This window comes from Mesorhizobium sp. FG116, from assembly GCF_057809835.1.
The window spans coordinates 55,326-111,532 of record NZ_JBMDKS010000017.1 but is presented as its reverse complement, the minus strand read 5'-3'; the positions used below and the strand labels follow the sequence as shown (position 1 = coordinate 111,532).

Here is a 56,207-nt window from a genome sequence, read left to right as displayed (position 1 = left end):
ACGCGGCGCACGCCAAGGAAAGCCGCCTCGGCATCACCGGCGTCATGGTCGAGGCCTTCAACATCATCCAGGACCGGATATCGCGCGCGCGGCTTGCCGGCGACCCGCCCGACCTGTCGATCCAGCCGAAACTCGGCCATATCGGCATGACGGAGTTCCATCGCGCCGACGAAGCGATCAAGTTCGGCTATGAGGCAGCCAAGGCCCATGTGGCGGAACTTGCGCGGCTACAGTCGGTTCTGGGCTGAAATTTCGCCAAATCAGGCGGAAGCCGCATCGATGATGCGAAACTGCGCGCGTCGATTGCCATTCCAGTAATTGCTCGACAGCGAGCCGGCGACATGGACCGCCGACCCCCTGCTCTTGAACAGGAAGTCGCCGAGTGCGGTATCGACCGCGCGAAAGGCGATGGCCTGGATGCGTCCGCCGCTGCCGGACTGAAGGTCGGCGCGGATGTGGTTGGTGCCGACCTGCCGTGCATCGACCAGCCGATGGCGCGGCAGGGCGAAGACAGGCGCAACGTGGCCGGTGCCGAAAGGGCCTGCCTTGTCGAGCGAATCCAGCAATTGCAGGGTGACGCCCTCGGCGCTGAGCGCGCCGTCGATCAACAGGCTCTCCTGATCCTGCAGGCGGAAAACATCCGCCGCTGCCTTCTCCTCGAAAAAGGCGCGCAAGGCGCCAAGCTTGTCGCGCTCGACGGTGATGCCCGCCGCCATCGCATGACCGCCGCCCTTGACGATCAGGCCCGCTGAAACCGCATCCCGCACCAGCCGTCCGAGATCGAAGCCGGGTACGGAGCGCCCTGACCCGGTGCCGACGCCGTTCGGATTGAACGAAATGGCGAAGGCCGGCCGGCGGGCATGGTCCTTCAGCCGCGAGGCAAGGAGGCCGACAATGCCGGGATGCCATTTCGTGCTGGCCGTGACGATGATGGCCGGTCCGTTGCCGCCGGCAAGCTCGGCGTCTGCCTCGGCGCGGGCTTCGGCCAGCATCTCGGCTTCCATCGCCTGACGCTCCTGGTTCAGGCGGTCGAGCGTTTCGGCAATGGTGCCCGCCTCGACCGGATCATCGGTGGCCAGCAACCTGCTGCCGAGCGCGGCATCGCCGATACGCCCGCCGGCATTGATGCGGGGGCCGAGCAGGAACGATAGGTGGAAGACGCCGACAGGTTCGCCGATGCGGGAGGCGCGCGCCAGCGCCGCCAGCCCGACATTGGTCTGCTGGCGCATGATCTGCAGCCCCTTGACCACGAAGGCGCGGTTGACGCCGGTGAGTGGCACCACATCGCAAACGGTGGCAAGCGCCACCAGATCGAGCAGGCTGAGAAGGTCAGGCTGAGGTGAGCCCGGCAGGCGGCTGCGCAGGACCTTCGCTGTCTGGACCAGCGTCAGGAAGACAACACCTGCGGCGCACAGATGGCCCTGCCCCGACAGATCGTCGTCGCGGTTCGGGTTGACGACGGCGACCGCGTCCGGCAGCGCGCCGCCGACCTGATGGTGGTCAAGCACCACGACATAGGCGCCGGCTTCACGCGCGGCATCGATGGCGGCTGCGCTGTTGGTGCCGCAATCGACGGTCACGATCAGCTTTGCGCCGCGCCCGACAAGCTCGCGCATCGCGTCCGGGTTAGGGCCATAACCTTCGAAGATGCGGTCGGGAATATAGATTTCGGACTCGATGCCGAAATGGCCGAGGAAGCGCTTCAAGAGTGCCGATGAGGCCGCGCCATCGACATCATAGTCGCCGAAGATCGCCACTCTTTCGCGCGCAGTCGCGGCGGCGGCGATGCGATCCGCCGCCTTTTCCATATCGGTCAGCGATGCCGGATCGGGCAGCAGCTCGCGAATGGTCGGATCGAGGAAACGCGCCGCACCGGCGGCCTGCACGCCGCGCCCGGCCAGAACGCGCGCGACGATATCGGAAACGCCCAGCCCTTGCGCGATGGCAAGGGCTGCCATGTCCTCGCGCTCGGTCAGCCGGTGTTCCCAAAGAATACCGGTGGCCGAACGCCTTACATCGAGAAAGAGCCGCTTATCGGCCATTGTCAGTCACGCCTGCACATTGCGGCGCGACTGTAGGCCACCGCCACCAGCGGTGGAATCAGAATTTGTCCAGATCCTGATGCCGCGCCTTGATCTCGCGCACGGTGCGCGAGGAGGAACGCAGTACGATGGTGTGCGTGGTGATGTAGTTGCGGCCGAACTTGACGCCCTGCAGCATGTTGCCATCGGTGACGCCGGTGGCGGCAAACAGCACGTCGCCACGCGCCATCTCGTCCGTGCGATAGACCTTCTTCGGATCGGAGATGCCCATCTTGGCCGCGCGGGCGACCTTTTCCGGCGTATCGAGGATCAGACGCCCCTGCATCTGGCCGCCAGTGCAGCGCAGCGCCGCCGCAGCCAGAACGCCTTCCGGTGCGCCGCCGGTGCCGAGATAAAGGTCGATGCCGGTTTCTTCCGGATCGGTAGTGTGGATCACGCCAGCAACATCGCCGTCGCCGATGAGGCGGATGGCAGCGCCGGTCGCACGCACCGCCTCGATCAGCTTGGCATGGCGCGGGCGATCCAGAATGCAGGTGGTGATTTCGCCGATGCTGACGCCCTTGGCCTTGGCAAGGCTGGCGATGTTTTCGGCCGGCGAGGCGTCGATATCGATCGTGCCATCCGGATAGCCGGGGCCGATGGCGATCTTGTCCATGTAGACGTCGGGCGCGTTGAGCAGGCTGCCCTTCTCGGCAAGCGCGACGACGGCCAGCGCGTTGGGCAGGTTCTTGGCGCAGATGGTGGTGCCTTCCAGCGGATCGAGCGCGATGTCGACGGACGGGCCCTTGCCGGTGCCGACTTCCTCGCCGATGTAGAGCATCGGCGCTTCGTCGCGCTCGCCCTCGCCGATCACGACCGTGCCCTTGATGGCCAGGTGGTTCAGTTCCTTGCGCATGGCATCCACGGCAACCTGATCGGCGGCCTTTTCATCGCCACGGCCGCGCAATCTCGCAGCGGCAACGGCCGCGCGCTCGGTCACGCGCACGAGCTCCATGGTTAGAACCCGGTCGAGGCTTGCGCTGATCTTCTGTGCCGCAGTCATGATGTCTTGTGAAACCCTCTTCGCCACGCCCCACCCTCTGGAGCGAGGCCCCTTTTGTCAAAGGCTCATGACAACGGCAAGTCCCCCAAAAGGAGTTCTGCGGCAATCAACGATATCAATCGATTGAAAGTTCAACGGCTCCGCCTAAGCAGCGGAGCCGTGGGATTTCCTCTTGTATCAGCAGCTAGGGCCGACTTGGAAAATGGAAAGTTTTGGCTAGCGCCAGCGACTGTACCAGTCGCGCTCGCGTGAGCCTGATTGGCCGATCATCATGCCGACAAGCAGGCCGATTGCGCCACCGAGAACGAGGGCGCTCGACACGGTGCCCGGATTGTTCTGGACGGTCTCCGATACGCTGCGCGCGCCGGTCCTTAATTGCTGCGCGGTGCGCGATGCCCTGTCCGATGCGGCCTCGTACCAACCCGAGGCTTGCTCGGCCGCCTCCTCCGCCCGCTCCGCCAAAGCCTTGTTGATCTTGTTCATCTCGCGACGAAGCTCGGCAATCTGCTTCTTCATCGCGTCCTGAACGTCTTCGGCCTTCACTGTGTCAGCCATGTCGGTTTCCTTTCGGGCAAGTTCATGGGCATCCGGGCGGGCAGAATGGCGCGGCTAGAACACCGCGAGATATTTCAGCATCGAGATGATGCCGATGATGATCACGACGACCTGCGCGATCTGGCGCGTGCGCCCGTCGAGCGGCAGACGCTGGACGAGATAGAGAATGAGAACGATCACCAGGAAGGTGATCAGAATACTGATTAAAACGCTTCCAGCCATAGAGTGTCCCTCATTGAAAAGTGCAAAACGCACGAGGGGACAACGGCTTGGGCCTCGCTAAGGTTCCATCCGTTGCGAGGCGGGCAGAGAAATGAAGGAGCGGCTACTCGGCCCGCTCGATACGGATGACCTGCGGCTTCGAGGTTAGGTGGCCGTCCTTGGTGACGCCCTCCACGGCCTTGCGCACCGCTGCTTCCGTCGTTTCGTGCGTGACGAGGATGACGGTCTTTTGCGCGAGCGCTTCCTTGCCGTCGGCATGCTGGACAATCGATTCCAGCGAGATGTCGTTGTCGGCCATGCGCCTGGCAATCGCCGCGAAGACGCCGATGCGGTCGTGTACGGTGAGGCGGATGAAATAGCCGCCGGCGTGGGAGCGCATCTGCGCCTTCTTGTAAGGCCGCAATTCCTTGGCCGGACGCCCGAACACCGGGCCGTGCTGGAAACCGGGGCGGCTCTTGGCGATGTCGGCGATGTCGCCGACCACCGCGGAAGCCGTAGCGTTGCCGCCTGCACCCGGACCTGAAAGCAGCAATTCGCCCAGAATATCCGTCTCGATCGCCACCGCGTTGGTGACGCCATTGACCTGCGCGATGACCGATGCAGTCGGCACCATAGTCGGGTGAACACGCTGCTCGATTCCGCTTTCGGTACGCTGGGCGACGCCCAAAAGCTTGATGCGATAGCCAAGCTCGCCGGCGGCGCGAATGTCGGCCTGGGTAATGTTGGAGATGCCCTCCAGATAGATGCTGTCGGCGGCAATCTTCGTGCCGAAGGCAAGGCTGGTGAGGATGGAAAGCTTGTGGGCGGTGTCGTTGCCCTCGATGTCGAAGGTCGGATCGGCTTCGGCATAACCGAGGCGCTGCGCGTCCTTGAGGCAATCCTCGAAGGAGAGGCCTTCGGCTTCCATGCGGGTGAGGATGTAGTTGCAGGTGCCGTTCAGGATGCCGAACACGCGCGAAACCGTGTTGCCTGCCATCGCCTCGCGCATGGTCTTGATGACGGGAATGCCGCCGGCGACCGCTGCCTCGTAGTTCAGCAGAACACCGCGCTTTTCCGCCGCCTCGGCAAGTGCCACGCCATGCTTGGCCAAAAGCGCCTTGTTCGCCGTAACCACATGCCGGCCGGCTTCCAGTGCCGCCTTCACGCAGGCCCGCGCAGGGCCTTCGTCGCCGCCGATCAATTCGACGAAAACGTCGATATCGGCCTTCACGGCCAGTTCCACCGGATCGTCGAACCATTTGGCGGCGCTCAGATCTACGCCGCGGTCGCGCTTGGGATCGCGGGCAGAGACTGCGGTGACCACCACGTCGCGGCCGCACTGGCGGGTCAGTTCGGCTGCCTTGTCCGCCAGAACGCGGACTACGGATGCTCCAACCGTGCCGAGGCCGGCTATGCCAATGCGCAGTGCTTCAGCCATGACTGGCGACGTCCCTCTTAAATCTCGTGGAATGCGGCAAAGCTCTCAGCGGTGCGCGGAGAGCGGAACCACATTGTTGGGTTGCTTCGCGCTCGTGGACAGGAAGCGCTTGATGTTGCGCGCAGCCTGACGGATGCGATGCTCGTTCTCGACCAGCGCGATGCGCACATATTCATCGCCATGCTCGCCAAAGCCGACGCCGGGCGCCACGGCAACGTCCGCATGCTCGATCAGGAGCTTGGAGAATTCCAGCGAGCCGAGCTGGCGGAACTGCTCCGGGATCGGTGCCCACGCAAACATCGAAGCAGCCGGAGCCGGGATCGGCCAGCCGGCGCGACCGAAGGCATCGACCATGACATCGCGACGCTTGTGGTAGACATCGCGCACTTCGGCGATGTCCGAACCATCGCCGTTGAGCGCTGCGGTTGCGGCAACCTGGATCGGCGTGAAAGCGCCGTAGTCGAGATAGGACTTCACGCGGGTGAGCGCCGAAATCAGGCGTTCGTTGCCAACGGCAAAGCCCATGCGCCAGCCGGGCATGGAGAAGGTCTTCGACATCGAGGTGAACTCGACCGCGATGTCCATCGCACCCGGAACCTGCAGCACCGAAGGCGGCGGATTGCCGTCGAAATAAATCTCCGAATAGGCAAGGTCGGACAGGATGATGATGTCGTTCTTCTTCGCGTAGGCGACGACGTCCTTGTAGAAGTCGAGCGAAGCGACCAGCGCCGTCGGATTGGACGGGTAGTTGAGGATCAGCGCCAGCGGCTTCGGGATGGAGTGGCGCACGCCACGTTCCAGCGCCGGGATGAAGCCGTCATCCGGCTCGACCTGCATGGAACGGATGACGCCGCCCGACATGATGAAGCCGAAGGCATGGATCGGATAGGTCGGGTTGGGGCACAACACCACGTCGCCCGGCGCGGTGATGGCCTGCGCCATATTGGCGAAGCCTTCCTTGGAGCCGAGTGTCGCCACGACCTGCGTATCCGGGTTCAGCTTCACGCCGAAGCGGCGGGCATAGTAATTGGCCTGGGCGCGACGCAGGCCGGGAATGCCGCGCGAGGAGGAATAGCGGTGCGTGCGCGGATCGCGCACGACTTCGCACAGCTTGTCGACGATGGCCTTGGGCGTCGGCAGGTCCGGATTGCCCATGCCGAGGTCGATGATGTCGGCGCCGCGCGCGCGGGCGCTGGCCTTCAGCCGGTTGACCTGCTCGAAAACGTAGGGCGGAAGGCGGCGAACCTTGTGAAACTCTTCCATGTCAGTTCCAGCATCGAGTGGCGCGAATTCGGGCGCGATATACCCCTATTTGCAAGTCGGGTCGAGGGCGGGATCGCATTTGCCTTCGATCTCTTTCAGCGTGTCCTTGCCGTGGCTCTTGGCCAAAGCGTTGAGCGAAGAGCTGTCATCCTTCGCGCCTGAGGCGCGGGCAGGATTGCGGGCCGACGCGTTGTCGGCATTCAGGGCGGCGAGCTTTGCCTTCGCCTCCTCGTCGGTGAACTGGGGAGCGGCCTGTTGGGCCGGAATGTTGAGGTTGGGGAACGTGCCGGTGTCGTTGGGGCCAACCATGTTGGGACCGGTGGATGCCGAATTCGCCGCAGGTGCCGCATCCTCGATGTTGGAGGTGGAGCACGCGGCCAGCATGAGCAAGCCGGCCAACGCGGTGCCGCGGCCAAGAAAGCCCATGCCAAAAAAAACAACCTTTGCGATACTATGTGTCATGTTGCATCCGTGAAAGGCGCGGTAGACCTTGTTGGACCCTATCAGCCGTCTCATGGTACCATGTCAACAAAGGCTTCGGGAGGAACCGCGCGAACCATGTCCGAAAAACCCGGCCAAGGCAAAGCCGAAAGCGAAGCCCCTCCTTCTGCCGACCAGTATCTTGTGAAGGATCCTGAACGCTTCGCGCTCAACCTTGCCCGCATGGTCGAGCAGGCCGGAAAGGCAGCATCGGCCTGGGTGGAGCCGCGCGAAAAGGGCGAAGTGCGCGACCACGTCGCCGAGCCGGTGGCCGACATGGTCAAGACGTTTTCCAAGCTCACTGAATACTGGCTTTCCGATCCGCAGCGCGCGCTGGAGGCGCAGACGCAGCTTTTCGCCGGGTATATGAATGTGTGGGCGAACGCGATTTCGAAAGCGGCCACGCCTGCTGGGACCGAGCCAACGGCCGAATCGATCAAACCGGAACGCGGCGACAAGCGCTTCCAGGACCCGGAGTGGAGCCGGAACGCCTTTTTCGATTTCCTGAAGCAGGCCTATCTCATCACGTCGCGCTGGGCCTCCGACCTTGTCGAGCGCGCCGACGGGCTGGACGAGCACACCCGCCATAAGGCGAGCTTCTATATGAAGCAGGTGTCGAACGCGATTTCGCCGTCCAACTTCATCCTGACCAATCCGGAGCTGTTTCGCGAAACGGTCGCTTCCAACGGCGAGAACCTCGTCAAGGGCATGAAGATGCTGGCCGAGGACATTGCCGCCGGCAAGGGCGACCTGAAGCTTCGGCAGGCGGACTATACCAAGTTCGAGATCGGCAAGAACGTCGCCGTGACACCCGGCAAAGTCGTCGGCCGCAGCGATGTCGCGGAGATCATCCAGTATGCGCCCACCACGGACAAGGTGCTGAAGCGCCCGCTTCTGATCTGCCCGCCATGGATCAACAAGTTCTACATTCTCGATCTCAACCCGGAAAAATCGTTCATCCGGTGGGCAATCGAGCAAGGCCATACGGTGTTCGTCATCTCGTGGGTCAATCCGGACGAGCGCCACGGCACCAAGAGCTGGGAAGCCTATATCCGCGAGGGCCTGCAATACGGCCTCGACACGATCGAGAAGGAAACCGGCGAGCGCGAGGTCAACGCCATCGGCTATTGCGTCGGCGGCACGCTTCTGGCGGCGGCGCTGGCGCTTCTGGCGCAAGAGGGTGACGAGCGCATCCGCTCCGCCACCTTCTTCACCACTCAGGTCGATTTCACCTATGCAGGCGACCTCAAGGTGTTCGTCGACGAAGACCAGGTTTCCGCCGTCGAGCGCTCGATGAACGAGAAGGGCTATCTCGACGGCACCAAGATGGCGACGGCCTTCAACATGCTGCGCTCGGGCGACCTGATCTGGCCCTATGTCGTCAACAACTACATGCGCGGCAAGGACCCCCTGCCCTTCGACCTGCTCTACTGGAATGCCGATTCGACGCGCATGGCGGCGGCCAACCATTCCTTCTACCTGCGCAACTGCTACCTTGAGAACAATCTCTCGCAGGGTCGCATGGAGCTGGCCGGCCGCACCGTCTCGCTGGCCGACGTCACCATCCCGGTCTACAACCTTGCCGCGAAGGAAGACCACATCGCGCCGGCGCGATCGGTGTTTCTCGGCTGCCAATATTTCGGCGGCAAGGTGGACTATGTGATGGCCGGCTCCGGGCACATAGCGGGCGTGATCAACCCACCGCAGATGAACAAGTACCAGCACTGGACCGGCGGCAAGCCGGTGGGCGATTTCGACGAGTGGTTCGCCAAGGCCAAGGAAACGCCGGGCTCATGGTGGCCGAACTGGCAAGAGTGGATCGAGGCCCGCGAAGGCACCCGCGTGGCGGCGCGTATTCCCGGCAAGCATTTGAAAGCGCTGGGGGAAGCGCCCGGCACCTATGTTAAGGTGCGCGTGTAACAATCTGTAATCTGTGGTGAGTTGACGGATGACGCAAAGCAGGTGAAATGGCGGCGTCAACTGTGCAGTAAGCTTATTCTGTCGATATCCGCTCGATTTTCAGTAGCGTTGCTGATTCGACACAGGTCTCGTTTCCAGGCCGGAAACACGATCATCAGGGCGTTGATGTGAACGACAACGCCAAGGAATTGCCGGTCGGAAACCGAGGGGGAATTTGAGTTTGCAGTTTAAGGGATCGCGCCTCAGGAAGGGTGAACGCCGCGCCATTGCGGCGGCTTTGCTATCTGTCCTCCTTGCATCCTGCACCTCCACGACAGACCCTACGCTTTCGGTTGCGATGCCCGGCTACAATGCCGCCGCGACCGATATTGCCGCGGCTTCGACGCCAGCCGATGCAACCACAGGTGATTCTGTCGCCGCCGCGCCACAGGCCCTGGCCACCGGTGAAGGCGACGTCGCCCTGCCCGATCAGGTTGCCTTCATGCCGACGATGAAGCCGGGCAGCGAACAGCAAGCCCCGATGCCGGTTACCACCGCCGAGGCCGCTACCACCGCGCCGCAACAGCAGGAAGCCGCAACTGCGCCTGCCACGGCCCCTGTGCCGCAGGAAGCTGGCCAGCAGGTTGCCGAAGCCGCGCCTGCAAAGCCGGCCGCTACGCCTGAACAGGCCGCGCAGAGCGCCGAGTTCTACGTGACCGCAACAGAACCACCGGTTCAGGAAGCAGCACCCAAGAAGAAGGGCTTCCTCGCCTCGCTGTTTGGCGCTACGCCCGCTTCCGCCGCCCCTGCACCGAAGCCGAAGGCCGTTGCGCCGGCCGAACAGGCCGAGCCGGCCAAGCCGATCATCACGCTGGCCTCGACGGAGCCGGCAAAACCGATCATCGCATCGGCCTCGGCCGCGCCTGATACGCACAACTACACCACCGATGCGCTTCCGGGCGTGCGCCAGACGGCGCTGTTCGAAATCAAGCGCAAGTCGGGTCTCGACGACGAGAGCGACATCGACCTCAACGAGGAAGAGGATTTCGGCGCCTATCAGGTCGCCTCGGCGGCAGGGCTAGCGCGGTTGGCTCCCAACGGCCTGCTCAAGCAGACCGAGCGCGTCGACGTTGCCTGCCTGAAGCCGTCGCTGGTGCGCGTGCTCAAGACCATCGAAGGCCACTACGGCAAGAAGCTGATGGTGACTTCCGGCTATCGCGACCCGGCCCGCAACCGCCGTGCGCGCGGCGCGAAGAATTCGCTGCACATGTATTGCGCCGCCGCCGATATCCAGGTGCCGGGCGTCAGCAAGTGGGAACTGGCCAACTACCTACGTTCGATGCCGGGCCGTGGCGGTGTCGGCACCTATTGCCACACCGATTCGGTGCATGTGGACGTGGGCCCCGAGCGCGACTGGAACTGGCGCTGCCGCCGCCGCAAGTAAGCCCTCGCCTCGTATCCACTTTCTCACCGTCAAGCGCCATCACGCGATGGCTTCTGGGTCGTGTGCTGCTCCTTCGCCAACGAAAATCGCGTTTTTCACATCAAAGCCACATCCTGAAAAAAGTTGCGAAATGGCTGGCCGGATGGGGTTGCCCGCTTCGCACAACACAACTATAAACCGCCCTCATCTGAGCGCGCCCATCGTCTAGCGGTCAGGACACCGCCCTTTCACGGCGGTAACAGGGGTTCGATTCCCCTTGGGCGTACCAGTTGCTTACAAATCCGGGCACTCCGGCCGGAGCTGCCCCGCCACCCATCACCAGACGCTCCAGAACAGCCCGCCTTCCGTGAATACGGATTTCCGTGCGTCGACCTCGATCATGTCGGTCATGGCGCGCAGCCAGGTGCGGCGGAAAGGTGTATCACTGGTCAGCACATTGGCGCGCACGACTTCGACGAAGGTTGCGATCCTATCTTCAGTGATCCGGGCTTTGGGGCGCATTTCTGCAACGGCGCGATCGAAGCTGGTTTCGGCAATGTCGCGTCCGGTCTTCGCAGGTCGACAATGGTCGTCTTCCGCCCGAAACTTTTACTTTGCGACGAAATCTGATTCACGCTCAGCATGAGCCGATATGACTTGACCGATTTCGAATGGCGCGTGATCGAGCCCTTGTTGCCCAATAAGCTGCGAGGGGTGCCGCGATCCGGTGCGCCGTGGCGCTGCTGATCCAGTTGAACGCTGCAGGGATTGTCCGTCATCTGGCTTTGACTGGCGAGTGACTGGATGACGGACAGAACAACTCCTCCCCGGACCGCAAAACCTGCAGCTACTTGGCCACCGGCATTATTGGGTGAGTTTGTTGACGATCGAGCCCTGTCGCCTGGCAGGCAGGCGAATGCGTTGCTGGCTAGATGCTTCCCAGGGCCATCGACTGAATCCGCTCTCGAAACAGTGGGAAGCAACGTTTAACAGCGCTACAGTTAACCAAACACATTTACTGCTTCTCTGCACCACCAACCTTCCCGGTACAACAATCCTTTGAACAGTTAATCTTCATCGCCGCACCTCATCAATATAAAATTCCTTGCTGCGGTAAAGAAGTCGCCACTGTTTCAGCAACCGCATATTCGAACACTCAATGGCTGCGACGTTTTATACTCCGTCACTGGCTCTACATTCCTCCGATCTGGCACAACTAGATCGCATTGCCGCACCTCGGAGCGACAATCTGTTTCGGGAGTAGACCTACTTCGCGAAGGCCGACTTTACCTTGACCGGATCGGCTTTTGACGGATCGAAGCCATCTCCTTCGAGCAGCGTCGCCATCGCGCCCGCCTCGGTCATGAATGTGCCGCCCGGAAGGAACACCACGTAGCCGTCGGACCAGATCCTCGCCGAGGCAACCTGTTTCAGCCCCTTCGTCCGCCAGAGCGAGATCCGTCCGTCATTGTCGGCGATCGCGAACCGGTTGCCATCAGGCGAGAAGGCCATCGCTTTGATCTCGGCGAACTCCTCAGTGACACCGACAGCGCCAAGTTGTTTTCCAGATCGGGCGTCAAAGAGGCCAGCCTGCCCGTTCTCGAGCTTGGTCAAGAAGTGTTTTCCATCAGGGGATATCGCCACGATCCGAGCGGAAAGCTCGCCCTTGATTTTGTGGACCCGCAGGCGCTTGCCATTCCTGCCGTCATAGAGATGAACCTCGCCAAAGGCCGCAGCGGCTACCACTCCGGTCTTCGCCACTTCAATGTCATGGAATCCTGCCCAGCCCATACCTGGAACCTCGAAATCAAAATCGGCGAGATAGCCCTCCAGCGTCTCGGCCCTGAATTGGGGAGTCTCCGCCTCGAAAATCAGCTCGCCAGACGCGGAAAAGGCCACATCATCCACGATCCCGCTGTGCTTGAAATCCCACACGATGCCGCCATCCTGCGTCCTGAACAGCACAAGCCTGGTCGAAAGGTCGCTGGCCAGCCCGAGCTTGCCATCAGGCGACAGGGCCAGACAAAGCAGCTGGTCAGAGAAAAATTTGATACTCCAAATATCCTCTCCGGTGGTCAGGTCTAGATAGCGGATATTTCCAGACGCATAGGCGGTCAGCGCATGCCTGCCGTCCGATGTCACCCGCACCAAGTTGCGCGAGGTCGTCGCTCCATATGGAAGCGCGGTCTTGACGCGGACAGAAACCCCGCCGCTCGAGAGATCCCAAAGACGGATATTGCCGTCATCATCTCCCATGTAGATGCCTTCACCGTCGGGCGCGAAGACAAGGGAGAACACCTCATCGGTCGGGACAGGGAGGGTTTCGAAATCAAAGGCCCATGCTGGCTGTATGGCGAGGAAAAGGACCAAGGCGATCGCGAATGGCCGGCGAATGCTCATGACGCACTCCGCTACCGGCATTTGACGCTGTCGGCACCGGGCAGCACGACCGGCGTGAACGGGATCACGAAGGTTGTTCCCTTGGCCGTCGCGGTCTTGCCCTTGGCGCATTTCGAGGCGCGGTTCGTCTGCACATAAGCGGTGCAGCCGCGTTTCCTGTCGTCGATGGCGACGACCTTGCCGTAACCCATCTCGGCGACGACGTCGCTGGCGGCATCGACATAGAGGACGGTGCCCTCCACGGAAAACGCCTTGCCGGGGTTGAATTCGCAATCGGCGGCGAGCGCCGGGCAGCTGAGGAGCAGGGCAGCGCCGGCCGCCGCCCAAAGCAACATTCTGGTATCTCGCAAGATCAAATCATCCTTGTTGGAGGGTTCCCAATCGCCCGGTGGCTAGTCCGCGGAAATCTCTATCGCCGGCAGCTTGAGGACCTGGCGCTCCTTCCTGGTAAGCGCCGGGCCGTCGGTTCCGTCCTGCACCTTGATAACTTCGAGAAACCACGGACCGCCTTCGAAGAAATGGCCATCGGGCTGGATTGCAATGAAGGAAGGCGGCTCGGTCTGTTCGCCGAGCGCATGCATCGAGACGAGCTCGCGGCCTTCGTCCGCCGACCAGATTTTCATGCTACCGTCCATGCTGGAGGAGACGATCAGCGAGCCGTCGCCGAGAAACCTGCCGTCCGAAACGGAGTGCCGATGGCCCGCCAGACGGTGGATCATCTCCCCCGTTTCCATGTCCCACAGGATGAGCGTGCGGTCACCGCTCCAGGTGAGGAAGCGCTTGCCGTCAGGGGAAAACTGCGCGCCGGAGAGGAAGAGATCGTGACCGCCGAACCGCCTGAGCTTTTCTCCTGTCGCGACATCGAACAGCTCGTAGGCGTTGGTCGAAGGATCGAATTCCGCGGCATTGCCGAGGCCGCCATTTTCCTGCTGTAGCACCGCAACGATCTTGCTGTCGGGCGAGAAAACGGTGTCGTAGGGTTGGAAACCGGTGTCGATGACGCTGAGAAGCTTGCCCTCGGTGTCGCGGATGACCAGCTGCTCGTAATGCTTCCGGTATCCCCCACCGGCGATGAATTGTCCGTCCGGCGACACGGCGAGGGACGCCATCTCATCGTCGAACTTGATGGTGCGGCCGGCGTATTTGCCCTTCTGGTCCATGAAGGCGATGCCCCCTCCATGCGCCATGCCGATCGTGCCGTCCGGCATGAAGTAACCGGTGCCCGCGCCATCAACCTTGTCCTCATCGGCGACGGCTCCGGTCGCCATCTCCCAGACGTACATGTGCTGCTCGCCGAGGTCGGGCGAATACAGGACCGTGAGGCGCTTGTCGTCATCCATGAAGAACAGGTTTTCGACGACCTCCTCGTCGATCTTGCGCGAGGACACCATCGTTGCGTGGCGCCAGTCCCACACCTGCACGGTTCCATAGAGTGTGCCGACCGCCACCAGGCTGCCGTCCTCCGAAACGGCCAATTGGGTGAGTTGGTGAATCTCGGCGGCGTCGGTGGAATGGACGCGATAGTGGGAGGCTGGTTCGCTCGCCCAAGCGACCGTCGCGGGTGCAAGGATATACCAGGCTATGAACAGAGCGGCGACCAAGCGCAACAGAGGCGGAGCGGTCGGGCACCTTGACCTACGGAGACATAATGTTCCTGGCATCGCAAAGGCGGGTTCCACTGTCGTCTCCAGCTATGAAATCTTTCGCCTACCCGGGCGACTGTAGCCGGCTCAGCTTGACTCTGTGGGAGGGCCATCGGCGCCAGTGGCGCGGCTCACCAGCAGTCCATGAATATGTAGCAGTCCAGTTCTTCCTCGGTCATTTTCATGCACTTCCCGAACTCGGCATCGAAGTACCCTGCATTGCCAAGTTTTTTCATGCACTGGCGATCCCGTGCCGGAGTGTCGCAAGCCCAAGGATGGGTATCGCTCATCGCCCCCGTATTTCGCGTAACGCGTCCATCGTAGCGGGTGCACTGCGCCTTCGTCTTCACCAGGCTCTCCGCACTGGCCATGTCGAATTGTGCCGGAGCGATGGTGGCGGCCAGAAAGGCGACCGCAAGGATCATATTGTGTCTTGGCATTGCTTCCTCTGTTCGCTTGTCTCCTCGGGAACATGTTCTAACAACCCCGAGCCCGCCATCCGTCCGCGCATAGTAAAGTTCAGACCCGTGCGCCCGACACTCCCGTTTGGGAGTTGACGGGTAACGCTTTGCAAAAATGCCGCTTTTCTCCAATGCCCTATCGGTTATCTGTATAGCCGTGGCAAGCTTGGGGCACTTGGCGATGGGGCGAAAATCACTTGATGTCTATGATGAGCGCCGCGTGGCGGCTATCGGCGCGAATGTCACCGCGGCAATCGACGCCGCGACGTTCGGAGAGGGCGCGTGGGACCAGGTGCCGGCAATCCTGAGCGAGGCCTTCCCCGGCTCGTTTGCCGGACTCTACAACATGAATTTCCCCGAAAGCCGACTCAATTTCCTGTCATGGCAGAATATGGACCCGGCTTTCGAAAAGGCCTACGCCGAGCACTTCGCCTACATCAATCCATGGAGCGCCTACTGGACGCCAATAAAGGGCACGACGATTGCCGCGTCGGAAGACGTTTACCCGGCGCGGAGTTTCTCCAGATCGGAGTTCTACAATGACTGGCTGATGCCCCAGGATCGTGCCGAGGCTGCCGTCGGTATGAAGATCGTCGGCGAGCGGAATGAGGCGGTGCATGTACTCCTGCATTTTTCTCGTTCCATATCCGATGTCTACGAGCGGGCCGCGCTTGAAGCTATGGCGAGGATCCGTGGCAGCCTGGAGCGGTCCGTCAACATCTCCCGACTGCTGCGCACGGACATGGAGACGGCGCTAATTAAGGCAAGTCTGATAGAACGCAGCAGTTGCGCAGCATTTGTCGTGGAAGGAAGTCGGCGACTGCGCGATGCGAACCCAATGGCGGAGCGGCTCTTCTTCAGAGGAGAGGGCGTGTCCGTCCGCAATGGCCGTTGTCACCTTGCTGACAAGAGCGCGGATGCGCACTTCGGACTAGCCATAGAAAAGCTGTCGAGGGGGCTACCCACATCGGCAACGCGGATCGCCTTCCGTACCACAACCGGCGCCTGGCAGGTATCGGTTGCAAGCGTTCCGTTTCCGCAGTCGTCGATGGTGGGACTTACCCTGCTTCCGCCGCACCGTCTGATCCTCGTACTGGTCGTTGATCTCAATTCGAAAGACGTGGATTCCGGCGATTTTGCGCCGCTGGGCGCTATCTTCCACCTGACGCCTGCGGAGATCGCCTTCTGCAAGCGACTGTTTCTCAGCGAAACCATTGCAGAGGCTGCCGATAGGCTGGGCATTACAGAGGGAACCGCTCGCACCAGGTTGAAGGCCATCTTCCAGAAGACCGGTACGACCCGGCAATCGGAACTGATGTTGCTACTGGCGAAGGTCGCATAGCAATCCAAAATAGCTGTACGTTTGCAATCGTCATGTGGAGCCAGAAGCTGCCAGGCAGCTGACCGCCCCGTTACTGCCCCTACCCTACGTATGGATGTTCGACACATGAAGTCCAGCGCCAGCGACGAGCGCATAAATTACAAGTCACATACAATGATGTAGCGGTGCCCAGTTTCACCACCGTCGGCGCACCAGATTACCCCAATCCAGAAGTGAGCCGGGCAGTTCGGAGGCGGTCGCTTTGCGCCCTCACCTCCGACAATGGCCGGGCTTGAAGCCTATCCTGTAAGCTGACCCTCGATTGGCGGGGTGAGATTTCGAGGTTTTGTTGCCGTGGATTGATCGGGCGAGCGAGCAAAGGGCGATCGGGCCGCGATCGTTTGAACTCCATCGGCGATGCTCTTCGTCCATGCCCATGCGCTTGTCCGATGCCATCGCAATGACGGCGAAACATCAAGGCCCACCCCAAGTAGCATCTGGGCTATAGCGGGCCGGCGATCTGTTTTTCAGCCACCGCAGATGCCATCGAGTAGATGCTCTCCATGGTGGAGAGGCTCGTAATGTCACGTAGCTGGCCCAGTTGCCGGGCAGTCATGTCGACGCCAAGTTCGTCCTTCAGCCATTGATGCTCCAGAAGAAGATCATAACGCCGGAACGTGAACAGCGGTTCGGGCGCGATGCATACTCCACACAGGTTCCCGATTTCGGAGTTGATCAACCACGGCGTCTGGCAGCGTCCGAGCGTCTGCATCATCATCAGAACCAGAGTGTCGTTGTCCGACATCATCGAGCGCAGGGCATCGATGGCGAACGGTGCGGCAAAGCGCGACGAGAAGGATTTTCGCTCGACGCGATAGCGGAACGATCCGGTCCCGATCGATGTTATCTCCAGTTGGTCCTGCCCTGTCGCCCAACCGTAGCCGTAGGCTGGAACGGTTGCGATATGGAGCAGCCCAAGGGCCGGATTGTTGTGAGGCGACACGCCGCCGTCCACGAACAGGCCCACGGTCTTGCCCTTCACGATTTCGATAAGGTGAGGGTCGAAAAAGTGCGGGGCGGCCGTGGACGCCCGGATGATATTGGCAAGCGAGTAGTGGCGGTTGCCAATGTAGCTGCCGTCTTCGGGGTCGTTCCAGTAAGGCGCCAGACTGTTGTTGGTAAGAAACCAGACGGCGCCGGTATCGACACGTTTCGTAATGATGGCAAGGCCTGTCTTGAGATCGGGCGTGGCAAGCGTGCGGTCGCCAACTATCCCGAGGAATTCACGTTGCAGGGCCTCCGCGCTGAAGATGGCATGGACGAGCGGGATGCGGTTCCAGGCGCGCCTGAAAACATTGGGCGCAAGCCGGAAATAATGGTCCTTGATCTCGGAAAGTGGTTGTCCGAGCGCAAGGCCAGTCGCAATGATCGATCCGGTGGAGGTGCCGCCGATCAGGTCGAAATGCTCATGCAGTGCGATTGGCCGCCCGTAGTCGAGCCGAAGCTTCTCTTCCAAGCGTTCGAGGAACGCAATCGACGCCACACCGCGCAATCCGCCGCCATCGAGCGCCAATATGCGTTTCGGCCTGTTCGTCATGTCCTTCGCCGATCTGGTGACGCCTGATCGTCGGGATCGTCATGGCGCCAGTTCCCCTGCTGGTCCCGATCTATGATGATGACTTTTTTCCCAATCGCCTTGGCGCGACCGATCGTATCGCCAGCGCTGCCGCTCCCGGAATTGCCCGCGCCATCATAGACAGCCACAAGCACGTCGCAGTTGTCGAGGACATCGGACGCCTGGCTGCGATGCGCATCGAGACCCGGCCGCAGGTGCGAAGTCCTGGCGTCCCCTACGCGGGCAACATCTGCGTGCGGCACCCACTCGGGCGCACCTTCGAGCGCGCCTTCTTCGGTAAGATGGATGAGGTTGTCCGTGCCGGAACTGTCTTTCTCCACGCTGGAGAATGGAAAAAACAGCAATGGTCTGGCTGCACCGAGGCCCGTCCAGGCGTCGACCGCAATACGGTCAGCGCCGGGTGCATATCCGCTGACCAGCCCTCCGATAGCGCCATGCGCAAGCCGGCTGGCAAAAAACACCTCCAGGAATTGTGCCAGGCCATCAGGCCCGTTCGTCCGATCAAGATCTCGATGACCGACGAACCCGAAGACGGGCGCTGGAGTTTCCTGCCAATCCCACAGGGATGAAACCTCGACAGGCGCCTGCGCTGCCGTTCTCATGCGCTTCTCAGACGGAGCCGGCAACGAACTGGCTGTAGCGCCTATGGCATTGGCCAATGCCAGCGTCTCCTCACCCGGATGCGCGAAAAAGTCGAAACGTATACGACATAGCCTTGCTGCGTTGCCGGGTTTAGCCATCAGCGTGGAGAAGGCCTGGCGGGCACTTTCGATGGTCGCGTCGAGATTTCCGCGATCAGGTTCACCGGCGATGACGATGCGTATTTCCGTGGGTGAATTCGTGTCGCCGGAAAACGCAGGGTCCTGCACGAAGCGGCAACGCGGTTCAAAGATCGGGACGTTCGATCCTGTGGTCGGCTTTGCCGTCCTTGTTGCCAGCACGAGGGTACAGATGCGCCTGGTCCATGCGCTGACAGCCATGTCGCGGCCGCTGTCGCCTTCGACAAGCGTGCGCAAAAGGACAGCGTCCCAGCGTCTCGTCACCGCGTCGAGGTCGGACCAGCCATGCATGTTGTCATGCAGGCGGCGCTCGTCGTTGCGCAGCGACGGATCGGGTTTCGCCGTCATTTTCCAGCCGTCCAGCGCCCGATCCGCCGTCCAGCGATTGTGTTCGGTAACCGCGACGGCAAGTATCCTCGATGCCCGTTGCGTGCCCTCGACGTCCTGAGCCGCAGTGCCGGGTTTCCACCAGTGCCTTGGCAGCTTGCCGTCCTGCATGACATCGTAGTTCATGATGTTTTCAGTCGCGACATAGGGATCGCGCAGTTCGGCATCGACGGCGGGTATCATCCTGCCGCGGTGCCGCCATTGCCCGCCCAAATCCTCAAACTTCATGACGGCATGGCGGTGAAGCCGCCGATTGGCGTTGCGTTTCGTTTCCGAGAGATCGTCCCAGGATTCGTCGGAAAACACGAAACTCGGATCTTCCAACCGCATCCTGGTGCCTTGGGCTCGATAGGCGTCGTGCAGTTCCCTTGCGATCTGATCCGGATCGTCGTCGCAAGCCGGCGTGGCGGCCATGGTCGATTCCAGAGCCCCGAACGCCCGGGCAATACCAATCGGATGGGTCGACAACACGGGCGTGTCGCCCTGATGCCCGCTCCAAATTCGCACGTGGATCGGCGCCGGCGGAAGCGTCCTTTTCAAGATGGCCATGTGGAGTGCGGCGGCGGCGCGCAAGTTCAACGAATCGTCGCCCGCGGCAAACACCCATGCCGTTGCCGGCCCGTGTTCGGAAAGAACCCGCTTGAGGCCCTCGTCCGCCCCGAAGTCGATGGCGTCGGCATCGGCAGCTTCGATGTTGATGATGGCCCGTGCCGCGATGGGCAAGGCCGGCTCGTTGTCGTTTGGAAAAAGTGCAGGCGCCCGACGCTTGAGCCGGCTGCGGACAAGGGCGGCGTTTCGGTCGAATATCGATACGACCGGGGCATCCAGCCCTGTTCGCCAGCCCGTCAGCAAGGTTTCCACGGCAACCGACTCGCCCTGCGCACCACACCCGACGATGACAAGGTGAACGCGCTTCTGCCGCTTTTCGAGCGCCACGCGATCGAAGCGGGCCTGCGCAATCAGCAGCCGTGCTGCTTCGGCAGGCAACGAAAACCCTTGGATGTTGGCCGCGCCGAGAAAGCCGCGCGGGGCGGTTTCAGGCAATGTTGCCGCGAGGTCCGGGTCGGACAGCACCGCACGCACGGCATGGCGCGCGCCGTGCAGGCTGTTGCGGGCGGAGACTGCTGCGTCCAGCGTTTGCATGTCGCTGCCTGAGGCGACAAACACGCATGACGAGCGCTCGATCCGCACACGCCGGTGCAGGGCCGGGTCGGAGGGATCGCCTTCGACAAGCACCACGTTGTCGCGTCGCGCCGTTTCGGCAAGGGCCGGCGTAATCTCGCTGTGGATGGCGGTGACGAACCTGCCCTGCCGCCACCATTGGTCCAGTTGCGCGACCACCGGCAAGCCGAGCAGCCATTGTCCAAGGCGATGCCTCACACTGTTCGCCTGGGGCTTTACAGCCGGCCGGTGCCGGACGCGGGTAGCCAGTTCATGGGCGATGGCTTGGGCAACCGGGCCATAGCCTAGAACGATGGCGCGCCGTCGATATCCCAGGATCTGGATGCGTAACAGAAACCGGCGAGCGACCCGTGGCGCAAAAAAGGCGATAACGGTCGCCGCCGAAAAGATCAGAGCGGCATATCGCGCGATCTCAAGCGCCAAACCCGTGTCGGCCGCGCTCAGGGGTTGGTCGCAGTCGCGGTTGAACTCGAGGACAAAGAGCTGCGCAGCCCTGTAGAGCGCATCAGTCAGCCAGCGCAGCCCCTGCCACGTCCAAAGCGTCTCGCGGCCATTCGGAACGACGCAAGGATCATAGAGAAACGCCGAGGCGCCGAATATCAGTACAGCGGCAAATGCCAGATACTTTCCGTATCGCAGCAAGCCGTCGACAAGGCGAACCATCCTCACGCCCCCGTTGCGCGCCTTGCCGATTTAGACACATCATTACCTGCATCGTCCATACATGCTCATGTTTCCCCATTCGGGCGACGTTGATGCGGCTTGTCCTCCAGAAGCACTATGGGCCTCATCCATCGAAGCTGATTTTGAGCGCCTTTTCGCCATTGCGCGGATTCTGCCCTGCATGGCACTCTCTTTTGAACAGAGGGTCCAAGGGGGATGGATCAATGAACGAGGTCGTGCAGCGATGGCATTGCGTTCTCGCAGGCAAGGAGCATGGCCCGTTTGATACCGGCCAGCTTCAGGCCCTGATCGCCGAAGGGCGCGCGGGCGACCAGACGCTGGTCTGGTCGGAAGGCATGGCCGGGTGGGTTCCGCTGGCAGACACCGAATTGAAGGCCCTGCTGAAAAGCAAGCCACCAGCACCGCCTCCACTGCAGGCCCCGCCGGCGCTTGCCGCGATCAAGCCTGGCGCACTTCAGCAGCAACCCGCCAGCCCAGCCCCGGCCAAGAACGAGACAATTGCTCTCGGTTCGGTTGAAAGCATCACGCTGCCCAAGGCAGCACCCGGCAGCACATTTCCCATCGAGCAGTTGCGCGATCCGAATGAGAATTTCTGGCTGAAATTCATCTGGGCAGCCAACATCATCATCCTCGGCATCCCCGCGTTCTTGCTGCTGACCAATCCACGCCTGGTGGGCGCGCTCTTGCTGTTTTCCCTCTATGGCGGGTTTTTTTGGTTGATTACGTGGATAAGCTGGAAGCTTCTCCTTACACGCATCCACGGCAACAGCATTGAAGTTACCAAGGATCAATATCCGCAGATCTACAACGTTATCGCCCGGGCCAGCGATTTCCTTCAGATAGAACGACCTACGGTTTTTGTCCTTCAGGGCGACGGGTTGTTCGAAATGCTGCTGGCCAAACGTTTTACGCGGCGGGGCGTGATTATCATCACATCCGCGATGGTTGACGAATTCGCAGCCAAGCCAACCTCGCGCGAATTCATGATGTTCGTCGGCCGGCAGTTGGGGCATATCAAGGCTGGGCATTTCCATTACTGGTTCCTGAAGGATGTCATCGGCCGGGCGGCCATTTTCTTCCATGGCGCGTGGAAGAGAAGCTGCCACTACACCGCCGACCGGATCGGCCTGCTTGCCGCCGGCGATCTCTATTCCGCGGAACAGGCGCTGCTGATGATAACGGCTGGCACCAAGATTGCGCCCGGAACGGACTTCAATGAGATTGTCGAACAGCGCAGGCGGCTTTACGACTCGGTGTGGGCGTACATCGCGCTCCTGTTCTCCTCCTATCCGTATATGCTCGACCGGATAATCCGGCTGCGCGAATTCGCTCTCAATATCGGCATGAAAGCGCCGGCGGCAGGCGCATTCCCTATCGAGCACTCTCCCTTGAGGGCGGTGCCGATCCTCATCATTCACGGGCACGACCAGGTCGCGCTGCTGGAACTCAAGGATCTGCTCCACAGCAAGTTCCCCAACGTCGCCCTGAAGGTGATGCTGACGGACAATCTCGGCACCATGAGCATGCCGGAGAAGTTCGAGAAGGTCGCCGGGGATATCCGTGGCGCGATCGCGCTGGTTACGCCTGACGACGTCGGCTCTGCAGTAAACCGGCAGGATGCCGCCACCGCACGGGCCAGGCAGAACGTCATCATGGAAATCGGCTTCGTCTGGGGCCGGCTCGGCCGCGACAAGTGCATGTTGATGACCAGAGGCGACCTGGAACTGCCGTCGGATCTGTCAGGTATCGATTTCCAGAAATTCGACAAGAGCCCGCGCGAATGCGTTTTCGAAGTTCACACCTTCCTCAACCACGTGACCGGCGATTGAACCGGTCACTTCTGTTCACAATAGACCTTTTCCGCAGCTAGGCGCGGCGTCAGCGGCATATGGCAGGCGCCAATGCGAATGCTGGTGTTGGCAATGATCTTGCGCAGCAGGATGCTGTCTTCGCCAGCCCCATAAAGCAGGTCGATATACGATCTTGGATTGACGGTACGCACTGAGCATTGTTCGCGATCCTTGCCGTCGAAAATGCTCATGAACTCGCCTGCGACGATGCGCTTGCAGACGATCGCGTTAAGTTTGAGGTCGCAGATATTGTAGTAGTCGATGACGTTTTCATCATATGACGACTTGCGCTTTTCGACGCAGCTCATCGCTTCGGTCGTGGGCATTGCCCGCAAGGCGTCCGCATAGGCGACAACCTCGTCGTCGAGCAGTTTCCTGGCATCCGGGAAGCCCTGTTCGGCCGCCTGCTTCAGCAGTGACTCGGCCTTCAGCGCGTCTTTATCGGTGCCTTGCGCATTGAAGTACATGAAGCCGGCCATGTAGCGGGAATAGGCATTGCCAGCGCCTGCACCCTTATTCGCCCACTCCAGCGCCTTGGTGTAATCCTGTGCCGTTCCCTTAGCGAAATAGTAGGCCTTGGCAACTTCGGGATAGGCTTCGTCCAATCCCGCATTCGCCGCCTTGACCAAATATTCCAGCGCTCGCGCCGGCGCGTAAATCGCCGTATTTTCCATTAGATAGGTGGTGCCGAGGCGAAACGCGCCCCTCGCGTGGCCCGCAGCATCGGCCTTCTGGAACGCGACCGCGGCCTTGTAGACGTTTTCCGGAGCACTACGATCCCCGAGATAGTAGTCGCCAATTACGATCAGCGCTTCGGGGTACTTTTCTCCAGCCTCTTCAAGAAGCGCTATGCCTTTTGTGCGTGCTGCGGCATCCGGTCCATTTTGGAGCAACAGGGAGCCGGCACTGAACTTCCCGGAACTGGACCCGGCTTCGGCTGCCGCGAGCTGATAGCGCAGCGCCTGGGCATCGTCTCGCGGCACCCCGAGGCCTTGCTGATAAATGTAGCCCAAAGCAATGCCGGCCATCTTGTATCCGCCATCGAAGGACTCTTTGGCATTGGCGACAGCCTTTTGAATTTCATCTGCCGTCGGAGTTCCCGCCATCAACGCGCGGGAGTAGCGGAATTTCAGCTTGGCATCGGCGCCGCCTGCCAATGCGCGCTCGCAGGCATCCACCGCCATTGCCTTGTTGATATCGGCAAACACCACGCCCGCTCCCTCTCCCTCGTCGGGGTGGGCAGCAAAACGAGTACACTCAGCCACCCACTCCTCATGCGTGGTGCAGGCCGTTACCGACAAGGCCACCATGCACAGAGCCGACGCCGCGAGCAGCCGACGGGCCAATTCGGGTCGAATTGTCGTCGGACGCAGCCTTGAGGCACGGCGATCCCGGCTTTGGCATGGTGCAGTGTTCTTTGACGGATAGGGCCCGCCTGGTTTCCGGTCCTGCATCGATGCCCCCACCCCCCCTTGTCCCCGTTTTCCAGTCGATTTCTCTGGTCAGGCTGGACGAAGCGCTTTTTCTTCGGCCTGGGAAATCGAAACAACCAGCGTGGCTGCGACATAGCTTCCGATCGCTTCCAGCAGGTAGCCCGCAACGTCCCACCACACGTAGACCTGTGCCTGCGAGAGGGTTTGTGGAACTTCAGGCAAGACAGCCCCGCTTATGATTCCGGCCAGATTTGTGACCCAGAAAATCAGCCACCAAAATGGTAGCACCAGCGATGTGGAAGCCTGGGCGCCATATCCTCGGTAGAGGTTTCGCATTGCTTCGTAGGGTTTCCACAGGAAGGCAACGGGAACGAAGTACCAATATACCGCACCCGCCGGCGTTATCGTCTGAGGGCCACGGAGGCGGAACAGGTTCTCTGTTGAACGATATTTCCAGAACAGGAAGACCGCTGCCACGACCAAAAGACCGATCGCGGCGGCAACCAGGAAGCCATTGCTCTCAAGCGCCTTTGACGCCTGATATTTGCCGGCGATGCCACCCGGTGCGCGTAGTATCTTGATGCCGGTGAAGATCGATATGGCGGCGTAGAACCACAACAGCCAGCAGAGAACCTTGCTCAGCACCCTGTTGTCGCGCAGCGGATAGACATTGGCGGATGCGTTTGTGGCAACCGGTGCGGACTGAACGTCCTCGCGCGGTTCCACGGCAGGCTTTGCTTCCTGAACCGGCAGGCTGGGCGGTACGATAGGCCCATCTCCCAAAAGCGGTCGAAGCGCTGTCAAATAGAGCGACGTCCATTCGGCAAGATCGGCGGCCCATACCTTGGTGTGGGCATCGATGCTGCCAGCGGCCAGAAGCCCCTTGACTTGCTCCTGCGTGAACGGACCCTTCTGCTCGCCCCCAATCGCGCAGAACCACGCTTCGCCTTCGCTCATGTTTCGCCCCAGTCATCCCCAGCGAAACATTTTATTTCCTTTCGCCTGCAGTGTCGTTCAATCAATTCGGATGACTGCATTCCCTGAAAGGATAATCGGGCGAGCCGAGGTTGGGCTCCAATACGCAGCGCATGAGGTTCTTCGCCGAGTTCGGCGAGGGTTTGCGCCGCGTCGATCCCAGCAATTGTGCGGCGCCCGATCAATAGGTGTCGCCATCCTGGATTTCGGACGGCACGCCCATCTTACCGGGGCGCACTGCGCCATCGCCTTCGCCAAGCTTTCCGCACTGGCCAGATCGAGTTTTTGCTGGAGCGTTGGAGGCGGCAAAGTGCCGTTGCAATGACAAATGATTGCCTTCGGCCTGCAATCGGCCTTGGCGACCTTGATTGCAGACCGGAACGCGAACCTACAACCACCTGCACTATCGGATGACTTCTCGCGCACCGTGCTGGTCAAAATCCAGCCATCATGCCTACGCTCGCCGGGCAAGTGCCGGATCAGGCATTTCCGAAGGGTCCGGTTCTTTCACCTTCCAGCGGATGGGCGAGAACAACCGGCTGGTTCCCGCAACCACCCAATCACCGGTAACAGGCGGGACGAACGGCGTTCCGTCTATTGTGACGGCAATACGCCGACTGGCCTGCATCCATTGGATCGCCACTTCCGGGCTGTGCGTGTTGCGCTGACCAATGATGACAGTCCCATCGCGGGGGGCATTTTTCATTGCTTGCCAATCGGTCATCACGCATTCCTGAATAGTTGCTTGTTACAGTCAACTTTAAATCGATAGTCGATGGCCCGCGCATCGATAGTTTGGCTTAGGCCGTCGCATGTTTTCAGGGAAACGTGACAAACTGTATGTGAATTGCCTCACACAGCCGGGGTAAAACCCGGACGACGAGCTTCCCCCATATGGAAATGTGAACGGGAAACGCAAACGCGTTTCTGTTTGATGCCGAGCAAGGCCCGCAGCGGCGGATGAGGCTAGGTGTTGCCTCACGCTGAAGAAGGAAGTTGGCATGTACAAGCACATCCTCATTGCGACCGACGGCTCGGAGCTTGCCCGCAGGGGCCTGGAGCAAGGCTTGAAGCTCGCCAAGCCACTCAATGCGAAAGTGACAGTTCTCACTGTTTCCGAGCCGCTGCGCCGGGAGATGGCAAGCGCAGCGCGCATGGGTGGCATCGACGATCCCGTCGCCCGCTACGACCAACAGATCGATGCGCTGATGAAGGAACGGTTCGAATTCATAAAGGGCCGTTCCGCAGAACATGAAATGGATGTCGATCTCGTGCACGAAATTGACAGTTCTCCGGCCGAAGCCATCCTTCGTCTGGCCAGGATCAAGGGTTGCGACCTTATCGTCATGGCATCTCACGGCAGGCGAGGCCTTGGCAGGCTGCTTCTTGGCAGCCAGACGGCGGAAGTCACCCACAGTTCTACCGTCCCGGTGCTGGTCGTCCGCTAACTCTTGCCGCATTGGCACGCGTGGCCTTCCAGCGGACTATGCATCGCACACAAGCTGAGGAGTACCGATGTACGCCCATATTCTCATTCCCACGGACGGCTCCGAGGTAGCGCAGATTGGCGTCAATCAAGGCCTCGCATTGGCGAAAAAGCACGGCAGCAAGGTGACCGCGGTGTCCGTTACCGAACCGCTTGGCGGCCAGTTTGCTTTCGCCTCCGACCTTTGGGCCCCGAGCGAAAGCGAAATCGCCGCCTATGACAATGCCCAGCGCAACATTGCCGAGCACATATTGGCGCAGGTGAGAACCAAGGCGGAAAGCATGGGTGTTCCCATTGAAACGATCCACGTGCCGTGGCGGCTGGCGGCGAGAGCGCTGGTGGAGACGGCCGAGGCAAGAGGCTGCACCCTCATCGTCATGTCATCGCACGGACGCACGGGCTTTGATCGGGTGATGCTGGGCAGCCAGACGGCGGAAGTGCTGGCAACGACAAAATTGCCGGTTCTCGTCGCAAGGTAGCGACGGCGGCCAACGGTGCTGCAATCGCAGTCGCCTGCGCGCTAGCGAGTGCCTGCCACGAATACCGGGATTAAAAAGGGCCGGCGAAGCCACTGTGCAATAGCCGGGGGAACCCCACACGCCGACCCTCTGCGGCAACAGGAATTGCCGCAGCGTCACCCTAGTTGTGGAAAACCGCGATTACAACCCGGATTGCTCAGAACGAGGAATTCACTGCAATCCCCCCACGGACCGGTGCGACTTGATCCGCTCGCCAACTGCCCCATGTCATAGGGATGAGCGATGACGACCTGAGATACAGGTGCATCCAAGAAGACGATGGCACCGTTACCGTGTGGGACAACACGCTGAATGCCCCTGCCCATCTTGCGGGCCAGGAATTGAGCCACCGTCCGCCGCAACGCGCGGAAACGGCCTGCGCCATTCTCAACAGGATCGAGCATTCGGATTTTGAGCGCAGGATCGGGTGAAGATGCGGGACAACGGAGCGGTGTCGGATTTGGCGCCGTCACCATCGGCCACGCTGGATCATCGGAGCTACAGGCGGCAACGCTCCAGGAAACCACGCCCAGATTGAGCCTGCGCAAGCAACGGCCTTTCACTGCGTGCTAATTTAATCCGTCTTCAGAGCAAAAATGGAGAAAAATGAAAATGTATCGAAATATTTTAATAGCCGATGATGGCTCGACTATTTCGAAAAAAGGTGTCGAGCACGGACTTTCTCTTGCAAAAGCATTGAACGCCAAGGTCTCGGTGGTTCTGGTTACGCGGCCGTTCCCGATGGAAGGCATGGTCGATGTTACCGGCTGGGTGGCGGGTGAAAACGACAAGATCCGCTATGAAGCTAGCCAGAAGGAGTTTTCCGAGACGGTGTTCGCCGAGGCACGCAAGCTGGCGGAGAAAATCGGCGTGAAGGCAGACTATGTGGTCGCATCCGACCATGCGCCTGCGGAAGGCATTCTGGAAACCGCCAAGAAGCTCGGCAGCGACTTGATCGTGATGGCATCGCATGGCCGCAGGGGCGTCGGCCGGCTGCTCTTGGGCAGCCAGACCGCCGAAGTCGTTCACAGCACGACGCTGCCTGTATTGGTCGTGCGCTAACCCGCTTGCCGGTACCGGTCAAAGCTGTCTCCCACCGCTTTGACCGGTTGTCCCGCTTTCTACTTTTCAGTCAGCAAATCATGCAGGGCGAGCGCGACGACCTTGGTTGCAAGGGCGAGGTCGTCGAGCTTGAGCTTTTCGTCGGCGCGGTGGGCATTCGCCTCCAGCATGGTGCGGGGGCCTGCGCCATAAAGCACGGTCGGAATGCCGGCGTTGCAGTAATGACGCGCGTCCGTATAGAGCGGCACGCCGTGGGCCGGGATATCTTCACCGGTCAGGGCTGAGGCATGACGTTGTAGCGCGCTTGCCAGCGCCTCGCCGCCTGCGATCGGCTTCAGGGGGTTGGCCAGCATGAGCTGGCGCACGTTGCAGTCGATGCCGGGCATCTCGCGCGCTGATTTCTCGATGAAGGCGATCAGGTCGCGCGCCACTTCAGGCCCGTTTTCTTCCGGGATCATGCGGCGGTCGACACGCATGGTGATCTTGTCCGGCACGACGTTGGTGTTGATGCCACCCGAAATGAGGCCCACCACCATGGAAGGAATGGTAATGCCATTGACCGAGGATTTCTGGCTGGCGAATCCGGCACGCAGCGAATAGAGCCGGTTCAGGATGTGGGTTGCGGCTTCCAGCGCGTCCACGCCGGTCTCAGGGCGGGCCGCGTGTGCGGACCTGCCGCGCACCTCGACATCGAGATGCAGGCAGCCGTTGTGGGCCGTCACCACGCCGTAGGACAAGCCGGCGCAGATGACATAGTCCGGCTTGGTCAGGCCCTGCTGCAACAGAAGCAGCGGGCCGATATCGCCGCCGACTTCCTCGTCATAGGTCAGGTGGATTTCGATGGTTCCGTTGAGCTGCTCGCCAAGCGACATCAGGGCAAGCAGGGCATAGGCATAGCTGACGAAATCGGACTTCGAGGTGGCCACGCCGCGACCGTACATCCAGCCATCCTTGATGACCGCGCCATATGGATCGACGGTCCAGCCCTCGCCGGGCGCAACCACGTCGCCATGCGCGTTCAGCGCAATCGTCGGGCCGGGACCGAAGCGGTGGCGCACGATCAGATTGCTGGCGCTGATCATGCCGACCTTCTCGACGAGGTCCTGCGGCACCTTGTGGCGCTCGACCTCGAAACCAAGCGCTTCGTAGAGCTCGGCGGCCCGGTCGGCGTGCGGCTGGCAGTCGCCCGGCGGGTTGTCGGACGCGACTTTTACCAGTTCGGCCAGCATGCGAACCTGGTCGTCGCGATGCGCTGCGATGAAGTCGAGGAGACGGCTTTCAGCTCCGTTGACCGAAGGCGAAGCAACTGGGCTGGAAGTCATTATCGGTTCCCTTGAAAGTTTTCGATGAAATGGAGGAGTGTCGAGGCGCCGGCGGCAACGTCGCCTGCGGTCACGGATTCTTCCGGCGAATGACTGATGCCGTCCTTGCAGCGCACGAAAATCATGCCGATGCCGGTGAGCTGGCTCATCGCCATGCCGTCGTGGCCCGCACCGCTTGGCAGGAGAATTGGTTCGCTGCCCGTGCTTGTCACAGCGGCCTGCAACAGGCTGACGAAATCCGGCGCGCAGGGACAGGACTTCAGATCGAGGATGACCTCCACCTTGGCGGTGACGCCGCGCCTTGCCGCGATCTCTTGTGTGGCTTTCTCAACCTCGGCAAAGGCTTCCTTGCGCACCTCGTCCTTTTGGGAGCGAAAGTCGATGGAGAAGGAGACCGAGCCTGGAATGACGTTAATCAATCCGGGCTCCGCCTTGATGAAGCCTACCGTACCGACGGTGTTGTCGTGGGAGGATGCGATACGTTCGACTGCCAACGCGATTTCACCTGCCGCAAGCAACGGATCTTTGCGCATGCCCATGGGCACGGTGCCGGCATGGTTTGCCGCGCCCTTTATCTCGACCATGGCGCGGGTCTGGCCGCTGATGGCCGTGACCACGCCAACGGGCAGATTCTTTGCCTGAAGCACCGGCCCCTGTTCGATGTGCAGTTCGACATAGCCGATCACGTCGCGCGGATTGCGCGCCGCTTCAGGGATGCGCGCGGGGTCGAGGCCGAATGCGGAAAGCGCATCGCGAAGGGTGAGGCCGGCGTCGTCCTTTGCATTGAGCAGGTCATCGCCATATTGGCCGGTAATGGCCCGGCTGCCTGCCAGCGTCGTCCTGAAACGCGTGCCTTCTTCATCGCCGAATGCGACGACCTCTATGCCGAACGGGAGACGCTTGCCACGCGCGTTGAGCGCCGCAACGCAATCCAGCGAGGTCACCACGCCGAGCGGTCCATCGTAGCGCCCGGCGTTGATGACGCTGTCCATATGCGAACCGGTGATCAGGTATGGCCCGCCACCGCCTTGCGCATGATAGCGCCCAACAACATTGCCGACTTCGTCGATATGGGCATCCATGCCGGCCTCGCCCATCCACCGAACAAGCGTTTCGGCGGCCGCGCGGTGCTGCGGCGTGAGATAGAGGCGAGTAACCCCCTCGCCCGGCTCGCTGATGCGGCCAAGCTCATCGCAGCGCGCAAGGATGCGTTTACCCGCATCAGGTTCATCCATGTAGGATGCCATCGACCGTCTCCCGGATGCCTTGCTTCTCAGTCTTGAGGCGCGTGGTGCTTGTGCCAGTGGCGAGCGATCTCGTCGCGGCGGCATATCCAGACGCCCTCGTGCTTCTGCACATAGTCCAGGAAGCGCAGGAACGACGCCCAGCGGCCGGGACGCCCGACGATGCGCAGGTGCAATCCTGCCGACATCATGCGCGGCGTACGGTCGCTCTCGCGGTAGAGCACGTCGAAAGTGTCCTTCAGATAGGCGAAATACTGGTCGCCCGAGTTGAAGCCAGCCGTGGCGACGAAGCGCATGTCGTTGGCTTCGAGGGTATAGGGGATGCGCAGGTGGTTCTTGCCGCCTACCTTCTCCCAATATGGCAGGTCGTCGGCATAAGTGTCGGCGTCGTAGAGGAAGCCGCCCTCCTCCACCACCAGCTTGAGCGTATTGGGGCTGCAACGGCCGGTGTACCAGCCGACGGGGCGCTCGCCGGTGATGCGCTTGATGGTGTCGATGGCGAGCTTCATGTGGGCGCGTTCGGTGTCCTCGCCCATCCACTGGTGGTCGATCCATTTCCAGCCGTGGCTGGCGATCTCGTGGCCCAGCGAATGCATGATCTTGCCGGCTTCGGGGTAGTGTTCCAGCGCCAGGCCGTTGGCGAGCACGGTGGTGTTGATGCCGCGCGCCTTGAACTCGTCGAAGATGCGCCAGAAGGCGACGCGCGTGCCGTATTCGTAGAGCGATTCCATGTTCATGTTGCGCACGCCGAACAGTTGCGGCGCGCCCATGATGTCGGAGATGAAGTTCTCGGAATGCGCGTCGCCGTGGAGGATGCAGTTCTCCGAGCCTTCCTCGAAGGCGACAATGAACTGAAGCGCCAGCTTCGCTCCGTTCGGCCAGTTCGCCTGCGGTGGCGTCCGGCCATAACCAACCATGTCACGCGGATAAGTCATCCTTCAGTCCCTTCTCAGTTTTTCCGAATGGCCGATGTCGGGCCGCTTTCGCCAATTTCCAGATGGCGAACGGAACCGCTCAGTTTCTTCGGCAATGGATAGGCGAGATCGCCAATCTTGGAGGTACCGAGCCCCAATCCTGCGATCGCCTCGATCATCTTGGTGGCAGCGGTGACGCCTTCGACAACGGGCACGCCGATCTCATTCTGGATGTGGTCGGCAAGGTCGGCCATGCCGGCACAGCCCAGCACGATGGCGCCGACTTCGTCTTCGATGACCGCGCGCCGGCATTCCTCGACAATGTCGCGGCAGGCGGCCATGCCGGTTTCCTCAAGCTCCAGCACTTCAAGGCCGCTGGCGCGGACCTTGCGGCATTGATGTTCGAAGCCGTGGATCTGGAGCAGGTGCTCGCAGATGATCTTCGTGCGAGCCAAGGTGGTGACCACCGAGAAACGTGTGGAGATGATGCTGGCGACATGGAATGCGGCCTCGGCGATGCCGATGACCGGCCCGCGCGCAATCTCCCGCGCCGCCAGATAGCCGGGATCGCCGAAGCAAGCGATGACATAGCCATCGACGCCGGCGGCCTCGCCTTCGCGAATGGCCTCCAGAATGCCGATGGTGCTGACCGCTTCGTCGAAGTGGCTTTCTATCGAAGGCGGCCCGCTCTTGACCGATACCGACAGGATTTCGGTTCCGGCCGAAGCGACGCGCTGGGCCGCCGCGAGGTTCTTCTCCTGAAAGGCTATCGTTGTGGTCGGGTTGACGATCTGGATCCGCATCACCCTAGCCTCCCAGATATGCGCGGCGGACGTCATCGTTTTCGGCCAGTTCGGAAGACGCGCCTTCCAAGGCGATCTTGCCCGTCTCCAGCACGTAGGAATAACTGGAGAGCTTCAGGGCCATGCGTGAATTCTGTTCGACCAGGATGACGCCGACACCATCGTCGCGATTGATGCTGGCGATGAAGCGCGCGATCTCGCGCACGATGATGGGCGCAATGCCCAGAGATGGTTCGTCGAGCAGGAGCAGCCGAGGCTTGGACATCAGCGCGCGGCCGATTGCCACCATCTGCTGCTCGCCGCCGGACAGGCTGCCGGCCTGCTGCTTGAAGCGCTCTTTCAGGCGCGGAAAGCGGGTCAGTATGCCGTCCAGATCGGAGGCAACGCCGCTCTTGCGCCGGTAAGCGCCCATGAGCAGATTGTCCTTGACGCTCATATACGGGAAGATGCGTCTGCCTTCCGGCACCATGGCAAGGCCGCGAGCCACGATCTGGTCGGTTCCCTTGCCATCAAGCCGTTCGCCGTCGAACCAGATTTCGCCGCCGGCCGGCTGGGTCAGGCCGGTGACGGCACGCAGGATGGATGTCTTGCCTGCGCCATTCGCGCCGATGAGCGAAATGATCTGGCCCTTGGCCGCCTCAAGCGAGATGCCTTTGACGGCAGTGACCATGCCATAGCGAACCGACAGGTCGCGGATCGAAAAATGCGCGGTCACAGTCCAATCTCCTCGTCTTCCGCACCGAGATAGGCTTCGATCACCTTCTCGTTGCGCTGGATTTCGGCAGGCGTGCCCTCGGCGATCTTGGAGCCGAAATTGACCACAAGTATCCGCTCGCTGACGGACATCACCGCCGTCATGTCGTGCTCGACCAGGATCGGCGTGATGCCGGCGTCGCGGATCTTGCGGATCAGGTCGACACCCTTCTTGGTCTCGTCCGAGTTCAAGCCGGCGAATGGTTCGTCTAGCAAAAGAAGCTGCGGCTTGGCAGCCAATGCAACCGCAATGCCCAGACGCCGCAGCATGCCGTGCGGCAGCGCGCCGGCAACGGTGTCGGCCAGATGCTGCATGTCCATCATTTCAAGGACGCGATCGGCGTAGTCGCTTGCCTCGCGATTGTCCTGTCGCGAGCGCGGAGTGCGGAAGATCATACCCGCCAGCGAAGCCTTGCAGTCCTTCTGGTGGCCGAGCAGGATCGCATCGCGCACGCTCATGTCCTGGAAAAACGTATTCTCCTGGAATGTACGAACGATTCCCTGCAGCGCGACATTGCTCGGCCCTATGCCGGTGATGTCGGTGTCGTTGAAACGGACAGTCCCCGAAGTCGGCGTAAGAAACGAAGCGATCAGCTTGAAGCAGGTGCTCTTGCCGGCGCCATTAGGACCAATGATGGAAAGAATGTCACCCTTGGCCAGGTTGAAGCTGATGTTGTTGACCGCCGTCAGGCCGCCGAAGACCTTGGTCAGGCCGGAAACCTCAAGCATTGTTCGCTCCCTTGGGCTTTGACGAACGACGCCGCAAAACGCTCAGGATACCGTTCGGCATCAACAGGATGCAGAGGATCATCAGGCCCGAGTAAATGACGGTCTGGTAGCGCTGGAATTCGTGCAGGAGTTCGAAACTCGTCATCATGACAATCGCGCCGATCAGCGGCCCGATGACGAACTCCAAGCCACCCACGAAGCAGTAAACCATGAAGTAAACGCTATCGATGACCTGGAACGTGGTTGGATAGACGTTCTGCTGCAAGGCTGCGAAGAACCCGCCGCCAACGCCGGCATAGAAGCAGGCGACCATGAAGGCGACGACGCGATATTTGGCGACGTTGATGCCAAGGCTCGAGGCCAGGTCCTCGTTCTGCCGCAGGGAGCGGAAGACCGCGCCGACACGGCTGGTGTCCAGCAGCCACATGAACAGGAGGCCGAGCATCATCAGCGTGCCGGCGAGGTAGAAGAAAGGCAGCCTCGCGCCCTTTTCAAAGGCGGGAATAATGACGAGGCCAAAGAGCGACAGGTCGCCCGGCAAGGGCAGGTCGACCATTCCCTGAGCGCCGCGCGTGATGCCGGGGAAGCTCAGCGCCGTCAGACGGCAGGCTTCGGTGATGCAAAGCGTGATCATGGCGAAGTAGACGCCCTTGAGCCTCAGCACCGGCCAGCCGATGAGCCCGCCGACGATGGCTGCGATAAGGCCGGACAGCGGCAAGGCCAGCCAGAACGACAGGCCGAGATGCGCGACCGAGATGGCCGTCACATAGGCGCCGATCAGTGCGAAGCCTGCCTGCGCCAGGTTGATGCGCCCGATGGCGAAGGTGAGCCAGACGCCGAAGCTGATGAAGCTCACGGCAGCCATGGTGGTGACGACGTTGAGGACATAACCGCTGCCGCCGCTCAGGAGCGGGACGGCGATGAAGTAGCCGACGAAGATCAGGACACCGAGCGCGATTGGCTTGGCAATCGAGTGATAGCTTCCGCCAGCCATGTTTTCCGATCCTGCCGGAAGCGTTTGTTGGGTTTGCATGGTCGTCAGCCCCAGGGCTTACCCATGATGCCGTTCGGCCTCACGATCAGGAAACCGATGACGATCAGGAAGATTACGAGGAAGGTCATGGAGCCGGGCAAGAGCGCGTAGCCGACCGATTCCAGGACACCCAGGACAAAGCCGCCGAGAATGGCGCCCGAAAGCACGCCGGCACCCCCGATCATGATCATGAGGAATGCCTTGATCGAGACGGCGGTGCCAGCACCGGTGTGGACAGCGAAGATGGCGACCAGCAGGCCGCCGGCAAGGCCCGCAAGGCCGGTGCCTAGCCCGAAGCCCATGGCCGAGAGCCATTTCAGGTTCACGCCCTGAAGCGCGGTTGCTTCACGATCCTGCGCCATTGCCCTCAGCGCACGGCCGGTCTTGGTGTAGCCGATGAAGGCCATGAGGGCGATGATGAGAGCGGCAGCGATGAATATGACGACCACGCGCCCGGTCGGCAGCCGTGCACCGAACAACTCGAAGATGCCCGTCGCGATAGGAGGTACGCCGCGTTGCTTCTCGCCGAAGACGATGAGCGCAAGGCTTTCCAGAAACACCGCCGTGCCCATGGCAAGCAGCATCGTCACTTCCTCGCGCTTGACGCGCAGCATGACGGGCCGAAACAGAAACAGTTCCATGACGACGCCAAGCGCGCCGACGATCAGGAAAGACATGAGCAGGCCGAACCAGAACGGCAGGCCGAAGACGACGTTGAAGTAGTAAACGACAAAGCCGCCGATCATGTAGAGCTGGCCATGGGCGAAATTCACCACCTTCATGATGCTGAAGATGATGGTGATACCCAGCGCGATCAGCGCATATGTGGTGCCAACGACAAGCGCGTTAAGCAGAACTTGCGTCATGGTTTTCTCCTCGCCCGGGGCACTTTGCTGCCCCAGGCCAATGGCGAAGTATGCTTATTGGAACGTCCGCCTATGCGGATCAGTCACTCAGTGCGCCAACGAACAGCGGCTCATATTGCCCGTCCTTGACAGCCTGCACAACGATTGGAACCGAGACCTGCCGGGGCTGGCCATAGTCCTTGCGGCCGACATATTTCAGTTCGCCGCCATCCTTGAGGAAAGGATTGGTGCCGACGAAACCGTCGAGCGCGGCCTTGAACACTTCGGTGTCTTCAAGCGCCGAAGGTCCCGCCTTCTGAAGCGTCTGGACCATGATCTCCGGGCCATAGACGAACAGGCCGGCGACATCGTTCCACTCACCCCAGTCCTTGGTGTAGCGCTCGATGAACTTGACCATGAAGTCGCTGCGGATTTCCTCGGTGCTGGCACCGCCCGCCACGATGAAGCCATTGGCCGCATCGCCCGCCACTTCATAGATCGCCTTCGGGTCCTGGCCGGTTTCCGTGCTCATCGTGCCGGTGAAGCCCAACTCACGGGCCGCCTTGATCAGCGGGCCGACATCGGAAGGATTGACGCCCGACAGGACGATGTGATCCGGGCTGGTGCCGATGACCTTGGTGAGCACCGGGAAGAAGTCCGTCGTGCCGGACTCATACGTCTCCTGATCGGAAACGACATCGAGGCCAAGGCCCTTGGCAGCGGCGGAACCCTCGTTGCGCTGGTTCAGCGGATCGGCGTTGTTCTCGCACAGGAAGGCAATCTTCTTGATGCCCTTGTTGTCCATCAGCCACTTATAGATGATCGGGCCGACCTGGTAGGACGCAACCATGCCGAGGATCGATTGTGATGCCGGCGGCGTATAGAGCGACTTCGAGAAGGCGTAAGGCATGTTGATGGCCTTGTTGGCCTCCATCACGGTCTTGGCGCTTTCCGCCGTGGAGTCGGTATTCGGACCCTGGATGTACTTGATGCCATCCGAGATCAGCTTCTCGGCGCCGGTCTGGGCGCCCTTCGGGTCGGCCTTGTCATCGACGCAGACGACATCGATCTTGTAGGTCTTGTCGCCAATCTTGACGCCACCGTCGTCATTCCACATGCCGGCGCGGGATTTGAAGGTCTGGCACATGACGCCACCCCACCCCGCAAACGGCCCGCTCATCACGCCGAGCGCGCCGAGTTTCAATGTGTCTTCTGCTTGGGCGTATCCCGATACAGTCAGGACGCCGGCGGCAACGCTCAACATGAGCTTGCGGCGAATTGAACCGGTATTCCATGCAAGCATAGTCAGGTCTCCTCCCTGCAAGAATGCAGTCATGAATTGAGTTAAATGCCGGGAAATTGCCTAATTCGGGTGGGTCATTTCCCTTTTTTCATTTGACAATTTGAATCTTATGATTGCACTTTTAATCATGTCAATTAATTCATTGACACGGTGTCAAAGTGGCGGGGAACATGTGGTCTCCAGAGATCAAGAGGGGCAACGGCCCCATATACCTAGCGATTTGCGAGGCACTTGAGCGGGACATCGCTGAAGGTCGGCTGAAGCCAAGCGACCGCTTGCCGGCGCAACGCGACCTTGCCTACAGGATCAACGTCACTGTCGGTACGGTGGCCAGGGCCTATACGGAAGCAGCCGAGCGCGGCCTTGTCGTCGGAGAGGTCGGGCGCGGCACCTTCATCAACGATTTCGGCAACGATCGCGACAACATCACCCGGCTGACGGTTCCCGACAAGCCGCAGCCGGAAGTGATCGACCTCGGGCTCAACCTGTCCGCAATAGGCGAGGCCGAGGAGATCCTGCGGGCGACGCTGAAGGAAATGACCCGTTCAAGTTCGCTGGATTCGCTGCTGACCTACCAGCCGAGCGCCGGCATGCTGTCGCACCGGGCGATCGCCGCGCAGTGGCTCAGCCGCATCGGGGTGCGCGCGCATCCCGACAATGTCATCATCTGCAATGGCGGCCAGCATGGATTGATGCTCGCCATGATGGCGCTTGCCGGCCACGGCGAGTCGATTGCCACCGAAGCGCTCACCTATCCGGGCGCGAGGGCGATCGCGCACCAGTTCGGCATCAATCTCAGCGCCCTGCCGATGGACAAGGAGGGCATCGATCCGACGACCCTGCGCGAAATGTGCGAAACGAGGAGGCCGAAGGCGCTTTACTGCATGCCCGTGCTGCAAAACCCAACGACGATCACCATGACCGAAGGGCGGATGCACGAGATCGCGGAGATCGTCGAGCACTATGGGCTCTACATCATTGAAGACGATGTGTACGGGTTCCTGGCAGAGCACAGGCCCCCGCCTTTCGCTGCGATCATTCCCGAACGGACGATCTATCTCACCAGCGCTTCAAAGAGCATGGCGCCCGGCCTGCGCATCGGTTTCCTGGCGGTGCCGCCAAAATTGAGCCGCTCGATCCAGGAAATCGTGACAATGAGCAACTGGATGTCGGCTCCCTTCATGGCCGCGGTCGCAACCAGCTGGATCGTCAACGACCATGCGGACAAGATGATTGCCTGGCATCGCCAGCAGGCGCGCGAGCGCCAGGATCTGGCGTCCCAAATCCTCGGCCCGCATTTCCATCGATCCTCCATCCCCTGCTACCATCTATGGCTGCAACTGCCTGAACCATGGCGCATGGATTCATTCTCCGCGTCGGCTTTGCGCGAAGGCGTGCGGGTGATCACGGCGGATGCGTTCTCCGTGAAGCGGGACCACGCGCCACACGCGGTCAGGCTCTGCCTCGGCGCTGCGCACTCGTTGCCCGACATCGCGGTGGGGCTGGACAGGCTGGTCGGGCTTCTGGGATCACGGCCCCGGCCACATATGGACCTGCAGTCCATCGGCTATATGTGATTGGAAAGTCTGGATATTCCGGTTCCCGGCATCCACGTCCGCCTTGCCTCTAAAGCGTCGGCCAAGCTCGGCACCCGTACGAAATTGCTTTGGTGTCAATGTATTCGTTGACACTAAGATAACTGCAAATACGATGCAGTTGTAGAGGTGCAATAAGTTCAAATAACTCAAGAATGCACCTCCCGAGCAGTCGGAAGCTCGCGCGCCCGGAGGGGGCTCGCACAATGGAGGAATTCTCATGAACTCGAAGTTCGGGGCGATCCCGCTTGTCTCGCGCAGACTGCTTCTTTCGGCAGCCGGCGCGCTCCTGACCGCAACCATGCTGGCCGCGCCAACACCGGTGCTGGCCGAAGCCCGTGACAGCGTCACCATCGGCGTGCGCGAAGACATTCCGGGTCTCGACCCGACAATCCGCCAGGGCACCATCATCAGCCTCGTTACGCTCGGCAACGTTTTCGAGGGACTGACGCGCTTCAACGAGGACGGATCGCTGTCGCCGGGCCTTGCGAAGAGCTGGGAAATCTCGCCCGACGGCAAGACCTACACCTTCAAGCTGGTCGAGGGCGCAAAGTTCTCCGACGGCAGCGACTTCGACGCCGCCGACGTCAAATGGACCTTCGAGCGCAATGGCGGCGCTGAAAGCACCAATCCGGAAAAGGCTTACTTCGCCTTGATGGAAAAGATCGAGACGCCGGACGCCAACACGGTGGTGCTGCATCTGTCTGAGCCGAATTCGCTGCTCTTGCAGAAGCTCGCCTGGGGTGTATCGGCCATCGTCGCGCAGGAAACAGCAGCGGACAATGCCGCCAATCCGGTCGGCACCGGTCCGTTCAAGCTCAAGACCTGGGATCGGGGTGCCGCTGTCACCTTGACGCGCAACGATCTTTACCGCGAACCTGAGCGGGTGAAGCTCAACACGGTCGTGTTCAAGCTGGTGGAGGATCCGTCGGCGCAGGTGGCCGCGGTGCAGGCTGGCGACGTCGATTTCTTCCCGCTGTTTTCCTCGCCCGAAAGCCTCGAGCAGTTCAAGTCCAATCCCGATCTCGTCGTGATGGATGGCGCTTCGGAATTCGAGGTCATCATGGGGTTGAACAGCCGCCGCAAGCCATTCGACAACGTGCTGGTTCGGCGCGCACTGGCCAAGGCAATCGACCGCCAGGCAGTGGTTGACGGTGCCGAATATGGCTACGGCAAGCCCATTGGCGCGCATTTTTCTACCAATCACCCGGCCTATGTCGATATGACAGCGGTGAACGCCTACGATCCTGAAGCTGCGAAAGCCTTGCTTGCCGAAGCAGGCTACCCGGAAGGGTTCGAGACCACGATCAAGGTTCCGCCGCAGGGGCCGTTCGTGCGCAGCGCCGAGATCGTAGCCGCCTATTTCGAGCAGGTCGGTGTCACGCTGAAGATCGAGAAGGTCCAGTGGCCGCAATGGCTGGAGCAAGTGTTCCAGAACCACAGCTATGACATCTCCATCGTCGACCATGTGTCGCCCATGGACTTCGATGTCTACGCAAACCCCAACTTCTTCTTCGGCTACGACAGCCCGGAATTCCAGGCGATCTGGCAGGAGATCAAGGCGGCGCCTACCGAAGAGCAGCAGACGGCCGCCTTCCACAAGATGCAAGACTTCCTGGCCAAGGATGTCCCTGCCCTCTTCCTCTACCAGGCGCGCAACATTTCCATCGCACGCAAGGGCCTTACGGGCCTGTGGAAGAGCATGCCAACCTTCAAGGCTGACATGACTGAAGTGTACTGGGCAGACTAAGATCATCGGCGGCGACCGCAGGAAAGCGTATCCTGCGGTCGCCTGTTTTTCAGACCGTGCATGGAGTGCCGCAGCTTATGACATCGAGCCTGATTTTTGGGAAATACGTCGTCTGTCGCGTCGAAGGGCGCGACGAGCCGGTTGTTGTGGCGGACGGCGCCATTTTCCAGCGCGACGGCAAGATCGTCGAAATCGGCAACAAGGCCGACCTGCTGGCCCGTCACCGGCCTGACGAAACTGTCGGCTCCGACCGGCACATCATCGTGCCGGGGTTCGTGAACGGGCACCATCATATGGGTGTCACGCCGACCCAGCACGGAGCGCCCGATGTCGCGCTCGAGCTGTGGATCGCCAAACTGATGGCCAAGCGCACCATCGATCCCTATCTCGACACGCTTTATTCGGCCTTCGAGATGATCGGTTCAGGCATCACCACCGTCCAGCACATCCAGTACGGCGTTCCCGGCCCGGTCGAGAACATTTACAATGTGGCCAACGAGGTGCTGCGCGCCTATCGCGACATCGGCATGCGCGCTTCCTATTCGTATGTCATCATGGATCAGAACCGGCTTCTCCATCAGGACGATGCCCTTTTCGCCGCCAGCCTGCCAAAGCCGTTGGGCGAGAAGCTGGTGCAATTCACGGCAGGCAACGCGATTTCGCTGGAAGACAACTTTACGCTCTTCAAGGCGCTCCACGAGAAGTACGCATCCAACGACAGGCTGAAGATCCAGCTTTCGCCGGCCAACCTGCATTGGATGAGTGACGAAGCGCTGGCGAGGACCAACGAGGTCTCCGAAGCCTACGACGTTCCGATGCACCTGCATCTGCTGGAGACGAGGTATCAACGCGAATATGCGTTTAAGCGCTCGGGCAGATCTGCCGTCGAGCATATCGAGGCGCTCGGGCTGCTCGGGCCACGCCTTACGCTCGGGCACGCCGTGTGGCTCAGCGAATCCGACATCGAGCGCGTTGCCGGCACAGGCTGCCGGATCTGCAACAATGTCAGTTCGAACCTGCGAATCCGTAGTGGCATCGCCCCCGTCAATCACTTCGCCCGGCACGGTATTCCGGTTTGCGTCGGCATCGACGAAGCCGGCATCAACGACGACCGCGACATGCTGCAGGAAATGCGCATGGTGTTGAACATCCACCGCACGCCCGGCATGGACGATGTGCCGCCAACCTCGGGCGAAGTCCTGCGCATGGCGACCGAACACGGTGCGGCAACCACGCCTTTCGGTGACCGGATCGGCACGCTTGAGCCCGGCAAGGCGGCAGACTGCGTGCTGCTCGACTGGGACAGCATCGCCTATCCATACCTTGATGACGAGGTGCCGCTGGTCGATGCGATCCTGAAGCGCGCGACGACGCGCTCCGTCGATACGGTCGTGGTCGCGGGCGAAGCGATCTGGCGAAATGGGCAATCCACCCGGCTCGACCGGACGGAAATCCTCAAGGAATTGGCGCAAAATGCGCGCCAGCCCCTCACCGCCGGCGAGCTCGAATTCAAGGACGTGGCACGCCAGGTGTTCGACCACGTCAAGGGTTTCTACAGCCGCTACGAGTGCAACGCGGCTGCCGAACCGTACCGCTATAACGACTTGCGCCCGCTCCCCGCTGCGCGCCGGTCCACGGGCACCTGAGAGGTAACGGAGATGATCGCATTCCTGCTACGCCGAATTGCGACTTTCCTGGCAACGCTGGCCATCGCTTCGGTGGTCATCTTTGCTGCGCTCGAACTGCTTCCGGGCGACCCGGCCCAGATCATGCTGGGCATCGATGCGCCTCCTGATGCGCTGGAGGCCCTGCAGAAGAAGCTCGGCGTCGATCGTCCGGTGGTAGAGCGCTACTTCACCTGGATCGGCGGACTCGTCGTCGGCGACATGGGCGAGAGCTTCACCTATGTCATGCCCGTCAGCGACCTGATCATGACCCGATTGGGGGTGACGCTGCCGCTGGCGCTGCTTGCCGCCTTGATCAGCGTGCTAATCGGCGTGCCGGTCGGCCTCTATGCAGCCGCCAACCACAAGACCCCGCGCGACTATGGCGTGATGATCTTCGGCCAGCTTGGCATCGCCATACCGAATTTCTGGTTCGCCATCCTGCTGGTGCTCGTCTTTTCGATCTATCTTGGCTGGTTCCCGGCAGGCGGCTTCCCCGGCTGGGACGCCGGCTTCTGGCCGGCAATCAAGGCGCTGATCCTGCCGGCATTCTCGCTGGCAATCGTCGAGGCAGCCATCTTCGCCCGCATCTCGCGCTCTGCCGTACTCGATGTGCTGCGTGAAGACTTCGTCAGGACGGCGCGCGCCAAGGGTCTCAGCCGCAAATCGACGCTGGTCAAGCACGTGCTGCGCAACGCGATGATCCCGATCATCACGATCTGCGGACTGGAACTCTCCAGCCTGCTCGTCGGCACCATCGTCATCGAGCAGGTGTTCAACATTCCCGGCCTTGGCCGTCTCGTTTTCCAGTCTCTCACCCAGCTCGACCTGATGGTGGTGAAAAACCTCATCATGCTGCTGGTGGCGCTGGTGGTCTTCATAAATCTGGTGGTCGACCTTCTCTATGCGGTCATCGACCCGCGTCTCAAGCATCAGGGGCACTGACGATGAGCACGTTTCTCAAGAACGCCCGCATGCACCGCAGCCTCATGATCGGCGGCGTGCTCACCTTGCTGTTGCTGTCGGTCGCCGTCCTCAGCCTGTTCTGGACACCCTGGTCGCCAACGGCCATCGACATCGCCAACAAACTGAAAGGCCCATCCGCCAAGCACTGGCTCGGCACCGACCATTTAGGGCGCGACGTGCTTTCCATGCTGATGAGCGGGTCGCAGATTTCCATCATTGTCGGCTTCCTCGCCGTCAGCGTCGGCTTGCTCGTCGGCGTGGCGCTGGGCGCGCTCGCCTCCACCTACCGCGGCTGGGTGGAAGAACTCATCATGCGCATGAGCGACTTTTCCATCGCCTTTCCGATCATCATCACCGCAGTGCTGCTGACGGCGATCCTCGGTCCCGGCACGGTCAACTCGATCCTGGCGATCGGCATCTTCAATATTCCGATCTTTGCCCGCATCACGCGCGGCGCGGCCAATGCCGCATGGGCGCGGGAATATGTCATGGCCGCGCAAACCTGCGGCAAGGGCCGGCTGCGCATCACCATCGAACATGTGCTGCCGAATATCAGCGGGGCTTTGATCGTGCAGGCCACGATCCTGTTTGCCGTCGCCATTCTTGCCGAAGCCGCCCTTTCCTTCCTCGGCCTTGGCACGCAACCGCCCGAACCAAGCTGGGGCAAGATGCTGAACAACGCCCAGACCTTCGTCGGCCTTGCGCCGCATCTGGCGATCTTCCCCGGCCTTGCCATCGCGCTGTCAGTGATGGGGCTGAACCTGATCGGCGACGGATTGCGCGACGTTCTCGACCCGAAACTTGCACGTGCACGATAGACGGCAAGGGAGAGCCACAATGCTTCAGGTCAAAAACCTCAACGTCACCCTTGCCGGCGCAACGCGCGACATTTCCATCGTCAAGGATGTCAGCTTCGAATTGGATGCCGGCCGTTCGCTGGGTGTCGTGGGCGAATCCGGCTCCGGAAAATCCATGACTGCGCTGGCGCTGATGGGTCTCTTGCCCGGCGCCATCCGCGCCAGCGGCTCGATCAATCTGGCCGGCCAGGAACTGCTCGCGCTTAGCGAACAGGAGATGTGCTCGGTTCGCGGCAACAAGGTCGCCATGATCTTCCAGGAGCCGATGACATCGCTCAACCCCGTCCAGACCATAGGACGGCAGGTTGCCGAGCCGTTGATCCTGCACAAGGGCATGACGCGTGCCGCAGCGCGGCAGGAAGCCATCCGCTTGCTCGACAGGGTCGGAATTCCGGATGCCGCACGTCGGCTCGACGTCTATCCGCACCAGCTATCGGGCGGGCAACGCCAGCGCGTCATGATTGCCATAGCGCTCTCCTGTTCACCGAAAGTGCTTGTCGCCGACGAGCCGACCACCGCGCTTGACGTGACGGTGCAGCGCCAGATCCTCGACCTTTTGCGCGAACTCGTCAGCGAAACCCGCATGGCGCTCATCATCATCTCCCACGACCTCGGCGTGATCGGCGAGATGGTGGATGAGATGCTGGTCATGTATGGCGGCAATGTCGTGGAACGCGGCCAGGCAGACAAGGTCTTCGCCCAGCCTGCACACCCTTATACCAGTCGGCTTCTCGAGGCGATTCCGCGGTTCGGCATGTCGCGGAGCGAAAGGCTGAAGACGATCCCCGGAACCATGCCTGAGATCGGCAGCGAGATGAAATCCTGCATCTTTGCCGGACGATGCGACCTGGTCTGCGCCGACTGCCTGCAGGCTCCGCCACCCTTCGTATCGGTTGACGACGCGCATGTTGCCGCCTGCATCAAGGCCGGGCGCGTCATGGAGACTGTGCAATGACCCAGCCCATCATCGAAATCCGTGACCTGGAGCGGCGTTTCCAGTTGCCTCGCGAATCCCTGTTTCGCCCCGCAAGCACCGTCTATGCATTGAACGGCATCAACCTGACGGTCGAACCCAGGCGCAGCTTCGGCATCGTCGGCGAATCCGGTTGCGGCAAGTCAACGCTCGCACGCATCATCATGGGACTGGACAAACCTTCGTCCGGAACCGTGAAGGTCAAGGGAAAGGACATAACCGCGATTTCGCCGGCAGAGTTGCGGGAGATGAGATCCGATTTCCAGATGGTGTTCCAGGATCCGTTCGGCTCGCTCAATCCGCGCCATCATGTCGAGCGCATCGTGGCCGAGCCTCTGTTTGCGGTCGGCGGCACCGAGAGCAAACAGGAGCGCAAGGAAAAGGTCGCAGAAGCTTTGACATCGGTTGGCTTGCGGCCGACGGACATGGAAAAGTACCCGCACGAGTTTTCCGGAGGCCAGCGCCAACGCGTAGCGATAGCGCGCGCACTGATCACGCGGCCTTCGCTGATCGTCGCGGACGAACCGGTATCCGCGCTGGACGTTTCGGTACAGGCCCAGGTGCTGAATCTGCTGCGCGATCTCGAGGATCAATTCGGCATCACCTTCGTCTTCATCAGCCATAACCTCGCCGTCGTCGATTATGCCTGCCAGGATGCCGCCGTCATCTATCTCGGGCGCATCGTGGAACAGGGGCCGACGTCGCAGTTGTTCAACAATCCCCTGCACCCGTACACGCAGTCGCTGGTCGATGCCGTTCCTCATGTCGGCGTGAAAAACCGTCGGGTTGCGCGACAGGCGCCCACGGCTCTCAAGACACAGACGGCAGCGCAGACCGGCTGCACCTTTGCCGGGCGTTGCAGCTTCGCCAAGGAGCGCTGTCGCGTCGAACAGCCGGCGCTGCGCGTTGTCGACGGCGGCCATTCGGTTGCCTGCCACTTCTTCGAGGCAACGAGAAGCGACCGGGCCTCGGCACAGACGGCGGTCGCGGTCTGAAATGAACCGGGCTTGCGACCACGGGAACGGGTGAAACGGAATGCGCATTCTTCTGATCAACGGAAACACCTCTCCGGCAACAACCGAGAAAGGCGCGGCCGAAGCAAGGCGGATTGCGGGCCCTGATGTCGAGATCGTCCCGGTTACCGCCGATTTCGGTGCCGGGCTGATCCTGACCCGCGCCGACAACGTGCTGGCAGCGCATGCGATGATGGTTGCCCTGGCAAAGCATCACAAAGGCTGCGACGCCGTCGTTATCGCTGTTTCGACCGACACAGGGCTCGGCGCATTGCGCGAAATTTCACCGGTCCCGGTTGTCGGCATGACAGAGGCCGCGCTACTGACAGCCTGCATGATGGGCGGCAAGTTCGGGATGATCGTCTTCGACCGGCGCGCGGAACCCGTGTTCCGCGAAGTGGTCGCTTCGCATGGCTTCACCGATCGCATGGCGGCACTCAAGGTCATCGACATGACCGTCGCCGATTTTGCCGACCCCGCCCGAATTGCCAACCTGACGGTTGCAGCTGCGAAATCGCTGGCATCGGAGCATGGCGCTGATTCCGTCATCGTCACCGGCGGAACGATGGCGGGCGTCGCGCACAAGCTTCAGGAGCAGATTCCGGTTCCGCTGATCGATGGCATTTCGTGCGCCGTGCTGCATGCCATCACTTTGGCCCGGCTGGCGTTCCCAAAATCCAGCATCGGCAGCTTCGTTGCGCAACCGATCGAGCGGCCGAAGGGTCTCGATCCCGAGCTGGTCGAGTTCATCGGCCGCGCGTCCAATCGATAATAGTGGACCGGCTTTATCGCTTGTCGCTGAACAACCCTGCCAGGACGGGGCTCACGCCAACCATTTCCTTTGCAGCAGGTGCCCTGTAGCTGCCCGCCCTCGCTTTCGAAGCGCCTATGCCATGCAGGGCTTCTGCCATGCGCACCGCACAGGTCACCCCATCAAGCAGCGGTGCATTGATGCGGTCGACAAGTTGACGGCTGAGCCCCGCAACGGCACCGCCGCCAAGGATGATCACTTCCGCGCCGTCCTGCTCGATAGCGGCATTGGAAAGGGCGGTCACCTCGTCGGCGAGGCTGCCGGGGTCCGAGCCTGCGTCAACGACGCGGCGCTCGATGGTGCGCACGCTGGCGAGCCGCGAACCGAGACCGTACTGCATGGCAAGCTCGCGCAGCGGCTGGGCCATGCGAGCGCCAAGCGTGACGATCGAAAATCGCCCGCCCAGCATGCAAGCGGTAAGCATCGACGCCTCGGCGATGCCGACGACCGGAAACGGCATCAGTTCCCTTGCCGCCGCGAGGCCAGGGTCGGAGAAGCAGGAGATCAGACCAGCGTCGATGCCCTCGGCATTTTCGGCGAAGGCCACCACCGTTGCGTGCGCAGCGATGGCAACTTCTGTTCGGCATTCGATGCCGCGCGCGCCAAAACCAACCGTCACGGCTTTGATTTCCGTATCCGGCGAAGCGGCGCGCCGGGCCTCCTCGGCAATGAGGTCGGTCATGAACTCCGAGGTATTGGACTGGACAACCAGTAGGCGCATGTTCGGCATTCTCTCTTCAGGCTGTTATGCGGTCATTCTGGAAAAAGGCATCAAGCCTTCGACAATTGAAGCCAATGGCGCGCAATCTGCTCGCGTGTCGCGAACCATACCTTGCCCTTTTCGGTCATGTGACGCAGCACGGCTTCCAGCCCATTTATGCGAGCAGGACGGCCGATGATGCGGGTGTGCAGGCCGATTGTCATCATCTTGGGCGAGGTCTCGCCCTCCTCCCACAGCCAGTCGAACCCGTCATTCACGTAGTCGGAAAAATCCTTGGCGCGCACGAATGGCGATTCCGGACGCTGGCAGCGCATGTCGTTGGTGTCGAGGCTGTAAGGCACGACAACATGGCGACGGTCGCCGACATTCAGGATACGCGGCAGGTCGTCGTCGTAAAGGTCGCTGTCATAGATAAAGCCGCCTTCCTCGATGAGCAGCCGGCGGGTCGCCAGCGTGTAGGGAGCGCGCGAATGCCAGCCGACTGGCCGCACGCCGGTCACGCGGCGAATGCTTTCCACCGACTGCTGAATCCAGCTCCGTTCCTCGTCCTCATTCTTTCCGGCGGGCGTGTCCCAGCGATAGCCGTGGCAACCGATCTCGAACCCGCGCTTGAGGCCGTCCTCTCCGACCCAGGGGGTCTTTTCCAGGGCCTGCCCACACAAATTGAGCGTGCAGGTTACGCCATACTTGTCGAGAACGCGCAGGACCCGCCAGTAGCCAGCGCGGGCACCGTAGGCGAAGTGGGATTCCATTGCAGGATCGGGAATGTCGAGCGGCTCCTGCGTCATGTCGTAGACACGCTCGTTTCGTGTATCGCCCTTGGAAATGGCGAATTCGGACCCCTCCTCGATGTTGAGAACCAGCGACACCGCGACACGCGCCCCGTTGGGCCATTTGGCATGCGGCGGATTGGGGCCGTAGCCGTAAAGGTCCTGATCGGCCATCGACGTATCGAGCGCCTTTGCTTCACTGTTCATTCCCGACTTTCCTTTGCTAAAAAGCTCAGGCAGCAGGGCCACCGGTGGCGCCCTGCTTGCCCTTTTCCAGCGGTATGCCCGCCTTATGCCATCACGTTGAAGGCGCTTTGCCTCAATTCTCCCAGTGCACGTCGGTCATGTTAGCCATGAAGACCGGCATGTTCTTCCACAGTCCATTCAGGCCCTTACGAGCAACCGAGATGTTGCGGGTCTGGTAGAGCGGAATAACCGGAACCTCCTCCGCGAAGAGTTTCTGGATCGCCTGAAGGCTCTGCGTTTCGGCGTCCGGGGTCGTCGCGGCCTTTACTGCCGTCAGGGCGTCCCGATAGTTCTGGCTGTCGTAGCCGTAGAAATAGTCCTTGTTGGCATGGACGTCGAAGTCCATCGGCGCATCGTGGTCCACGATCGACAGGTCGAAGCTGTGGTTGCGGAACACCTGCTCCAGCCATTGCGGCCATTGCAGCTTCTCAATGTTCAGCTTGACACCGACCTGCTCGAAATAGGCGGCGACGATTTCGGCGCTGCGCACGAACGGCCCCTGCGGCGGAACCTTGATGGTGACCTCGAACCCTTCCGGGTAGCCTGCTTCGGCAAGCAAGGCTTTCGCAGCTTCGGGATCGTAGGCGTTCACTTCAGTGGTGTCGATGTAGGCTGGATGGTTGGTCGAGAAATGCGAGCCAATCGGCTTGCCGTAGCCGAACTCGGCTCCATCCACCACGGCTTTGCGATCAATTGCCTTGGCCAGCGCCCGCCGAACCAGCACGTTGTCGAGCGGCTTGCGACGGTTGTTGATGCCGAGCAGAACTTCCGCCTCGGACGCCCCTTCCATCACGACGAGATCGGGATTGGACTTGAACTGCTCTAGGCTTTCGGGCGAGGAAAACAGCGGGAAGAAATCGACATCGCCAGCCTGCACCGCAGCCACCTGCGCCGACGGGTCTTCCACCAGCTTGAACACGACCGTGTTGAGCTTCACCCGCTCAGGCTCGCGGTAAAGATCGTTGCGCGTCAAGGTGACAGCGGCGCCCCGATCCCAGGTCTTGAGCTTGAACGGACCGGTGCCGACCGGATTGGCGGCATTGTCCGCTGCCGTCTCTTGCGCGACGATGGCCGACACGCCCCAGGCTAGCTTCTGCAGCAGCAGCGAATTCGGCTCCGACAGATGCAGCACCACCGTGTTCGCATCCGGCGTCTCGATCTTTTCCATCAAGGCGAAGTAGGCCTTTTCCGGATTGGTGCTGTCGGCACCGCCATTGCGCTCGAAGGTCCATTTGACGTCGGCGGCGTCGAAGTCGCTGCCGTCGGAGAACTTTGCGCCCTCGACCAGCTTGAAGGTGTAGGTCTTGCCGTCGGGCGAGATTTCCCAGCTCTTCGCAAGGCCCGGCGACAGCGACCCGTCTTCGTTGAAGCGCGTCAGACCCTCAAAGATGTTGCCTAGAGTGACCAAACCGATGATCGCGCCCTGGCGGATCGTCGGGTCGAGGCCCGGAATGTCTTCGCGCACGCCGATGGTGACGCTGTCGCGGGCCTCAGCCAGCACGGGCGTTGGCGCGGCCAGCATGGTTGCGGTCAGGAGCGCGCCGGCTGCCGAAAGAAGCAGCCTGCGCGAGACAAGCGGGATCGCCCCGAACTTCGAGTTCATGAGAATTCCTCCATTGTGCGAGCCCCCTCCGGGCGCGCGAGCTTCCGACTGCTCGGGAGGTGCATTCTTGAGTTATTTGAACTTATTGCACCTCTACAACTGCATCGTATTTGCAGTTATCTTAGTGTCAACGAATACATTGACACCAAAGCAATTTCGCAATTTCCCGGCGATGAAATCATGCGCGGACCATTCGGCTTGCGTATGAGCTCGGCGCGCCGACGGTTCCCGAACATCCCGGTTGCGTCTTTTGGCCGGCAGCTTCACCTTGGTCAACACTGCTGGTCGGCGACCGTGCCGGAACGGGTTGCCAGTTTGCCCCGCTCAGGGCCCTGGCCGGACGGGGCTATGCAAGCGATCGCCAGTCTTTGCGGCATCCTGCCCGACATTCGCTGCGGCCTTCGCCTTCGGCGCCTTCGACACCACATGGTTGCGCACGACCAGCAGTTTGACGGGAAACCGGGTACCCATCGCGATGCCGTGTGGGCCTGATGCCTCGAATGTCAGGCTGTCGCCTTGCGCCATGGCATATTTTTTCTTGGCGTGCGAATAGGTGACCTCGCCACTGAGGCAATAGACGAAGAAGGTGCCATGATCGTCGAACATTGGCCGCTTGTCTTCTTCTGAGGCAAGCTTGACGATGACGGCATCGAGCGCGAGCGGCGTTGAGGTGGATGTTTCGCGAACAAGCGAGGTGGAGACCCTCTCCCGCAAGCTTTCGTAGTGAGAGGAAACGAATACGGCCCGGCTGCGCTCGTTGTAGCCGCTGATCAGCCCGCTGACAGGGACGCCGAGGGCCGAGCCGATGGCTTGAAGCGTGCCGAGCGAGGGGGAAACCGTTCCGTTTTCAATGCGTGACAGCATGCCAAGCGAAATTCCAGCCGCCTTGGCCAGATCGAGACCATTCAAGTCATGCCGCCTGCGCCAATCGCGCACCGAACGTCCGATAGCGGTCTGAAGAAGTGCTTCACGGCTGAAACGCGGATCTGGAGCGGACGCCAGATCGCCTTCGGCAATTTCGGCCAGCGCGGTGTCCTCTTCGGTCGAGCAGAATTTAACCCGGTCGCTTTCGCGAGGCTGCCGGGCTTGTCTTATGAGTTCAACGTCGACATTTCCCATCTTTCACGTCTCCTGAGTGGCGCAAGGTGGGCTTGCTGTGCAGTTTTCGGTCGGCCTCCAATCCTCATTGATTGTTGCCTGCCGCCTTTCCGCTGTGACGCGCCAGATGTTGACGCGGCGTGCGATTGGCTGGCGGCTGAATGCTGCCCGGCATCATTGGCGGGAATTCCTACCGCACGTGGTGTGCGAGGAATTGGGCTGCGTTGCCTTCCGCGAGGCTACGCAGCCCGAAGACGGGTTAGATGACGCCTGTGACGACGGCCACGCCGGCAACTGCGGTGAGCGCCCCAGCGGCACGGATGAGGGTCTCGCCACGCGGTCCGGCACCACTCGCCGCCAGCAGCCCCAGCCCGAGGCCTGCGACATGTAGCATTGCGGTCGCGACAACGAAGCCCGCGCCATAGGCAAGGCCGGCAACGCTGTCCGGCATCTCCGCGCCATGGGCAAAGCCATGGAACAGGGCAAAGAAGCCGACCAGTCCCATCGCCGCAGCAACGACCGGCTTCAGGCCAAATGCCACCGCCGCGCCAAGCACCACGATCGAAAGGCCGATGCCGAGTTCGACAAACGGCAACTCAATGCCGGAAAAGCCGACCACGCCACCCACAGCCATGACGCCGACAAAGGCAGCCGGCACCAGCCACATGGCGCGGCCGCCCAATTGCGCGGCGAACAGGCCAACCATGACCATGGCGAGGATATGGTCGATGCCTCCAATCGGATGCATGAAGCCGTGGGCAAAGCCGCCCGTGTCACCGACGCCGACGTGGGCGCTGGCAACGGTGGAGCTTGCGGCGAGCACTGCCGCGGCAGCAAATGCGGTAAGCGAGGTTCTCTTCATTTCCGGTCTCCTTGCAATCGCGTTGATGTCGATGAACATGGCTGCGGCCTTCCTATTTTCTGCGCGGCTCAGGCAGCACGCCGAATGCCGCCTTCACCGAAAGGGAAAACAGGCGTTCGGCAAAACTGCGGGCAGCAATAGCGTCGGCAGAAAGGTAACGAATGCCCCATCCCGCCTTGTTGGGAAGTTCCGTGACGCCTGCAACGAGCGCCGCCATGGCGCAGACTTCGTCCAGAGCCTCGCGGCGCGGGAGCCGTTCCGGATCGCCAGCAATCATGTAGTTGGAAACGACGCGCCACGAGCCGACCGGCGATGCCGATGTGGCAAGTGCCGCGCCGGTTATAGTGAAGCTGTCGCGGACGAGAAGCTTGCCGGACTGGTCGCGCAGCAGGACATCGCTATCGAGCCGGTCGAACAGGCGCTGCTGCCCGACAGGATCGTGACACGCAAAGGCATCGGCCAGCAGCAGCACTGAGCCCGGCGCTAGCCTGGCCTCGATCGACGAGGCGCAGGACGCCCCCGGAAACAGCACGAGCGGGTCGGGCGTCAACGCCAGGAATGCGCCTTCTTCCAAGCTGATATCGGTGGACAAGCGCGCCGGCTCGTCATGGCAATGGTGGACGACGGTGGCGGCCTGCGTCGTCACGTGGGCTGCGCTGTGTTCAGCAAGCTCGAAGCGGCTGGTCAGTTGCTCGGCCCGGTAGAGGCCGCCCGACGAGGACTGCTGGTAAACCGTTGTCAGCGACGGAATTGCCGGGTCGAATGCGAATGGCCGCGTCAGGTGGAAGGGGTATGAGATGAACTGACGTCCGATGCGCGTCTGTTCGCCGTGACGCTGCAATGAAAGTTCGAAACGGCCAGCCCTACCGCCCGAAACCGCCGGGTGCAGCGTCGAGGTCGTGTGCAACTGAGGCCAATGACTGGTCATCTGAACAGCACGCTCGCGAGTATCTGGTCGACGATGGCGTCAATGCCCTGGCCCGCCCGACAGTTGGTCAGCACCATCGGCCGCCCTGCCCGCGCCTTGGCGGCATCGCGCTCCATCTGTTCAAGATCGACGCCGACATGCGGTGCAAGATCGGTCTTGTTGACCACCAGCAGATCGCACTTGAGCACGCCCGGCCCGTTCTTGCGTGGAATGTCGTCGCCGCCGGCAACATCGATGACGAACATCCACCAATCGACCAGATCCAGCGAGAAGGTCGAGGCAAGGTTGTCGCCGCCGCTTTCGATGAGGATCAGCTCGACATCGGGAAACCGCGCCTCAAGCTCGTCGGCTGCGGCGATGTTGAGGGTCGGGTCTTCGCGGATGACGGTGTGGGGGCAAGCGCCCGCCTCCACAGCCGAGACGCGCGCCGGATCGATCAGGCCGGAACGGCGGATGCGCTCGGCATCCTCCGCTGTGACAAGGTCGTTGGTGACGATGGCCAACGAGACTCCACGCTTGGCGAAGGCCGGTATCAGCCGCTCGATCAGGGCCGTCTTGCCCGAGCCGACCGGACCGCCGATGCCGACACGTGCGGCTCCGACGCGCGACGAGGAGGAAACAGAAACATCCGGTTGCATGTTCATCACATCACCTCAGCATGTAGCGCTGCGCCAGCGGCAGTTCGGTCGCGGGTTCGCAGGTGGCGAGCTTGCCATCCACGAACACGTCGAAGGTCTGCGGATCGACGCGAATATCCGGACAGATGTTGTTGTGCAGCATGTCGTCCTTCGACAGGCCGCGCGAACCGCGAGACGGCAGCAGCGCCTTCTTCAGGTCGAGTTCCTGGCCGATACCGCGCGAAATCGCAGCCGGATTGACGAAGCAGGCCGAAAGCGCCTGCTTGGCGCGGCCGAACGCGCCCCATTGCGGGCGAAGCTGCAGCGGCTCGCAGGTCATCAGCGAGGCGGCGCTGTCGCCCATCGCACCCCAGGCGATGAAGCCGCCCTTGATGACCAGCTCCGGCTTGATGCCGAAAAAGGCCGGACGCCAGATGACGATATCGGCCATCTTGCCGTCTTCGAGCGAACCGATGTGGTCGGCGATGCCGAAGGTGCGCGCGGCGTTGATGGTGTATTTGGCAACGTAGCGCTTGATACGCTCGTTGTCGCCGAACTTGGTCGACTCTTCGGGCAAGCGGCCACGCTGCTTCTTCATCTTGTCGGCAAGCTGCCAAGTGCGGCAGATCACCTCGTTGATGCGTCCCATGCCTTGGCTGTCCGAACCCAGCATCGAGATTGCGCCAATGTCGTGCAGGACATCCTCGGCTGCGATGGTCTGGGCGCGAATGCGGCTTTCGGCGAAGGCCACGTCTTCCGGGATGGCCGGATTGAGATGGTGGCACACCATCGTCATGTCGAGGTGTTCGTCGAAGGTGTTGACCGTATAGGGGTTGGTCGGATTGGTCGAAGACGGCAGGCACCACGGCACGCCGGCAACGCGGATGATGTCTGGCGCGTGGCCGCCGCCGGCACCTTCGGTGTGGTACATGTGGATGGTGCGGCCCTTGATGGCGGCCAGTGTGTCCTCGAGGAAGCCGGATTCGTTCAGCGTATCGGTGTGGATCTGGACGGGGAAATCCATCCGGTCCGCCACCGTGAGACAGGTGTCGATCGAGGCTGGCATGGTGCCCCAGTCCTCGTGGAGCTTCAGGCCCAGGCAGCCCGTTTCCAGTTGCTCGACCAGCGAGGCGGGCTTGTGGGAGTTACCACGTCCCAGGAAGCCGAAATTGATCGGCCACTGCTCGGCCGATTGCAGCATCTTGCCGACATTGAACGGGCCGCCGCAGTCGATGCCGACAGTGATCGGTCCGAGCGAACCGCCAAGCATCGTGGTGATGCCGGAAGAGATTGCGTGTTCGCACAGTTGCGCGCTGTCGAAGTGGACGTGGACGTCGAGCGCACCGGCGGTTGCGATCAGGCCTTCGCAGTCGCGCACGGTCGTCGCGGCCGACACGATCAGCCGCGGATCGACACCATCCATGACGTCCGGATTGCCTGCCTTGCCGATGCCGACGATCTTGCCGTCCTTGATGCCCAGATCACCCTTTACGATACCGACCACGGCATCGATGACGGTGACGTTGCACAAAAGGAAGTCGAGCGCGCCTTCGGTGCTGGTGATGCCGGCAGCGAGGCCCGCGCCGTCGCGCAGCGTCTTGCCGCCGCCATGCAGGCACTCATCGCCGTAAACGGCGTAGTCCTTTTCGATAACCGCAACCAGTTCAGTGTCGCCCAGCCGCACCCCGTCCCCGGTCGTGGGGCCGTACATTGCGGCATAGTCGCGACGTGACAATATCGCCATGATCGATCTCCCCTCTCGGTTACGCGCCGCGGAAGCCGGCGGCCTTGGCGCGCTCCAGCGCGGCCTTCTTTACTTTCGCATCCTTGGCCGAACCGCCGGTCAGCCCATTCAGGCCGCCCATCACCTGGCGGCCGCCAAAGGTGGTCAGCGTGACTTCCTTCTCCTGACCCGGCTCAAGACGCACGGCCGTGCCGGCCGGAATATCGAGCCGCATGCCGAAGGCTGCCTCGCGGTCGAATTCCAGCGCCTTGTTGGCTTCGAAGAAATGATAATGCGAACCGATCTGCACCGGGCGATCGCCGGTGTTGACCACCCTGATGGTGACTTTCGGCCGCCCGGCGTTGAGCTCGATCTCGCCTTCGGCGGCAATGATGCGGCCGGGTTCGAGTGCATCGACCTCGGCTCCCGGAGCGGGTCTCAACGGCTCATGGACGGTGACCAGCTTGGTGCCGTCCGGGAAGGTAGCTTCTACCTGCAGGACCGGCAGCATCGCGGCCACGCCCGGCATGACATCGCTTTGCGTGAGGATCTGCGAGCCGAAGGACATCATCTCGGCAACCGAGCGTCCATCACGCGCGCCTTCGAGGATGGCGTCCGAGATGATGGCGACCGCTTCGGGATAGTTGAGTTTCAACCCCCTCCCTTGGCGTTTGCGGGCCAGCTCGGCGGCCGTGAAGATCGTCAGTCTCTCAAGCTCGGTCGGTGTCAGAAGCATGGGTCCACGTCCTCGTCTACATGCTCAGTTCGAAAACAGTCGCTGGCCGCTCGCGCCGTGCAGGGCAACCGCGATTTCGGCCAGTGGGGTGAATGAACGAATGGGTTCGTCATCGGCGATCGGGGCCGGCGAGACCTCGGAAATAATGGCCAGCGCTTTTCCCAACAG

The 56,207-nt window shown here is 61.4% G+C and carries 52 protein-coding genes, 1 tRNA gene and 1 pseudogene (2 of these 54 cut by a window edge); 18 read left to right on the top strand and 36 right to left on the bottom strand.

What is annotated here, in order from left to right; all coding sequences use genetic code 11:
* Positions 1-248 carry the final stretch of a patatin family protein gene (locus ACODTY_RS14785; protein ID WP_488995005.1) on the top strand. 724 nt of this gene lie to the left of the window's left edge, so the window shows 248 of its 972 coding nt (coding positions 725-972); its start codon lies off the left edge, out of view; its stop codon occupies positions 246-248.
* Between the two features lie 12 nt (positions 249-260).
* Here ACODTY_RS14785 and recJ read toward each other — a convergent pair whose 3' ends face one another.
* From recJ to ACODTY_RS14750, 7 genes are all read right to left on the bottom strand, one after another.
* Positions 261-2,042, bottom strand: a complete 1,782-nt coding sequence (gene recJ, locus ACODTY_RS14780; protein WP_488995004.1) for a single-stranded-DNA-specific exonuclease RecJ — start codon at positions 2,040-2,042, stop codon at positions 261-263.
* A gap of 58 nt (positions 2,043-2,100) precedes the next feature.
* Positions 2,101-3,084, bottom strand: a complete 984-nt coding sequence (glpX, locus tag ACODTY_RS14775; protein ID WP_488995015.1) for a class II fructose-bisphosphatase — start codon at positions 3,082-3,084, stop codon at positions 2,101-2,103.
* 216 nt (positions 3,085-3,300) lie between these two features.
* Complete coding sequence (locus tag ACODTY_RS14770; protein ID WP_488995003.1) at positions 3,301-3,639, bottom strand: hypothetical protein; 339 nt, start codon at positions 3,637-3,639, stop codon at positions 3,301-3,303.
* A gap of 54 nt (positions 3,640-3,693) precedes the next feature.
* A complete protein-coding gene (locus ACODTY_RS14765) occupies positions 3,694-3,861 on the bottom strand; it encodes a Thivi_2564 family membrane protein (RefSeq protein WP_156460236.1) in 168 nt (55 codons plus the stop codon).
* 103 nt (positions 3,862-3,964) lie between these two features.
* Positions 3,965-5,278 carry a homoserine dehydrogenase gene (locus tag ACODTY_RS14760; RefSeq protein WP_488995002.1) on the bottom strand — a complete coding sequence of 438 codons (1,314 nt, stop codon included), beginning with the start codon at positions 5,276-5,278 and terminating at the stop codon, positions 3,965-3,967.
* A 45-nt stretch (positions 5,279-5,323) separates the two neighbouring features.
* Positions 5,324-6,541: an LL-diaminopimelate aminotransferase gene (locus ACODTY_RS14755; RefSeq protein ID WP_488995001.1), complete on the bottom strand. Its 1,218-nt coding sequence runs from the start codon at positions 6,539-6,541 to the stop codon at positions 5,324-5,326.
* Between the two features lie 45 nt (positions 6,542-6,586).
* Positions 6,587-7,003 (bottom strand): hypothetical protein, encoded by a 417-nt coding sequence (locus tag ACODTY_RS14750; RefSeq protein WP_488995000.1) that lies wholly within the window; start codon positions 7,001-7,003, stop codon positions 6,587-6,589.
* 96 nt (positions 7,004-7,099) lie between these two features.
* On the opposite strand from ACODTY_RS14750, the gene ACODTY_RS14745 reads away from it, so the two are divergent.
* From ACODTY_RS14745 to ACODTY_RS14735, 3 genes are all read left to right on the top strand, one after another.
* Positions 7,100-8,941 (top strand): PHA/PHB synthase family protein, encoded by a 1,842-nt coding sequence (locus tag ACODTY_RS14745; protein WP_488994999.1) that lies wholly within the window; start codon positions 7,100-7,102, stop codon positions 8,939-8,941.
* Positions 8,942-9,155: 214 nt separating this feature from the next.
* Positions 9,156-10,364, top strand: a complete 1,209-nt coding sequence (locus tag ACODTY_RS14740; protein ID WP_488994998.1) for a YcbK family protein — start codon at positions 9,156-9,158, stop codon at positions 10,362-10,364.
* 193 nt (positions 10,365-10,557) lie between these two features.
* Positions 10,558-10,632, top strand: a tRNA-Glu gene (locus ACODTY_RS14735).
* A gap of 47 nt (positions 10,633-10,679) precedes the next feature.
* Here the strand turns inward: ACODTY_RS14735 and ACODTY_RS14730 are convergent.
* Entirely contained in the window at positions 10,680-10,865 is a 186-nt protein-coding gene (locus tag ACODTY_RS14730; RefSeq protein ID WP_488994997.1) for a hypothetical protein, read from the bottom strand.
* Positions 10,866-10,985: 120 nt separating this feature from the next.
* Between ACODTY_RS14730 and ACODTY_RS14725 the strand changes: the two are divergent.
* A pseudogene (locus ACODTY_RS14725) lies at positions 10,986-11,084 on the top strand (IS5/IS1182 family transposase); the annotation flags it as partial.
* Between the two features lie 525 nt (positions 11,085-11,609).
* Here the strand turns inward: ACODTY_RS14725 and ACODTY_RS14720 are convergent.
* The 4 genes from ACODTY_RS14720 to ACODTY_RS14705 form a co-directional block, all read right to left on the bottom strand.
* Positions 11,610-12,743 carry a WD40 repeat domain-containing protein gene (locus tag ACODTY_RS14720; RefSeq protein WP_488994996.1) on the bottom strand — a complete coding sequence of 378 codons (1,134 nt, stop codon included), beginning with the start codon at positions 12,741-12,743 and terminating at the stop codon, positions 11,610-11,612.
* Positions 12,744-12,754: 11 nt separating this feature from the next.
* Positions 12,755-13,093, bottom strand: a complete 339-nt coding sequence (locus tag ACODTY_RS14715; protein ID WP_488994995.1) for a hypothetical protein — start codon at positions 13,091-13,093, stop codon at positions 12,755-12,757.
* Positions 13,094-13,135: 42 nt separating this feature from the next.
* Positions 13,136-14,350, bottom strand: coding sequence for a WD40 repeat domain-containing protein (locus ACODTY_RS14710; RefSeq protein ID WP_488994994.1), 1,215 nt, complete (start codon positions 14,348-14,350; stop codon positions 13,136-13,138).
* Between the two features lie 167 nt (positions 14,351-14,517).
* Entirely contained in the window at positions 14,518-14,811 is a 294-nt protein-coding gene (locus ACODTY_RS14705; RefSeq protein WP_488994993.1) for a hypothetical protein, read from the bottom strand.
* A gap of 217 nt (positions 14,812-15,028) precedes the next feature.
* On the opposite strand from ACODTY_RS14705, the gene ACODTY_RS14700 reads away from it, so the two are divergent.
* Positions 15,029-16,189, top strand: a complete 1,161-nt coding sequence (locus ACODTY_RS14700) for a helix-turn-helix transcriptional regulator (protein WP_488994992.1) — start codon at positions 15,029-15,031, stop codon at positions 16,187-16,189.
* Between the two features lie 481 nt (positions 16,190-16,670).
* On the opposite strand, the gene ACODTY_RS14695 is transcribed toward ACODTY_RS14700, so the two are convergent.
* Both ACODTY_RS14695 and ACODTY_RS14690 read right to left on the bottom strand, forming a co-directional pair.
* Positions 16,671-17,765, bottom strand: coding sequence for a patatin-like phospholipase family protein (locus ACODTY_RS14695; protein WP_488994991.1), 1,095 nt, complete (start codon positions 17,763-17,765; stop codon positions 16,671-16,673).
* Positions 17,762-20,815: a potassium channel family protein gene (locus ACODTY_RS14690; RefSeq protein WP_488994990.1), complete on the bottom strand. Its 3,054-nt coding sequence runs from the start codon at positions 20,813-20,815 to the stop codon at positions 17,762-17,764. The genes ACODTY_RS14695 and ACODTY_RS14690 overlap by 4 nt, the downstream gene beginning before the upstream one ends.
* A 224-nt stretch (positions 20,816-21,039) precedes the next feature.
* Between ACODTY_RS14690 and ACODTY_RS14685 the strand changes: the two genes are divergently transcribed.
* Entirely contained in the window at positions 21,040-22,665 is a 1,626-nt protein-coding gene (locus tag ACODTY_RS14685) for a TIR domain-containing protein (RefSeq protein ID WP_488994989.1), read from the top strand.
* A gap of 5 nt (positions 22,666-22,670) precedes the next feature.
* Here the strand turns inward: ACODTY_RS14685 and ACODTY_RS14680 are convergent, their stop codons facing one another.
* The 3 genes from ACODTY_RS14680 to ACODTY_RS14670 form a co-directional block, all read right to left on the bottom strand.
* Positions 22,671-23,951: a tetratricopeptide repeat protein gene (locus ACODTY_RS14680; RefSeq protein ID WP_488994988.1), complete on the bottom strand. Its 1,281-nt coding sequence runs from the start codon at positions 23,949-23,951 to the stop codon at positions 22,671-22,673.
* A gap of 237 nt (positions 23,952-24,188) precedes the next feature.
* On the bottom strand, positions 24,189-25,076 hold the full coding sequence (locus ACODTY_RS14675) for a GYF domain-containing protein (RefSeq protein WP_488994987.1): 888 nt from the start codon (positions 25,074-25,076) through the stop codon (positions 24,189-24,191).
* A gap of 472 nt (positions 25,077-25,548) precedes the next feature.
* Positions 25,549-25,818: a hypothetical protein gene (locus ACODTY_RS14670; RefSeq protein WP_488994986.1), complete on the bottom strand. Its 270-nt coding sequence runs from the start codon at positions 25,816-25,818 to the stop codon at positions 25,549-25,551.
* 277 nt (positions 25,819-26,095) lie between these two features.
* On the opposite strand from ACODTY_RS14670, the gene ACODTY_RS14665 reads away from it, so the two are divergent.
* The 3 genes from ACODTY_RS14665 (at position 26,096) to ACODTY_RS14655 (ending at position 28,160) form a co-directional block, all read left to right on the top strand.
* Complete coding sequence (locus ACODTY_RS14665) at positions 26,096-26,542, top strand: universal stress protein (RefSeq protein WP_488994985.1); 447 nt, start codon at positions 26,096-26,098, stop codon at positions 26,540-26,542.
* A gap of 67 nt (positions 26,543-26,609) precedes the next feature.
* Positions 26,610-27,059 carry a universal stress protein gene (locus ACODTY_RS14660; protein ID WP_488994984.1) on the top strand — a complete coding sequence of 150 codons (450 nt, stop codon included), beginning with the start codon at positions 26,610-26,612 and terminating at the stop codon, positions 27,057-27,059.
* Between the two features lie 645 nt (positions 27,060-27,704).
* Positions 27,705-28,160, top strand: a complete 456-nt coding sequence (locus ACODTY_RS14655; protein ID WP_488994983.1) for a universal stress protein — start codon at positions 27,705-27,707, stop codon at positions 28,158-28,160.
* Between the two features lie 59 nt (positions 28,161-28,219).
* On the opposite strand, the gene ACODTY_RS14650 is transcribed toward ACODTY_RS14655, so the two are convergent.
* The 9 genes from ACODTY_RS14650 to ACODTY_RS14610 all read right to left on the bottom strand — a co-directional run bounded on the left by ACODTY_RS14650 (position 28,220) and on the right by ACODTY_RS14610 (position 37,106).
* The gene (locus ACODTY_RS14650) at positions 28,220-29,482 is read right to left on the bottom strand and encodes an ArgE/DapE family deacylase (RefSeq protein WP_488994982.1); all 1,263 of its coding nucleotides are present in this window, start codon (positions 29,480-29,482) and stop codon (positions 28,220-28,222) included.
* Entirely contained in the window at positions 29,482-30,729 is a 1,248-nt protein-coding gene (locus ACODTY_RS14645) for an allantoate amidohydrolase (protein WP_488994981.1), read from the bottom strand. Before ACODTY_RS14645 ends, ACODTY_RS14650 begins: the two co-directional genes overlap by 1 nt.
* 26 nt (positions 30,730-30,755) lie before the next feature.
* Positions 30,756-31,661: an allantoinase PuuE gene (gene puuE, locus ACODTY_RS14640; RefSeq protein ID WP_488994980.1), complete on the bottom strand. Its 906-nt coding sequence runs from the start codon at positions 31,659-31,661 to the stop codon at positions 30,756-30,758.
* Positions 31,662-31,675: 14 nt separating this feature from the next.
* Positions 31,676-32,443 (bottom strand): aspartate/glutamate racemase family protein, encoded by a 768-nt coding sequence (locus ACODTY_RS14635; RefSeq protein ID WP_488994979.1) that lies wholly within the window; start codon positions 32,441-32,443, stop codon positions 31,676-31,678.
* 4 nt (positions 32,444-32,447) lie between these two features.
* A complete protein-coding gene (locus tag ACODTY_RS14630; RefSeq protein ID WP_488994978.1) occupies positions 32,448-33,158 on the bottom strand; it encodes an ABC transporter ATP-binding protein in 711 nt (236 codons plus the stop codon).
* Positions 33,155-33,925, bottom strand: coding sequence for an ABC transporter ATP-binding protein (locus ACODTY_RS14625; protein WP_488994977.1), 771 nt, complete (start codon positions 33,923-33,925; stop codon positions 33,155-33,157). Before ACODTY_RS14625 ends, ACODTY_RS14630 begins: the two co-directional genes overlap by 4 nt.
* Complete coding sequence (locus tag ACODTY_RS14620; RefSeq protein WP_488994976.1) at positions 33,918-34,919, bottom strand: branched-chain amino acid ABC transporter permease; 1,002 nt, start codon at positions 34,917-34,919, stop codon at positions 33,918-33,920. The genes ACODTY_RS14625 and ACODTY_RS14620 overlap by 8 nt, the downstream gene beginning before the upstream one ends.
* A 44-nt stretch (positions 34,920-34,963) precedes the next feature.
* Complete coding sequence (locus ACODTY_RS14615; RefSeq protein ID WP_056235731.1) at positions 34,964-35,824, bottom strand: branched-chain amino acid ABC transporter permease; 861 nt, start codon at positions 35,822-35,824, stop codon at positions 34,964-34,966.
* 79 nt (positions 35,825-35,903) lie between these two features.
* Positions 35,904-37,106: an ABC transporter substrate-binding protein gene (locus ACODTY_RS14610; RefSeq protein ID WP_488994975.1), complete on the bottom strand. Its 1,203-nt coding sequence runs from the start codon at positions 37,104-37,106 to the stop codon at positions 35,904-35,906.
* Between the two features lie 170 nt (positions 37,107-37,276).
* Here ACODTY_RS14610 and ACODTY_RS14605 point away from each other — a divergent pair, with 170 nt between their 5' ends.
* From ACODTY_RS14605 to ACODTY_RS14570, 8 genes are all read left to right on the top strand, one after another.
* The gene (locus ACODTY_RS14605; protein WP_488994974.1) at positions 37,277-38,683 is read left to right on the top strand and encodes an aminotransferase-like domain-containing protein; all 1,407 of its coding nucleotides are present in this window, start codon (positions 37,277-37,279) and stop codon (positions 38,681-38,683) included.
* A 238-nt stretch (positions 38,684-38,921) separates the two neighbouring features.
* Positions 38,922-40,451, top strand: coding sequence for an ABC transporter substrate-binding protein (locus ACODTY_RS14600; RefSeq protein ID WP_488994973.1), 1,530 nt, complete (start codon positions 38,922-38,924; stop codon positions 40,449-40,451).
* 77 nt (positions 40,452-40,528) lie between these two features.
* Positions 40,529-42,097, top strand: coding sequence for an amidohydrolase family protein (locus ACODTY_RS14595; protein WP_488994972.1), 1,569 nt, complete (start codon positions 40,529-40,531; stop codon positions 42,095-42,097).
* Positions 42,098-42,109: 12 nt separating this feature from the next.
* Positions 42,110-43,060 (top strand): ABC transporter permease, encoded by a 951-nt coding sequence (locus ACODTY_RS14590; protein ID WP_488994971.1) that lies wholly within the window; start codon positions 42,110-42,112, stop codon positions 43,058-43,060.
* Between the two features lie 2 nt (positions 43,061-43,062).
* Positions 43,063-43,899 carry an ABC transporter permease gene (locus tag ACODTY_RS14585; RefSeq protein ID WP_488994970.1) on the top strand — a complete coding sequence of 279 codons (837 nt, stop codon included), beginning with the start codon at positions 43,063-43,065 and terminating at the stop codon, positions 43,897-43,899.
* 19 nt (positions 43,900-43,918) lie between these two features.
* Positions 43,919-44,893: an ABC transporter ATP-binding protein gene (locus tag ACODTY_RS14580; RefSeq protein WP_488994969.1), complete on the top strand. Its 975-nt coding sequence runs from the start codon at positions 43,919-43,921 to the stop codon at positions 44,891-44,893.
* Positions 44,890-45,906: an ABC transporter ATP-binding protein gene (locus ACODTY_RS14575; RefSeq protein ID WP_488994968.1), complete on the top strand. Its 1,017-nt coding sequence runs from the start codon at positions 44,890-44,892 to the stop codon at positions 45,904-45,906. The genes ACODTY_RS14580 and ACODTY_RS14575 overlap by 4 nt, the downstream gene beginning before the upstream one ends.
* A 40-nt stretch (positions 45,907-45,946) precedes the next feature.
* Positions 45,947-46,696: an aspartate/glutamate racemase family protein gene (locus ACODTY_RS14570; protein ID WP_488994967.1), complete on the top strand. Its 750-nt coding sequence runs from the start codon at positions 45,947-45,949 to the stop codon at positions 46,694-46,696.
* A gap of 13 nt (positions 46,697-46,709) precedes the next feature.
* Here the strand turns inward: ACODTY_RS14570 and ACODTY_RS14565 are convergent, their stop codons facing one another.
* The 10 genes from ACODTY_RS14565 to ACODTY_RS14520 all read right to left on the bottom strand — a co-directional run.
* Complete coding sequence (locus tag ACODTY_RS14565) at positions 46,710-47,465, bottom strand: aspartate/glutamate racemase family protein (RefSeq protein WP_488994966.1); 756 nt, start codon at positions 47,463-47,465, stop codon at positions 46,710-46,712.
* A gap of 41 nt (positions 47,466-47,506) precedes the next feature.
* On the bottom strand, positions 47,507-48,433 hold the full coding sequence (locus ACODTY_RS14560) for a polysaccharide deacetylase family protein (RefSeq protein ID WP_488994965.1): 927 nt from the start codon (positions 48,431-48,433) through the stop codon (positions 47,507-47,509).
* Positions 48,434-48,545: 112 nt separating this feature from the next.
* Positions 48,546-50,075, bottom strand: a complete 1,530-nt coding sequence (locus tag ACODTY_RS14555) for an ABC transporter substrate-binding protein (protein ID WP_488994964.1) — start codon at positions 50,073-50,075, stop codon at positions 48,546-48,548.
* A gap of 324 nt (positions 50,076-50,399) precedes the next feature.
* Entirely contained in the window at positions 50,400-51,194 is a 795-nt protein-coding gene (locus ACODTY_RS14550) for a helix-turn-helix domain-containing protein (protein WP_488994963.1), read from the bottom strand.
* A gap of 238 nt (positions 51,195-51,432) precedes the next feature.
* Positions 51,433-52,035 (bottom strand): HupE/UreJ family protein, encoded by a 603-nt coding sequence (locus ACODTY_RS14545; protein WP_488994962.1) that lies wholly within the window; start codon positions 52,033-52,035, stop codon positions 51,433-51,435.
* A 52-nt stretch (positions 52,036-52,087) separates the two neighbouring features.
* Complete coding sequence (locus ACODTY_RS14540) at positions 52,088-52,963, bottom strand: urease accessory protein UreD (protein ID WP_488994961.1); 876 nt, start codon at positions 52,961-52,963, stop codon at positions 52,088-52,090.
* A complete protein-coding gene (gene ureG, locus ACODTY_RS14535; protein WP_082549466.1) occupies positions 52,960-53,607 on the bottom strand; it encodes an urease accessory protein UreG in 648 nt (215 codons plus the stop codon). The genes ACODTY_RS14540 and ureG overlap by 4 nt, the downstream gene beginning before the upstream one ends.
* A gap of 4 nt (positions 53,608-53,611) precedes the next feature.
* Positions 53,612-55,324, bottom strand: coding sequence for an urease subunit alpha (ureC, locus tag ACODTY_RS14530; RefSeq protein ID WP_488994960.1), 1,713 nt, complete (start codon positions 55,322-55,324; stop codon positions 53,612-53,614).
* A gap of 19 nt (positions 55,325-55,343) precedes the next feature.
* Positions 55,344-56,039 carry an urease subunit gamma gene (locus tag ACODTY_RS14525; RefSeq protein ID WP_488994959.1) on the bottom strand — a complete coding sequence of 232 codons (696 nt, stop codon included), beginning with the start codon at positions 56,037-56,039 and terminating at the stop codon, positions 55,344-55,346.
* Positions 56,040-56,063: 24 nt separating this feature from the next.
* On the bottom strand, positions 56,064-56,207 hold the end of the coding sequence (locus tag ACODTY_RS14520) for an urease accessory protein UreF (RefSeq protein WP_488994958.1). It continues 543 nt past the right edge of the window; 144 of the gene's 687 nt are visible here — the last part of the coding sequence; the start codon falls outside the window, past its right edge — the gene reads right to left on this strand; its stop codon occupies positions 56,064-56,066.

What these genes read in the sequence shown, in the direction of transcription:
- recJ (WP_488995004.1), bottom strand. Translation starts at nt 2,042, where the DNA reads ATGGCCGATAAGCGGCTCTTTCTCGATGTAAGGCGTTCGGCCACCGGT.
- glpX (WP_488995015.1), bottom strand. Translation starts at nt 3,084, where the DNA reads ATGACTGCGGCACAGAAGATCAGCGCAAGCCTCGACCGGGTTCTAACC.
- ACODTY_RS14770 (WP_488995003.1), bottom strand. Translation starts at nt 3,639, where the DNA reads ATGGCTGACACAGTGAAGGCCGAAGACGTTCAGGACGCGATGAAGAAG.
- ACODTY_RS14765 (WP_156460236.1), bottom strand. Translation starts at nt 3,861, where the DNA reads ATGGCTGGAAGCGTTTTAATCAGTATTCTGATCACCTTCCTGGTGATC.
- ACODTY_RS14760 (WP_488995002.1), bottom strand. Translation starts at nt 5,278, where the DNA reads ATGGCTGAAGCACTGCGCATTGGCATAGCCGGCCTCGGCACGGTTGGA.
- ACODTY_RS14755 (WP_488995001.1), bottom strand. Translation starts at nt 6,541, where the DNA reads ATGGAAGAGTTTCACAAGGTTCGCCGCCTTCCGCCCTACGTTTTCGAG.
- ACODTY_RS14750 (WP_488995000.1), bottom strand. Translation starts at nt 7,003, where the DNA reads ATGACACATAGTATCGCAAAGGTTGTTTTTTTTGGCATGGGCTTTCTT.
- ACODTY_RS14745 (WP_488994999.1), top strand. Translation starts at nt 7,100, where the DNA reads ATGTCCGAAAAACCCGGCCAAGGCAAAGCCGAAAGCGAAGCCCCTCCT.
- ACODTY_RS14730 (WP_488994997.1), bottom strand. Translation starts at nt 10,865, where the DNA reads ATGCGCCCCAAAGCCCGGATCACTGAAGATAGGATCGCAACCTTCGTC.
- ACODTY_RS14720 (WP_488994996.1), bottom strand. Translation starts at nt 12,743, where the DNA reads ATGAGCATTCGCCGGCCATTCGCGATCGCCTTGGTCCTTTTCCTCGCC.
- ACODTY_RS14705 (WP_488994993.1), bottom strand. Translation starts at nt 14,811, where the DNA reads ATGATCCTTGCGGTCGCCTTTCTGGCCGCCACCATCGCTCCGGCACAA.
- ACODTY_RS14700 (WP_488994992.1), top strand. Translation starts at nt 15,029, where the DNA reads ATGGGGCGAAAATCACTTGATGTCTATGATGAGCGCCGCGTGGCGGCT.
- ACODTY_RS14695 (WP_488994991.1), bottom strand. Translation starts at nt 17,765, where the DNA reads ATGACGAACAGGCCGAAACGCATATTGGCGCTCGATGGCGGCGGATTG.
- ACODTY_RS14690 (WP_488994990.1), bottom strand. Translation starts at nt 20,815, where the DNA reads ATGGTTCGCCTTGTCGACGGCTTGCTGCGATACGGAAAGTATCTGGCA.
- ACODTY_RS14685 (WP_488994989.1), top strand. Translation starts at nt 21,040, where the DNA reads ATGAACGAGGTCGTGCAGCGATGGCATTGCGTTCTCGCAGGCAAGGAG.
- ACODTY_RS14675 (WP_488994987.1), bottom strand. Translation starts at nt 25,076, where the DNA reads ATGAGCGAAGGCGAAGCGTGGTTCTGCGCGATTGGGGGCGAGCAGAAG.
- ACODTY_RS14670 (WP_488994986.1), bottom strand. Translation starts at nt 25,818, where the DNA reads ATGACCGATTGGCAAGCAATGAAAAATGCCCCCCGCGATGGGACTGTC.
- ACODTY_RS14665 (WP_488994985.1), top strand. Translation starts at nt 26,096, where the DNA reads ATGTACAAGCACATCCTCATTGCGACCGACGGCTCGGAGCTTGCCCGC.
- ACODTY_RS14660 (WP_488994984.1), top strand. Translation starts at nt 26,610, where the DNA reads ATGTACGCCCATATTCTCATTCCCACGGACGGCTCCGAGGTAGCGCAG.
- ACODTY_RS14655 (WP_488994983.1), top strand. Translation starts at nt 27,705, where the DNA reads ATGAAAATGTATCGAAATATTTTAATAGCCGATGATGGCTCGACTATT.
- ACODTY_RS14650 (WP_488994982.1), bottom strand. Translation starts at nt 29,482, where the DNA reads ATGACTTCCAGCCCAGTTGCTTCGCCTTCGGTCAACGGAGCTGAAAGC.
- ACODTY_RS14645 (WP_488994981.1), bottom strand. Translation starts at nt 30,729, where the DNA reads ATGGCATCCTACATGGATGAACCTGATGCGGGTAAACGCATCCTTGCG.
- puuE (WP_488994980.1), bottom strand. Translation starts at nt 31,661, where the DNA reads ATGACTTATCCGCGTGACATGGTTGGTTATGGCCGGACGCCACCGCAG.
- ACODTY_RS14635 (WP_488994979.1), bottom strand. Translation starts at nt 32,443, where the DNA reads ATGCGGATCCAGATCGTCAACCCGACCACAACGATAGCCTTTCAGGAG.
- ACODTY_RS14625 (WP_488994977.1), bottom strand. Translation starts at nt 33,925, where the DNA reads ATGCTTGAGGTTTCCGGCCTGACCAAGGTCTTCGGCGGCCTGACGGCG.
- ACODTY_RS14620 (WP_488994976.1), bottom strand. Translation starts at nt 34,919, where the DNA reads ATGGCTGGCGGAAGCTATCACTCGATTGCCAAGCCAATCGCGCTCGGT.
- ACODTY_RS14615 (WP_056235731.1), bottom strand. Translation starts at nt 35,824, where the DNA reads ATGACGCAAGTTCTGCTTAACGCGCTTGTCGTTGGCACCACATATGCG.
- ACODTY_RS14610 (WP_488994975.1), bottom strand. Translation starts at nt 37,106, where the DNA reads ATGCTTGCATGGAATACCGGTTCAATTCGCCGCAAGCTCATGTTGAGC.
- ACODTY_RS14605 (WP_488994974.1), top strand. Translation starts at nt 37,277, where the DNA reads ATGTGGTCTCCAGAGATCAAGAGGGGCAACGGCCCCATATACCTAGCG.
- ACODTY_RS14600 (WP_488994973.1), top strand. Translation starts at nt 38,922, where the DNA reads ATGAACTCGAAGTTCGGGGCGATCCCGCTTGTCTCGCGCAGACTGCTT.
- ACODTY_RS14595 (WP_488994972.1), top strand. Translation starts at nt 40,529, where the DNA reads ATGACATCGAGCCTGATTTTTGGGAAATACGTCGTCTGTCGCGTCGAA.
- ACODTY_RS14590 (WP_488994971.1), top strand. Translation starts at nt 42,110, where the DNA reads ATGATCGCATTCCTGCTACGCCGAATTGCGACTTTCCTGGCAACGCTG.
- ACODTY_RS14585 (WP_488994970.1), top strand. Translation starts at nt 43,063, where the DNA reads ATGAGCACGTTTCTCAAGAACGCCCGCATGCACCGCAGCCTCATGATC.
- ACODTY_RS14580 (WP_488994969.1), top strand. Translation starts at nt 43,919, where the DNA reads ATGCTTCAGGTCAAAAACCTCAACGTCACCCTTGCCGGCGCAACGCGC.
- ACODTY_RS14575 (WP_488994968.1), top strand. Translation starts at nt 44,890, where the DNA reads ATGACCCAGCCCATCATCGAAATCCGTGACCTGGAGCGGCGTTTCCAG.
- ACODTY_RS14570 (WP_488994967.1), top strand. Translation starts at nt 45,947, where the DNA reads ATGCGCATTCTTCTGATCAACGGAAACACCTCTCCGGCAACAACCGAG.
- ACODTY_RS14565 (WP_488994966.1), bottom strand. Translation starts at nt 47,465, where the DNA reads ATGCCGAACATGCGCCTACTGGTTGTCCAGTCCAATACCTCGGAGTTC.
- ACODTY_RS14560 (WP_488994965.1), bottom strand. Translation starts at nt 48,433, where the DNA reads ATGAACAGTGAAGCAAAGGCGCTCGATACGTCGATGGCCGATCAGGAC.
- ACODTY_RS14555 (WP_488994964.1), bottom strand. Translation starts at nt 50,075, where the DNA reads ATGAACTCGAAGTTCGGGGCGATCCCGCTTGTCTCGCGCAGGCTGCTT.
- ACODTY_RS14550 (WP_488994963.1), bottom strand. Translation starts at nt 51,194, where the DNA reads ATGGGAAATGTCGACGTTGAACTCATAAGACAAGCCCGGCAGCCTCGC.
- ACODTY_RS14545 (WP_488994962.1), bottom strand. Translation starts at nt 52,035, where the DNA reads ATGAAGAGAACCTCGCTTACCGCATTTGCTGCCGCGGCAGTGCTCGCC.
- ACODTY_RS14540 (WP_488994961.1), bottom strand. Translation starts at nt 52,963, where the DNA reads ATGACCAGTCATTGGCCTCAGTTGCACACGACCTCGACGCTGCACCCG.
- ureG (WP_082549466.1), bottom strand. Translation starts at nt 53,607, where the DNA reads ATGAACATGCAACCGGATGTTTCTGTTTCCTCCTCGTCGCGCGTCGGA.
- ureC (WP_488994960.1), bottom strand. Translation starts at nt 55,324, where the DNA reads ATGGCGATATTGTCACGTCGCGACTATGCCGCAATGTACGGCCCCACG.
- ACODTY_RS14525 (WP_488994959.1), bottom strand. Translation starts at nt 56,039, where the DNA reads ATGCTTCTGACACCGACCGAGCTTGAGAGACTGACGATCTTCACGGCC.